Genomic DNA, 54121 nt, shown 5'->3' on the forward strand with positions numbered 1-54121 from the left:
ACCCCCCAGCGCAAAACGCGCCAAACTGTTCGCGATGTCCTCGCACACCTGTTCGCGATGTCCCCGGTCCAAACACCCCCTTGAGGGGGAGATGGCCGACAGGACAGAGGGGGGCGCGAAGGATCGCTACGTCGTCGGTGTGGCTCGCTCTTGATCAAACTCCAACGACCGGCGGCTCCAAATGGCTGTCAGGCTGGCGGGACAGCGCCCCCCTCTGCCCTGCCGGGCATCTCCCCCACGAGGGGGGAGATTACGCTCACCTACTCCGCCGTGCCTTCCTCATACTCCGCCGACATCGACAGCCATTTTTCCTCGTGGCCGGCCAGCTGTTGCGCAAGTTGTGAGCGCTCCTTGGCTAGCCTTGTCGCGGTCGAGGGGTCCTTTTCGTAGACGGCCGGGTTGGCGAGTTCATCCTCGATCAGGTCGATGCGCTTGCGCAGGCGGTCCATCAGCGCTTCGGTGGCGCGGATTTCCTTGGCCAGCGGCTCGAAGGCAGCACGGCGCGCGGCTGCATCGCGGCGGCGGTCGGCTTTCGAGGCCTTGTCCGTTTCGCGCTTGCCGCGGCGGTCGCCGGAGACACCGGTGACCAGCGTCTTGTAATCCTCGAGGTCGCCGTCATACGGATTGACCGCGCCGTCCTTGACCAGCCACAGCCGGTCGGCCGTCGCTTCGAGCAGATGGCGGTCGTGCGAGATCAGGATGACCGCACCGGGAAAATCGTTCAGCGCATGGATCAGCGATTCACGGCTGTCGATGTCGAGATGGTTGGTCGGCTCGTCGAGGATGAACAGGTTCGGCCCCTCGAAGGCCGACAGGCCCATCAAGAGCCGCGCCTTCTCGCCGCCGGACAGGTCCTTGGCGGCGGTGTTCATCTTTTCGGTGGTCAGGCCGAACTGGGCGACGCGGCCGCGCACCTTGGATTCCGGCGCTTCCGGCATCAGCCGACGGACGTGCTCGTAGGCGTTTTCGTCGGGCCTGAGGTCGTCGAGTTGGTGCTGCGCGAAGATTGCCACCTTCAGCCCGGGCGCCACCGTCATGCTGCCGGTCTCCGCCTTCAGCCGGCCGGCCAAAAGCTTGGCGAAGGTCGACTTGCCGTTGCCGTTGGCGCCGAGCAGCGCGATGCGATCGTCGGCATCGATGCGCAGCGTCATCTTCTTCAGGATCGGCTCGCCCTCGGTGTAGCCGACGTTGACGTTGTTGAGCGCAATGATCGGCGAGGCCACCGTCTTCACCGGCTCCGGAAAGGAGAACGGCCGCACCGTGTCGTTGACGATCGCGGCGATCGGCTTCATCTTCTCCAGCGCCTTGATGCGCGACTGCGCCTGCCTCGCCTTCGACGCCTTGGCGCGGAAGCGCTCGACGAAGGATTCCATATGCTTGCGCGCGGCTTCCTGCTTGACGCGGCCCTTCTCCTGCAATTCCCGCTGCTCGGTGTATTGGCGCTCGAACTGGTCGTAGCCGCCACGCCAGAAGGTCAGCTTCTTCTGGTCGAGATGGACGATCGAGTTGACGGCGCGGTTGAGCAGGTCGCGGTCGTGCGAAATCAGCAGCACGGTGTGCGGGTATTTCGACACGTAGTTTTCCAGCCACAGCGTGCCTTCGAGGTCGAGATAATTGGTCGGCTCGTCGAGCAGCAGCAGATCGGGCTCGGCAAACAGCACGGCGGCCAGAGCGACGCGCATGCGCCAGCCGCCGGAGAAGGACGAGGCCGGGCGCCGCTGCGCGGCATCGTCGAAGCCGAGGCCGGCGAGAATGGTGGCGGCGCGTGACTCGGCCGAGTGCGCGTCGATATCGGCCAGCCGCATGTGGATGTCGGCGATGCGGTGCGGGTCGGTCGCCGTCTTTTCCTCTTCGAGCAGTGCACTCCGTTCGAGGTCGGCCTTGAGCACGATCTCGATCAGCGGCTCCTCGGTGCCCGGCGCTTCCTGCGCGACCTGGCCGATGCGCGTGTTTTTGGGCAGGCTGATCGAGCCGGTCTCGGAGGCGAGATCGCCGGTGATCGCCTTGAACAAGGTCGTCTTGCCGGTGCCGTTGCGGCCGACGAGGCCAGCCTTGCTGCCGGCTGGCAAGGTCAGTGAGGCATGGTCGAGAAGCAGGCGTCCGGCCATGCGGAGCGAAAGGTCGTTGATGATCAGCATGGCCGGGCTTTTGCACGGGACAACCATGCTTCGCAAGGGCTTGAGCCCCGGTTCGCCGCATAAGGCGCGAAAACCGGCAGCAAGCAAGTCAGCCTGTCGCGCCGCAACTTCCCGCAAACGCAAAAAGAACCCGCGATCCTGAGGGGGGATAAGGATCGCGGGTTCTTTCGTGAACGGCGGCCTTGGGAGCGTCCGATCGACATCCAAACACGCAGCAGCCTGGTTTGTTCCATGGGAAGAACGAACTATGTGATGAACAAACGCTGCCGTGGCCGACACGTTTGTCCACAGGGGCGTGCCGTCTGTACGCTATCGACCATGACGCTGCGGAAAGACTCGGCTATCCTTGGATGTGCGGCGGGCCTGATCTCCGCCTGGCCGGCGCCATCAGCTTCCTCCCAAGCGGCGCCGGCCACCCTCCTTGACCGGCGCCGACGCCATTTGAGGCGGTCATTGTTTCGGCGGCGTGCCGGGCTGATCGCCGCCGGTCGTAGACTTCGGCACCGGATTCTTGTCGACCTGCGGGTTCTGCTCGACGGTGTCGCCGGGGGCTTTGGTCGGCTGGATGTTGTTGTCGCAACCCGCAACCGTCAGAGCCGCCATAAGCAGCAGGATTGAGCGCTTTTTCATCGCAGTCTCCTCTGCCCGACAACGAGGCGTCGGCGATTTGGTTGCGCGGCCGGTGTCGTTCCCGCATTCGCAAAGGGGCCTGGAACCAAATGCCGCGTCTCCGGTTGCTCCACAATCAATGGAGGAAGGCATGATCCGTCTGCTCATCGCCGGAGCAATCGTCTATGTCGCCTATCGGGTCGCCAAGAAAGTGATCGACGAGGTGCCCGACGATTTCGATCCGCTGCTGTTGCCGCCGCCACAGGACGATCGCGAGGCGCTGCGACGGCAATCGGCAAGGATGGGCGTCGAGCCCGAGCGTTAGTCGACGGGTCTGCCCGCAAGGCTTCTTCGCTCACAGGCCCATTCCGGCTCCGCAAACCGTTGCGAACAAAGCAGAAACGATGCTTGATGGGCGATGAACCTCGCCGCCCGTGATTCGTCCTTCCAGCCCGCCTACCTGGCGAAGCTCAACGCCGAGCAGCGGCTTGCCGTCGAACATGGCGACGGCAAGATCGCCGGGCCGTTGCTGGTGATTGCCGGCGCCGGCTCCGGCAAGACCAACACGCTGGCGCACCGGGTCGCGCATCTGATCGTCAGGGGTGCCGACCCCCGCCGCATCCTTTTGATGACATTTTCGCGCCGTGCCGCAGCGGAAATGGCCAAGCGGGTCGAGCGCATCGCCGGCGAGGTGCTGGGGCGCGATGCCTCCGTCATTACCGATTCGCTGAGCTGGGCCGGCACGTTCCACGGCATCGGCGCCAGGCTGCTGCGCGATTATGCGCTGGAGATCGGTCTCGATCCGGCCTTCACCATCCACGACCGCGAGGATTCCGCCGACCTGATGAACCTCGCCCGCCACGAGCTTGGGTTTTCAAAGACCGAAGCCCGCTTCCCGACCAAGGGCACCTGCCTTGCGATCTATTCGCGCGCCGTCAACGCACAGGCGCCGCTCGGCGAGGTGCTGGGCTCGGTGTTCCCGTGGTGCGCCGGCTGGGCCGAACAGCTGAAGCAGTTGTTCGCCACATATGTCGAGGCCAAGCAGGCGCAGAACGTGCTCGATTACGACGACCTGCTGCTCTACTGGGCGCAGATGGCCGGCGAGCCGGAAATCGCCGCGCATCTGGGTGCGCGTTTTGACCATGTGCTGGTCGATGAATACCAGGACACCAACCGGCTGCAGGCATCGATCCTGACGGCGCTCAAGCCCGACGGATCGGGGCTGACGGTGGTCGGCGACGACGCGCAGTCGATCTATTCGTTCCGCGCCGCGGAAGTGCGCAATATCCTGGATTTTCCCAAGCAGTTCGCGCAGCCGGCGGAAGTCGTCATGCTGGAGCGCAACTACCGCTCGACCGAGACGATCCTGGCGGCCGCCAATGCTGTAATCGGCGAAGCGTCGGAACGTTTCACCAAAAATCTCTGGACCGAGCGCAAATCGGCGGAAAAGCCGAAGCTGGTGAGCGTGCGCGACGAGACCGAGCAGGCGAGCTATGTCTGCCAGGCGATACTCACCGAACGCGAAGCCGGCACGGCGCTGAAGGCGCAGGCCGTGCTGTTTCGAGCCTCGCACCACAGCGGACCGCTGGAGATCGAGCTGACGCGCCGCAACATCCCCTTCGTCAAATTCGGCGGGCTGAAATTTCTCGATGCAGCCCACGTCAAGGATATGCTGGCTGTGCTGCGCTTTGCCGAAAACCCGCGCGACCGCGTCGCCGGCTTTCGCGTGCTGCAACTTCTGCCGGGCATCGGCCCTTCGGCCGCCAATGCGATCGTCGAGACCATGGCGACGTCGCTCGACGAGACGATGGGGCTGGCCCGCTATCGGCCGCCGCAGCGGGCCGCCGACGACTGGCCGGGCTTTGTCACGCTCTATTGCGGCTTGCGCGCCGGCGCGCAAAAATGGCCGGCCGACATCGAGCAGGTCAGGCTCTGGTACGAGCCGCATCTGGAACGCATCCACGAGGATGCGACGACGCGCCGGGCCGATCTCCTGCAGCTCGAGCAGATCGCTTCCGGCTATGCGTCGCGCGAGCGCTTCCTCACCGAGCTGACGCTCGATCCGCCGGACGCGACCAGCGACGAGGCCGGCCCGCCGCACCGCGACGAGGATTATCTGATCCTGTCGACGATCCATTCGGCCAAGGGCCAGGAGTGGAAGAACGTCTTCGTACTCAACACCGTCGACGGCTGCATCCCGATCGATCTCGGCGTCGGCAGCAAGGAGGACGTCGACGAGGAGCGGCGGCTGCTCTACGTGGCGATGACGCGGGCCAAGGATAGCCTGCACCTGGTCATGCCGCATCGCTTTTTCGTCCACGGCCAGGCGGCGCGCGGCGACCGCCATGTCTATGCCTCGCGCACGCGCTTCATCCCGCGCTCGATCCTCGGCGCCTTCGAGCAGGTGGCATGGGCCAGCGTCCAGGCCCCGGACGATCCGCGCCGCCAGCCGCAGGTGCGTGTCGACCTCGGCGCCCGCATGCGCGGCATGTGGAAATAGGCACCCCGCGTCGCCGCTGGCGCTGCTCGCCCGGCGACCGCTCCCGGAGCCGGCGAAAAAACAATCCCGGCAACATGGAACCTCGCCCCGTGATCCGCGTTTCTGCCCGACCCCCAGACCGGAGAACGGCGTCCGCCGTGACCTCCGCCCATTCGAGAGGCCAGAATGCACGACAGGACGTTTTCCACCCCGGTCGCCCTAACCGTTGGCGCCGGCTACAAGCGTACGATCGCTTCGTTCTCCGAGATGCACGAATTCCTGACCGAGTTCCCGCCTTCGCGCCGGCGGCTGAGCTATGGCGCCGCGGTAAAGGCCTGCGAGGCGGCACGTGCCGGCGAGATCTCGGCCGAAGCGGCACGCGACGCCCTGATCACCTTTGCCGTGACGGCAGGCATCCTCTGGCCGGCCGCCCAGCCGGCAGTCTCGGTCAAGCCGGTCGCCCGGGGCCTCGGCGGCTACGCCGCCTGACAGAAACGACCGTCAATGGACTGTCATTAGGCGACCGCCCGGCGGGCCGCCCGCTGCCGCGGTTTCGAAACTGACCTGGTCGCGGCCGTTCGATTTGGCCTTGTAAAGGTGCTTGTCCGCCACCACGAACATCTCGGCATAGGTGGTCGGCCCCCTGAAGGCGACGCCGCCGATGCTGACCGAGAGAGGACAGGGCCGGCCGCCAGGCGAGAACTCCGCCTCACGGACGCATCGGCGAATTGTCTCCGCCACCAGCCAGGACTGCGAAGGATCTGCGCCGGGAAGGAAAACCGCAAATTCCTCGCCGCCGATCCGGCCGACGATATCGGCGCCGCGTAGCTGGCCCTGGATTGTCCTGGCGATCAGCTTGAGCGCCTGGTCTCCGCAGTCGTGGCCGAGGCGGTCGTTGACGGATTTGAAATGGTCGGCATCGACGATCAGCAAGGCGCCGGCATCAACGACGGAATGGCTGCGGGCCTGTTCGAGATAGGCCTCGACGAGCATGGAAAACGCACCCCGGTTGAATACCGCCGTCAGGCTGTCGGTCGCCGCGACGACGGCCAGTGTCTTCTGCGCGATCGCCAGCTGGCGCATTTTCCACATCAGGAAAGAGAAGAACGAGCTGGCCAGGACAAGCGGCAGCAGCAGGTCAGTGAGCTGCGCCCGCCACAGCGCTTCCGGCGACAAATACGGGAAGTTGAAGGAATCGACGAAGAACGCGGCTGCAATGCAGACCGCCGTGCCCCCGACAGTAACCGCCACGACCCTGCCCCAGCTCGTCGGGGACAAATCGATCTGCATGCTTGTGCTCCTGCTTCAGCCGGCTACCTTGAAGCAACAGCGCAAACGAAGTCCTAAGACTTTGCTTTCAATTCGATCGCAGTCGAGCGAACCAGCCGTCGAGATGGCGGCCAGCTAAGGAGATCGGTCCTAAATCAGCTGCCTTCTGATGCTCATCCGGGTGACCGCGGTCACAAGAATGGCGCCGATCATGAAATAGATGGTCGCGACGATATCGCCCTGGTGGAAATAATAACCGGAGTTGAGGAGCGCCAGGACCACGGCGAAGAACGCCACGAGGCGCAAGGGTTCATTGGACATGCGTGCCAATTCTCGCTGTTGCTGCTGAATGCTGCTGAACCGGCCGCCCTCACGACCGTGCGCTCCATAAAATGTTTTGGCGCGTTTTGCAATCTGTCCTCTACCACCGTCCGCTTCACCAGCCATCCCAAGTTCAAGCGAAAGCCCTGCCCTCCTCGCTGCGCTGGAACATCGTCAGGTCCAGTCCGAGGCTTGGCTTGCCCAGAATGGTCAGGATCGCGTGCGCCTGGCCGCGGTGGTGGGTCTGGTGGTTGAAGAAGTGGTCGAGCGCCGGCGCCAGCCGCTGCGAGACGGTGCGCATATCGGAGACGGTCATGTAGGAGAAGCGGCCCGACAGCGCCTTATCGCTCAGGCCGTCGACCCAGTCGATGATCCGTTTGTCCTCGGCCTCGCGCGCCAGCCGCAAGCCGGGCAAGGCGCGGTGCAGGATCGCGTCGAGCTTTGCCGGCGCGTCGCCCTCGCCGGTGAAGCGTTTCATCCAGATACGGTCGGCTGCCAGGAGGTGGTTGAGCGTTCCCATCATCGAACCGAAGAAGACGCCGATATTGCGGTCGAACTCTTCCTCGTCGAGATCGGCGGCGGCATCGTAGATGCGGCCATTAGCCCATTGATTGTAGGCCGCAAACATCCTGAAATGCTGTTTCATTCTTCTCTCGACCTGCGAGACCCTGTTTCGCGCGGGTCTGTTTCGGGCATAGTTAGACTGCAAGGACGCTGCCGCCAATGACCATTCTGCTCTATGACCTTGTCGGACGCGATGCCGCCCGCCCGTTCAGCCCACATTGCTGGAAGGCGGCGATGGCGCTGGCCCACAAAGGGCTCGACATCACCAGCGTGCCGACCCGTTTCCTCGAAGTGCCGAAGGTGGAAGGCGGCGTCTCGAAGCTCGTTCCGGTGATCCGCGACGGCGAGACGGTGGTCGCCGATTCCTTCGCTATCGCGCTCTATCTCGAGGAGGCCTATCCCGAGCGGCCGACATTGTTTTCCGGCGACGGCGGCAAGGCGACGGCGCGCTTCATCGAACGCTGGTCGCAGCTGACCGTCCATCCTTACGTCACCACCGCTGCGATATTGGACCTGCACGCCATGCAGGACGAGGCGAACGCCGCCTATTTCCGGCACAACCGCGAGCAGCGCTTCGGCAGGCGCCTGGAGGCGGTATACGCCACCCGCGACGCCGGGCTTGCCGGCTTCCGCGCCTCGCTGGAGCCGCTCCGCTCGATGCTTGGCTATCAATCCTTCATCGGCGGCCTGTCGCCGCTGTTTGCCGACTACATCGTTTTCGGCGCGCTGCAATGGGCGCGCATCGCCACGCCCTACCGGCTGCTCGACGACAGCGACGTCGTGGCGCAATGGTTCGAACGATGCCTCGATCTGCACGGCGGCCTCGGCCGTACGGTCGCGGCCGCAGCGATCGCCCCGCTCGAGAGTTGAAATCGGCAGTTTCATCGGCAACGCCACATTTTGTTCTTGCTTTGTGCCGGCAGCTATGCTACTAATCTGGGTATGGTGCTAATTGGCTCCAACGACCCGCCCGGCTTGCCGAGGCGGGTTTTGTTTGCCGATCAAGGTCCAACGGCGTAGATCGCGGCGATGTCGTCCGGCCTCGGCTAAAGCGCCTCGCGTTCGACCGGCCTCATGTGGCGCGCTTTAGGTTCGTTTTTTGATGCATGTCGTTACCGCGAAACCGCTGCACACCCTCGGGTCAAGCCCGAGGGCATGCTTTGGCGCGACATGCATTAGAATTCGCGCCCGGCGAAACGCGACAATGCGGGTAGACGAAGTGTCGCTTGAGGCGCCTCATCACTGCCCGGATCGAAGCAAACAAGACGAAGTCCGGCGAACCGGGCAACCACAACAAAGGCAGCGCGCCATGACCACAAACCCAGAGTTCCCGGCCGACTTTCGCGCCGGGCTCGCTAATCTTTTCCTGTGGCGGCGCGATGTCAGGCGGTTCGAGCCGACGCCGCTCCCCGAAGGGGCGCTGGAGCGCCTGCTCGAGCTTGCCGGCGCCGCGCCGTCCGTCGGGCTGAGCCAGCCCTGGCGCTTCGTCATCGTCAAGAGCGAAGCACGCCGCGCCGCCGTCAGGGCATGCTTCGAGCGCTGCAACGCGGAGGCACTCGCAAATTTTTGCGGCGAACGCGCCGCGCTCTATGGACGCCTGAAGCTTGCCGGGCTGAACGAGGCGCCCTGCCAGCTTGCGGTTTTCGCCGACCGCGCAACCGAGCAAGGGCATGGGCTCGGACGCCTGACCATGCCAGCCACCATAGACTACTCCGCTGTCATGGCGGTGCACACGATGTGGCTGGCGGCACGCGCCGAAGGAATAGGCATGGGCTGGGTCTCGATCCTCGATCCGGCCGAGATGGCGACGATCCTGGACGTGCCGCCGGAGTGGACGCTGATCGGTTACTTCTGCATCGGCTACGCCAGCGAGAACCACAGCGTGCCGGAACTGGAACGGGAAGGCTGGGAAACGCGGCGGCCGTCTATCGTAACAAGGCGATAGTGCAATGGCGGCGCTGCCATCCTCTTTGCAGGGAAGAATGGCTTTCCCCCGCAGGGCTGTGGAAATCATCGATGGTTCGCCGATCGTCAGCATCGCCAACAAGGCAGCATGGCAAAGCCAGTCATGACGGCCTTGACCTGAGGAAGGGCATAGAAATGTTCCGCTATGACATGCAGGCCGAGATCTGGGTCTATCCGGGCAAGGGCGGCTGGCATTTCGTGACGCTGCCGCCGGAGCTTGGGACCCGGATCAAGACGGCGATGATGGGGATGGCACGACCCTGGGGTTCGCTTGGCGTGGAAGCCGTCATCGGCCAGACCAGATGGCGGACATCGCTGTTTCCCGACAAGAAATCCGGCAGGCTGCTCTTGCCGATCAAGACCGCGGTGCGGGTCCGCGAAGGCCTCGGGGCTGGCGACACGGCCAACCTGACGATCGAGATGCAGTTATGACGACGTAGTCTCAGGCTGACGACGACGCGCTATAGGGCGGCCAGTTGATCGACCCACCGGTTTTCGGGAAATCCGATGCTCAGCAAAAAGGTGGAGCGGCGGCATGGTTCGACTTGAAAGTCCGCCGCCCCGGCGCAGAAATGCGCGCCGGGCCGGCGTCCCCTTGGCAAGGCGGCGGGCGGCTTGTATAGAGCCCGCCACCTTCAATTCCACTCTCCATCACAAGGACGATCCCATGGCGCTCGAACGAACCTTTTCCATGATCAAGCCGGACGCGACCCGTCGCAATCTCACCGGCGCCATCACCAAGATACTGGAAGATGCCGGCCTGCGCGTCGTCGCTTCGCGCCGGGTGTGGATGAGCCGCCGCGAGGCGGAAGGTTTCTATGCCGTCCACAAGGAGCGTCCGTTCTTCGGCGAGCTGGTCGAGTCAATGTCGTCGGGCCCGACAGTCGTGCAGGTACTGGAAGGCGAGAACGCCATTGCCAAGAACCGCGAAGTGATGGGCGCCACCAATCCGGCAAGCGCCGCCGAAGGGACCATCCGCAAGCTGCACGCGCTGTCGATCGGCGAGAATTCCGTACATGGTTCCGATGCGCCGGAAACCGCCGCGCAGGAGATCAAATACTGGTTCTCGGACACCGAGATCGTCGGCTGAGCCGGCATCCCGAACCCCATCAAGAGGCCGGCGCGACGCCGGCCTTTTTCGTTAGCGGACATTTTCAGGTCTAGGCTCCTCGACGGGTCACGCGTGCGTTAAGCTCGGAGGGGCGGATCAAAGGCGGTCCCGACAATGGAGCCGACCAGGCCATGACCAGCACCATTCCCGGCTTCTTCCAGGGCACCGAAATGCCAACCAGCGGCTGGTGGGAAGCGCTGTGGCCCGAGCCTGCCGGGGTGTTGACGGCAGTGGGAATAAAGCCCGGCATGGACGTGGTCGATCTCTGCTGCGGCGACGGCTGGTTCACGCTGCCAATCGCCAGGGTCGCCCGTCATGTAATCGCCATCGACATCGATGCAGATATGCTCGAAGTCGCCAGGCAGCGGCTGACCGAAGGCGGCGCGAACAATTGCGAGTTTGTGGCGGGCGACGCCTATGAGCTTGCCGGGCTGGTGCCTCAAACCGTCGACTTCGTTTTCATGGCCAACGCTTTCCATGGCGTTCCGGACCGGCCGCGCCTTGCCCGCGCGGTGCGGACGACGCTTGGCCCTGACGGTCGTTTTGCCATCGTCAACTGGCACCAGTATCCGCGCGAGCAAACGACGGTCCTGGGCGAGCCGCGCGGGCCAAAGACCGAGCTGAGGCTGTCACCCGAGCAGACCACCGCGGCGGTGGAAGCGAGCGGATTCAAGCTCGCCGAGCTGGTTGATGTGCCGCCCTATCACTATGGCGCGGTATTCAAACTCGCCACGAATTGAGAATGCCTCGTGATGCGGCCTCGCCGGTAGGATGTATGTCGCCCGCCGCCCCCTAGCGGCGGGTTCTGCAGTCTATTTCGCCTGGCGTTCCTTCACGTTCGCATGTTCATTCGCCGCCGGCGTGTCGGTGGACGGGGTCTTGGTCTCTTCACCTGAAAACGGGCTGCCCTGCCCCGGCGCGAGATCGCCGCTATGGCCGGCCTTATTGGTCCGGAACGGTTGGCTGTCCGCTTTGAGACCGTGGTCAAGAGCGTTGACCAGATGGTCGTCCGCCTTGGCAAGGCCGGTAAAGGCAAGCAGCGACGCACCGGTGGCGGCAAGGATAAGCGTGTGCGTTTTCATGTCTGGACTCCTTTGAGTGGCCAGAACGAGCCGCAGCCATTCTGGCGGCTTCAACGAAGGGACAAACGTCCCTTTTGCCTTACCCGCCATCTTATGAAGAACTAACGGACCCCCTGCCCGGCCTATTCCCGCTGAAACACAACGTGATCGGCATGCGGCTGCCGCGCGGGCGGCCAGTCGGCACGGACCAAGCGCTAGCTCGCGGCGTTGAAGCGCAGGATGTCGCGGCCGTCTCTGTCGGCAATGACAAGCTTGCCGGCGTCGACGTGGTAGGACGCTGCCTTGGCCAGCGCGTCGAACAGCGCCTTTTCCTCGGCCATGACCTGAGGCGCGCAGGCCTTGAAGGTCGAGCCGATGTCGCTGACGGCGATCGTCGAGCCGTCCACCTTGGCGGTGGCGAAATAGACGTTGCAAGGGCCGCTGCCGCCGGCCTTGCCGGCTTCGCTGATCCGGAAGGTCGCCCGCGGCTCGGTAATCACGCCGATGCCGTCGATGTATTCGACAAGCCAGCTTTGGCCGAACACGGAGGCTGCCGCCGGCTCGTCGCCCGGCGCCGCCATTTTCAGCATGACGGTCTGTGGCGCATCGCTGAGCGGGTCGACCTGATAGCGCGTGTCGGTGACGAACAGCAGCCGGTCATCGACAGTGATGCGCGCCTGCAGCGCGTAGGTCATATCAGGCCGGATCACCCGCGGATCGAAGCTGATCTCGAACTTGATCGGCACCTGGCCGGCCGGCACGACCTTGCGCTCGCCGATGATCGCGGCCGGCGCGTCGGCCAACGACACGTCGGCAAGCTGCACCGAAAGCACGGCATTGGGCGGCAGCGCGATGCGCTCGCGATACATCACCTCGCCCTTGATGGTCTTTTCGGCAGCCACGGAACGATCCGGAACGGCAAGTATGCCGACGGCCAGCGGCACCAGTCCGAAGATGAAGAACTCGGCGATCCTGTCCAGCATGATCCTGCTCCCCTTCCGGCCAAAGGTCTCGCAGGATTGCGGTCAATGAATGGCTGGCGGGGTATGGGCATGGCTGTCCCAGGGATTTATTTGGACGGCGGGCGCTTCCAGCTGCCCGCCGCCTTGTCGTCGGCCTTCTTGGCCGCTCCGCAAACCCTGTTCAGGCCACCCTCGGCCAAGCCTCAGGCGATCACGAATTCGTGTTCCAAACAGACGTAACACGGCGGGCGTCCGGACCGAACTGACAAATGCGCGCTGAGGAGAGTGCGCTTAAAACCCAACCGGAGGTGAAATCATGTCAATGAGATCAACCGTGAGCGCGGCCTTACTGGCCAGCGCCGTTGCCACGGCTCTTGCTTCTTTTGCGACGGCCGCGCCGCTGACCGAGGCACAGGTCAAGGCAGCGATGGACGCCGGCAAGGAGAAGTGCTTTGGCGTCGCCTTAAAGGGACAGAACGACTGCAAGGCAGGCCCGGGAACCACCTGCCAAGGTACCTCGACCGTCGACTACCAAGGCAACGCCTGGAAGTTCGTCGACGGCGGCACCTGCACGACGATGGACCTACCCGGCGGCCGCAAGGGCTCACCCACCGAGCTGACCCGCGACGTCCCATCGTAAGCGACGCACCCTGCCCGGAAAGCGGCGATGACGATGAACGGACCGAGCCGTCCAGCATCCCGCATGTCGGAGGCCTCGCGCTTTCCGGCGCACCCGATCGCCGGGCTTGCCGGCACCAGTTTCAAGCATGAGCATCTATCCGCAATCCTCGGCGACGGCCCCCAAAGCGGCTTCTTCGAGGTTCATGCGGAAAACTACATGGGCGCCGGCGGCCCGCCGCACGACGCGCTCGCCCGCATCCGCCGCAATTATCCCGTCTCGCTGCATGGCGTCTGCACGTCGATCGGCGGCCCGCAGCCGCTCGACAAGGCGCATCTCGGTCGTTTCAAGGCGCTGGTCGATCGCTACGAGCCGGCGCTCGTTTCAGAGCATCTCGCCTGGTCGACCCACGACACCACCTATTACAACGACCTGCTACCCCTGCCCTACACGCCGGCAACGGTTTCGCGCGTGGCGGATCACATCGACGAGGTGCAGAGCACGGTCGGCCGTCCGATCCTGCTCGAGAATCCTTCGACCTATGTGCTTTTTCCGGAATCGACGATGAGCGAGACGGATTTCATCCGTGAGCTGGTTCGGCGTAGCGGCTGCGGCCTGCTGCTCGACGTCAACAACGTCTTCGTCTCGGCCACCAATCACGGCTATTCGGCACGTTCTTATCTAGCGGATTTCCCGCTCGAACATGTCGGCGAAATCCATCTGGCCGGGCACGCCAAGCAGGAGGACGACGAGGGCGACCTGCTGCTCATCGACAGCCATGACGGCCCGGTTGCCGACGCGGTCTGGAGGCTCTTCGATAGCGTCATCGGCCGATGCGGGCCACTGCCGACGCTGATCGAATGGGACAGCGACATTCCGGAGTGGCCGGTGCTCAAGGCGGAGGCAGCCGCCGCCCAAGCCATCCTCGACCGTCATGCCGATTTCGGAAAAGCCCATGCCGCAGGATGAGCTCCAGTCGGGCGATCTCGGCCGCCGGCTTGACTATGCCGCGGCATTCACCGCCGGTTTGCTCGATCCTGCCCGTGCCCCGCCTGACTCTATCTCGGGGCCGAACGGGAAGGCTGCGGTCAAGCGATATGCCGTCTACCGCAACAACGTCACGGTCAGCCTGATCGATGCGCTGGCTGCCAGCTTTCCAGCGACGCTGCGCATCACCGGCCCGGATTTCTTTCGCGCGATGGCGCGATTTCACATCCGCGAAACGCCACCTACCTCGCCGCTTCTATTCGAATATGGCCGCGACTTTCCCGATTTCATCGAGCGCTACGAATACGCGCAGTCGATGCCGTGGCTGGCCGACGTGGCGCGCATCGAGCGGGCTTGGCTCGACGCCTATCATGCCGCCGACGCGGAGGCGCTGTCGGCTGAGGGACTGGCGTCGATCGCTCGCGAGAGGCTTGCCGATACCGTGCTGCGGCCGCATCCGGCGACGCGGGTCGCGCGCTCCCGGTTCCCGGCAGTCACGGTCTTCGCGGCAAACCGGAACGAGGCTCCTGTTGGGCCGATCCGGGCAACGGGCGCCGAAGATGCGCTGGTCACGCGGCCCGGCCTCGAGGTCTTCGTCCGCCACCTGCCGCCCGGCGGCGCAGTGTTTGTCTCGCATCTGATCGCGGGCGAGGCGCTCGGCGCGGCGGCCGCGGCGGCATTTGCGGAGAGTGCCGAATTCGAGCTTTCCGCCAACATTGCCGGCGTGCTGGAAGCGGGAGCCTTCACGACGGCACATCACGAAAGGTGAGCACGATGAGCGATGGACAGAACGCGAGCACCGAACCGCGAGGGGTCGCCGCTCTCGTCGAAAGGCTGAATGCCGCCCTGCGCACGATCGCGACGCCATCGCTGACGCAGCTTGTTCTGCGCTGCGGCCTCGCCGTCCCGTTCTGGCGGTCCGGCGTCAACAAATGGGACGGTTTTCTACAGTTGAACGATGTCGCCGTGCTGCTTTTCAGCTCGGAACTCAAATTGCATCTGCCGGGCGGCCCTTACGATTTTCCGGCACCTGGGCTGGTGGCGTTCGCCTCAGGGTCAGCAGAGATCGTGCTGCCAGTTCTCCTTGTTTTCGGCCTGGCGACGCGACCGGCGGCATTCGGGTTGCTGGTGATGACGCTGGTCATCGAGCTCACCGTGCCGGACGGCTGGCCGCTGCACATTACCTGGGCGGCGATGGCGCTTGGCATCATGGCCTGGGGACCCGGCCGGATTTCGCTCGATCATTTGATCGGCACTGACAAAGGTTGAGGGCTCGCGGAACGCCTGGTCAGTCTCGTTTCCAGCGGCTCGCCGCCTTGTCGTCGGCCTCCTTGGCGTCGACCCAGCCGCCCTCGGAACCGTCGCTATGGTGTTCCTTTTTCCAGAACGGCGCCCGTGATTTCAAATAGTCCATCAGGAAATTCGCGGCCTCGAACGCCGCCTGCCGGTGGGTGGAAGCGGCCACCACCAGGACGATGTTTTCGCCCGGCGCGATCTTGCCGTGGCGATGGATGACGGTGAGCCCCTGCAGCGGCCAGCGCTCGATTGCCTCGCCGGCGATGCGGGATATCTCGGCTTCGGCCATGCCGGGATAATGTTCGAGCTCGAGCGCCGAGAGCCTGCCTTGCTCGTCGCGGCAAAGGCCGGAGAAGGTCACCACAGCGCCGATGTCGTTGCGACCCCTGGTCAGCCTGGCGATCTCGGCGGCGACGTCGAAATCCTCCGCCTGGATGCGCACGACAGGCACCACCACGGACATGGTTCAGCCACCGGTCATCGGCGGGAACAGCGCGATCTCTCGCGCGCCGGCGATCTTCTCGCGGTGCTCGACATGTTCCTGGTTGATGGCGACGCGGATCACGTCAGGATATTGCAGCGCGTTCTCGTATTCCTCGCCGCGCGACTTCAGCCAGCGCAACAGGTCGGCGACCGTTTCGATGCCGGCCGGCAGTTCGACCTCTTCCTCCGGTCTGCCGATCCGCTCGCGCACCCAGGCGAAATAGATGAGCTTCGTCGACATTTTATTCATCCATGATGTGCTTGAGGCCGGCGCGGAAATAGTCGTAGCCGGTGTAGAGCGTCACCAGGGCGGCGATCCACAGCAGCACCAGCCCGGTCTGGGTGGTCAGCGGGAAGATCTTGTCGCCGGCAGGTCCCGCCAGCAGGAAGGCGATGGCGATCATCTGGATGGTGGTCTTCCATTTGGCGAGCTGCGTCACCGGCACCGAGACCTTCAAAGCCGCCAGATATTCGCGCAGGCCCGAAACCAGGATCTCGCGGCACAGGATGATGATCGCCGCCCATAGCGACCAGCCGGCGATGCCGGCATGACGATCGGTATCGGCGGCGAGCAGCAGCAGGCAAGTGGCGACCAGCAGCTTGTCGGCGATCGGGTCGAGCATCTTGCCGATGTTGGAGGTCTGCTGCCAGGCGCGCGCCAGATAGCCGTCGAAGTAATCGGTGATCGAGGCGAGCAGGAAAATGATGAGCGCCGACCAGCGGGCGAAGTCGCTCGATTTCAGATGCCCCTCCAGGAAAAAGCACAGCACAACCAGCGGCACCGCCAGGATGCGGGCGTAAGTGAGCATGTTGGGCAGGTTGAACGCGCGCTGGGACATGTTTTGGGAACTCTTTCTGCCTGCTTAGTCAAATCAGAAGCGAATGTGGGGGGTCAACAGGCCAGAATCGATTAGCCAGCCGAAATATCGGCAATAGGTCTTAGCTCTCGTGAAAATGATTATAGACTAATTTCGCCACCTGCTCGGAAATGCCGTCGACCTTGACCAGGTCCTCGACGGCGGCGCGGCTGACCGCCTTGGCCGTACCGAAATGCATCAGCAGCGCGCGCTTGCGGCCGGGGCCGATGCCGCTGATCTCGTCGAGCGGGCTCTTGACCATCTCCTTCTTGCGGCGGGCGCGGTGCGAACCGATGGCAAAACGATGGACCTCGTCGCGCAGCCGCTGGACGAAATAGAGCACCGGATCGCGTACGGGCAGCGAGAATGGGACCCTGCCCTTGACGAAGAAGCGTTCGCGGCCGGCATCGCGATCCTGCCCCTTGGCGATGCCGATGGCCACCACGCGGTCCTCTATGCCGAGATCGGCGAGGATCTTGTGCACCGCCGTCATCTGGCCCTGGCCGCCGTCGATGAGGATGACGTCGGGCCAGGCGGGAAAGCCGCCCGCGACCTCGATATCGTCGCCCGGTTCGGTAGGGCCCGCCTCGCCCGCGCCGCCGGTTTGCGGGGCATCGCCATGTTCCTTCAACAGCCGCGAAAAGCGCCTCTGCATCACCTCGCGCATCATGCCGAAATCGTCGCCCGGCGTGATCTCGGTCGAGCGGATGTTGAACTTTCGATACTGGTTCTTCACAAAACCTTCCGGCCCGGCGACGACCATGGCGCCGACGGCGTTGGTGCCCATGATGTGCGAGTTGTCATAGACCTCGATACGCACCGGCGGCTTTTCCAGGCCGAAGGTCTCGGCAAAGCCATTGAGCAGCCGCGCCTGCGTCGAGGTTTCGGCGAGCCGCCGGCCGAGCGCTTCGCGCGCATTCTGCAGCGCATTGTCGGTCAGGTCCTTCTTCTCGCCGCGCTGCGGCACCGAGATCGACACCTTGCGGCCGGCGCGGGTGGAGAGCGCCTCCGCCAGCAATTCCTGGTCCTCGACGCCATGCGACAACAGGATGGTGCGCGGCGTCGGCTTGTCGTCGTAGAACTGCGCCAGGAACGACCCCAGCACCTCGCCGGCTTCGAGCGCCGGATCGGCCTTGGGAATATAGGCGCGGTTGCCCCAGTTCTGGCCGGTGCGGAAGAAGAACACCTGGATGCAGACCTGGCCGCCCTCCTGATGGATGGCGAAGACATCGGCCTCGTCGACGGTCTGCGGATTGATGCCTTGATGGCTCTGCACATGCGACAGCGCCGCCAGCCGGTCGCGATAGATGGCGGCGCGTTCGAAGTCGAGGTTCTCCGAAGCCTGCTGCATGGCGACGGAGATCTCCGTCTTCACCTTCTGGCTGCGGCCGGAAAGGAAATCCTTCGCCTCGGCGACAAGCTTCGCATAATCGCCATGCGAGATTTCGCCGGTGCACGGGCCGGCGCAGCGCTTGATCTGGAACAAAAGGCAGGGCCGGGTGCGGTTCTCGTAGAAGGAGTCGGTGCAGCTCCTGAGCAGGAAGGCGCGCTGCAGCGAGTTAATGGTGCGGCCGACGGCGCCGGCCGAGGCGAACGGGCCGAAATAATCGCCCTTGCGCGAGCGCGCGCCGCGATGCTTGTAGATGCCGGGCGAGACATGGTCACCGGTCAACAGGATATAGGGAAACGACTTGTCGTCGCGCATCAGCACGTTGAAGCGTGGCCGCAAGCGCTTGATGAGGTTGGCTTCAAGCAGCAGCGCTTCGATCTCGGTGCGGGTGACGACGAACTCCATCGTCGACGTCTCGCGCACCATGCGGCCGATGCGGCTGGTGTGGAACCGGCCTTGCGCGTAGCTGGTGACCCGCTTCTTCAGGCTGCGTGCCTTGCCGACATAGAGCACGTCGCCAGCAGCATTCATCATGCGATAGACGCCGGGCGCATTGGGCAGGCGCTTGACCAGCGTCTGGATCACCTCGGCGCCGACCATGCCGTCGGCGTCGCCGGCATGCGGGGTCCAGTCGATGGCGGTGAAGGTGACGTCCGGACCGCTGGCCGCAGGCTCGACGACCTCCTCGGCCGCCTCGTCCTCGAGCTCGACTTCGGGCGGCAGGTCGTCGGCGCCGCCGCGCGTTTTTTGTTTCTGGTCCATGGGGCTCATTCCGTCATGCCTGTCACATCGGGCGTCTGCCATGCAAGATGCTGGCCGCCGTCAAGCGCGATCATCTGGCCGGTGACCGAGCGTGCCGCCCAGAGATAACGGATAGTGGCACCGAATTCCGGCAATTCCGGGCCGCGTTTCAGGATCAGGCCGGCAATCTGGGCATCGAAATCGCTGTCGTGCTGGCGCGTGTTCTTCAAGGTCGGGCCAGGACCAATGGCGTTGACACGGATGCGGGGACCCAGCGCCTGCGCCATCATCTCGGTCGCCGCCCACAATGTCGACTTCGACAGCGCATAGGAGAAATAACGCGGCGTCGGCCGCCAGACGCGCTGGTCGATCATGTTGACGATCAGCCCCTCACTGTTCTGCGGCAAGGCCCGGGCGAAAGTCTGCGCCAACAGCGCCGGCGCCTTGACATGCACGGCGAAATGGCGATCCCAGGCCGGCCAGTCGAATTCCTCAACGCTGTCGTGCTCGAATAGCGAGGCGTTGTTGACCAGCAGCGAGACCGGCCCGAGCGCCGCCGCCGCGCGGCCGACAAGGTTGCCGACGGCGTCCATGTCGGTCAGGTCGGCAGCAATCACAGCGGCCCGGCCATGTCGACCAAAATGACCATTGTTGATTTCGGCCGCCAGTGCCTCCGCCTCGGCCAGCGAGCGATTGCAGTGGATGGCGACGGCAAAACCATGCGCGGCAAGGTCCTCGACGATCGCCCTGCCGATCCGCTTCGCCCCGCCCGTCACCAGTGCCGTCGCGGCGACCTTGCTCATCTGTCAATCCTTAATTCGATGCCGATTCCGACCTGCCGGGATCGCGCCGGCAAATTATGGCCCGCCAAGCGTTAAATCCCATTTCCACCTGGGGCAGGATTGTGGCAAAGTGGCCAGTGGGCGTTTTGGCTCGACCGGAATTCGGGCCAGCCCGCCCGCAATATAGGGCGCTGGAGCCCTTACACCAAGCCGTGTGCAGTGCAGCACGGCGAACCTGCTGACATTCGCTGTTGCGAAGATGCAACGTCAAGGTTCTGCCTCATTCGTGCCAGGGAATGACCCAAGTTCAGGTTCGCTTCAGCCGCATTTCGACACGACATTTGGAACCGTTGAACGCCGGATCCGTTTCATCCCCCGGACGGGTTGAGGGCGCTCATAAACAACAAGCCTGTGTCCTGTGGCTTAAGGAGTAAAGAACAATGCAAGCCAATCTTAAATTTGCGCGACCGCTCGCGGTGGCGTTTGGGCTGTTCGCCCTCGGCGGAACCGCCTATGCCGCGGACGTGGTTCAGGAAGAGCCGCCGGCACCTGCCCCGATTGCAGAACTTCCGGTCGCATCCTGGGCCGGTCCGTATGCCGGTGTGAGCGTCGGCTACGGCTTCGCCGGCCATGCCAAAGCCAAAGACATTGGCGTCGACGTCGACACCAAGGGTTTTGTCGGCGGCGTCTTCGGCGGCTATAACTGGCAGCAGGAGAACTTCGTCTACGGTGCCGAAGCCGACATCGGCTACAACGGCGTCAAGGGCGACGATGCCGGCATCGAGGCCAAGGGTGGCTTCGAGGGCTCGCTGCGCGCCCGCCTCGGCTACGCTGTCACCCCGGATATCCTGCTCTACGGCACCGCCGGTGGCGCGCTGAAGAACCAGAAGATTGAAGCTGCCGGCGTCAGCGACACCAACACCCAGTTTGGCTGGACTGCCGGCGTGGGTACCGACATCAAGATCACCGACAATGTGTTCGGCCGTGTCGAGTATCGTTACACGGACTTCGGCAGGAAGGACTTCGACGGTATCGGCAAGGTCAAGTCGACCGATAATCGCGTCACCTTCGGCGTCGGTATGAAGTTCTAAGTCGTCCAAGCCACGACACGAAAAAGCCGGGCCTCGCGCCCGGCTTTTTTTGTAGCACGGCTTAAGGCCGCCCGCCCTCAAGCCGGGATGGCCGGCTTCAGCTCCGGGAATTTCTCGTCGAAGCGTGCCGCCCAGCGCGTCAGCCGGCCGCGGCCCTTTTCCCATTTTCCAGCGAAGCGCAGCGAGAGATAGCCGAGGCAGGCGCGCAATGCGATCTGGCCGAGGGTGATTTTCTTCGGCAGCTTCGGCGGGTTGGCGTTGAGCAGATCGAGTGCCGCCGAAATCTTCGTCCACTGGCGCTCGAGCCAAGGCTGGTAGACCATCTCTTCCGGCCGCGTGCGCCGCTCATAGACCATCGACAGCGCGCAGTCGCAGATGCCGTCGGCCAATGCCTCCAGCACCTCCGCCTCAAGGCGCTTGTCGGGATTGCGCGGAAACAATGCGTTCTTCGACATCCGGTTGAGATGCTGGGTGATGGCGCGGCTGTCGTGGACCGAGCGGCCGTCATCGAGCACCAGCACCGGGATCTTGCCGAGCGGATTGGCGCCGATCAGTTCGGCCGGCCTTTCCTCGGTCTTTATCGGCACGAGATCGACCGCAATGCCGGCATAAAGTGCTGCCATGCGCACCTTGGAACTGTAGGGAGAAGTAGACGCGTAGAGCAGTCTGGGCATTGTTGATTCCTGTTTGCCGGCTACGGCTCCATACGTCCTGTTGGACGCGCAAAAGGACGCGGTAGCATTGTGACCTCGCGCATGACCCTTACCGAAAATCGATTCCGACAGGGGCTCGTGCGCGGGCACTGTTGACCGATCATGCAGGGTTCATCAACGGCCAGAGGCGGAAAACCGCGCCGCCAGCGTGCAGCCATAGTGTCGCGTTCGGATGCGATGAGCCGGAGGAGCGGCGGCAGACGCGAGCAGGTCGGACAATCCAGATCCGAGCAACTACCAACTCGGCCTTGCACCGAAGGTTGGTTTTCGGCAGCCACGAACATCCCACCGGACTTCGCCGCATGGCGAAGTCCTGGGAGTTGCGAAAAGACGTCTTCCTCCCGCCTCTTTCTCGTCCTGCCCGACCGTCAACCAAGAAGCGAGGCGCCTGTCCGGCATCCCGCCCTGGCTGTCTTGAGTACTGTCCCCAGCGGTAGCAGGACCGCGACTACTTCTTGGCCTTCGCCTTTGCGGGCGCTGCCTTCGGCTTGGCCGCGGGCGCTGCCTTCTTCACTGCCGCAGAAGATTTCGCAGCGGCGGCCTTTGCCGGTGCTGCCTTCTTCGCAGCGGGCTTCGCCACGGCCTTTGCAGCCGGCTTCTTGGCCGGTGCCGCCTTCTTTGCCGGTGCAGCCTTGGCCTTGGCCGGTGCTGCTTTCTTTACGGCTGGTTTTGCCGCGGCCTTGGCGGCCGGCTTTTTGGCCGGCGCTGCTTTTGCCTTAGGCGCAGCGGCCTTCGCTTTCGCAGCGGGTGCTGCTTTCTTCACAGCAGTTGCGGCCTTTGCCGCGGCTGCTTTTGCTGGTGCTTTCTTTGCCGGTGACTTTGCCGGTGCCTTGGATGCCGGCGCTTTGGATGACTGCTTAGCCATATCATGCCCCTTCCGTTGTGCCGACGGCCGTTATTGACCCGGCGCGCATTGCATATCTGACTCGCGGCTTGCTAGCCAGCGAAGCATTAGAATGATTTTTGCAGCTTAAGTTTCGGTTACGGCGAGCGGGCGACCATTTTACCGGCGCGAAAATCGGTTGCGAATCTTTGTGCCCCGCAGCGAAGTTCTGCGACAGAAATTCTGGTCGCTCTATCTCGACCGGTCTTCTCGTCAAGCTCAGGACCTTTTCGCCCAGCTTTGCGCTTCAACGTCCGACGCTCAGCGCGAACATTGTCAAGAACGAAGGCGGTCGCCCGCCTCGTCTTGTCCGAAAGATAAACTACAGGTAAGTAGGAAGCAACGCGACGAGCACGCCGCTGCACTATCTTGCGCGACGCGATGAAAGTAAACAGATAGCTCGCATTTCTGAAGGAGAGGATATCGCTCGATAGATTCGGTCGAGCCGAAGCGCTTGGCCGTTCAGGCGCCGAGCGGCTCACGGCTCATCTGCAGCCGGCGCGAAGGCTCGGCCCTGTGGAGATGGACGGCAAAGGTATCCCATGGCGGCATGACGGAAATCTGCGCCAGGATGCGCCCCGCTTCACCGCGATGATAGACGCCGTGCAGTACGACGTGGGTCAGCATTTCCTGTCGCGACATCAATGCCTTATCCCCGTCGGTGAACACGAATGCGACAGGCTCGGACAGCTGCCGCGACGAAACGGTTTCGAGATAATCGAGATACCAGCGATCGGTCGCCGCGACCGCGGCGCGAAGTTCGTCGAACGCCGGCGTGTCCTCGGTGATGTCGGCGGAATAGTCATGGCTTGCACCAACCAGGTGCGCCGAGAATATCCGCGAAACCACATGGCTGTGATCGACGAGCCGTATCACGGCCTGCCGTTTCTTGTCGTGAACATGCGGGTCGAGACTCGCCAGCTTTTCCAGCAGTTCGTCATTGGCCCAGGCCTGATAGGCAAACAGGCTGCGAAGCAGAGTGAGCGCACTCATGGCCGGTGTCCTTCTCACGGAAATGCGAGTATGTTGTTTATATTTTCAGGAGAACGGGCGGGCGTGTCTACTCGCATTGCAAAACCGCATCCGCGCATGCGCAAGCAGCCGCGCCAGGCGCGTTCCAGGGCAACCGTCGAGGCGATCATCGAGGCGGCGGCTCATGTTCTGAGCGGGCTGGGCTGGGCCGGCTTCACCACCAACAAGGTGGCCGAGACGGCAGGCGTGAGCATCGGCACGCTCTACCAGTATTTTCCCGACAAGCTTTCTCTGCTCGAAGCCGTCCGGCGCCGTCACTTCGATCATGTGCTGTCGGTCATTCGCAATTCGGCGGAAGACCAAAAGCCGCTCAGGAAGTTCGCGCAGGGGCTGGTGCACGGCATGATCACGGCGCACAGCATTCACCCGACACTACACCAGGTTCTGCTCGACGAGGCGCCCGGCGATCGCCGCTCCAGGGCCGCCCATGCGTCGTTCCAAACACAATACCTCAATCATTATGCGACTGCCGTCGCCGCCTATCGCAAGCCAAGGAAAGGCGTCGACATGGAGACCGTGGCGCGCGTGCTGTCGTCGGCGATCGAAGGTGTGATCCACAACGCGGCACGCCGGAACATGCTCGCCGCGCCGGAGCTGCAAAAGCAACTCGTCGAACTGATCTGCGCCTACCTATCGGGAGCGGGCCGCATCGGTCGATAGCGCATGGCACGGCGGAAGTCGGGGATTTCTGTGCGTCGTTCAAAACCGGCTCATGAGGTGCGGCAAGGACGATGCCAACAATGCTGCACCTGATGCGGCCAAGAGCGTGAGGACGATCTTTCGAAAAGTCGCCTCGCTAACGCCGATGTAGAGTCTCGCGCCAAGCAGTGTCGGTATCAACATCGCCGGCGCGACGACGGCAAACATCGGCAGCATTTCGAGCTTGATCTTTCCGGCCGCAAGATAGGCGGCCATCGTCATGGAGAGGGTCACAAGGTTGAAATTCTGGATGACAATGCGCTGCCTGTCCTTTTCCATTGGCGCAGCACGCACCACAGCGTTGGGACCGGGCCGGTGAAGCCGCCAAGCCCACCCATGATGCCGCCGACCAAACCTATCGCACCGTCTGCAACAGGACCTCCGACCGTGATGGGAGGGAGGCGACGCGCAAAGAGCATCAAGGGACACCAAACGACCAGCAGCGCACCGAAGACCAACTTGAACAACTGCACATCCAGCAAGGGCAGGACGGCGACACCGACCGGAATCCCTATGGCCCCGCCGATCAGGAAGGGCAGCAGAAGCTTGAGGTCGAAACCGCGGCGGACGGTGACGGCAGCGATGATCTGGCCGGTGAGCGCCCCAAAGACCGCCATGGCAGCAGCAAGCTGGGGCTCAACGGTCCAAACCCAAAACGACATGGCAACCAGACTGAAGGCGAACCCTGACAGCCCCTGGACGAAGCCAGCAACGACCGCGCCGAGAGCAACAGTATAAACAAGCGAATCCATGTAGTGCTGTTTTCCCGCAAACTCGTGACAGCAGATCGCGCTTCCCGCGAATGCTGCGCCGCATGGAAACGGTGACGGTCGATCAGGTGGCCGGTGCTAAAAAGTCGGAATCAGCGAGTGCGCGTTCAGCGCAGGACGCGGCAGCGGCCGTTATAGACCATCCAACGGTCGAAGCCCGAGACGCAGAATTCGACATTGTCACCGATCGACGCAAAGCCCTGGCCTTCTTCGATCAGGTACCAGATGGTGCGGGCGCGGCCGTCGGAGAGGCTGACGGTGGCACCGCAATAACGGCGGCCGATCGGCCAGGTGTCGTCGGCCGGCAGATAGCGATGCTGGTGGATACGCTGGAAGTCGACGATCTGCACATCGGGCAGATGCGGCACGTGATGCACCTGATAGGAGAAGCGGTCGGTGATCTTGTCCAGGACCCAGGCCTCGCCGCAGACGCCGCTATCCTCGTCGGTATAGATTGCAAGGTCGGCCGCCTGGACTGCCTGGGTGACGCCAAGTGGTGCGGCCAACGGCGTGCACAAGGCGAGCAGTGCGGCAAGGGCGGATTGGGCGAAGCGAGTCATGGCAGCCTCTCAAGGTCGACTGCGCGCACTGTGCGGATTCGCTGACGCGCGGTCAAGCGGTTGTAGCGACCATGGTTGTGGTGACGATTGTTGCGCTGTCTGAACGGCAGGGCCGCATCTCAAACTACTCTCCCGCCAGCCAGTCCAGCGTCCAATGCGACGGCTGCTCGACTGCAAGCAGCCGGTGCAGCGCCGGCAGCAGCGTCCGTAACTCGCCTTCCAGCGTGAAGGGCGGATTGACCACCACCATGCCGCAGCCGTCGAGGCTCGGCTCGACGGATGCCGGCCTGATCTCAAAACAAATATCGAGCAGCTTCGGAATGCCCGTCTGCTTCAGCGCCTTGCGGAAGGCGGCGACCGCCCTGCGGTCCTTGAGTGGATACCACAATGCGTAAATCCCTCCTGGCCAGCGCCGATGGGCTCTTTGCAGCCCGTCGACCAAGCGACCGAACTCACCCTCTTCCTCGAAAGGCGGATCGATCAGCACGAGGCCGCGCTTTTCCTTTGGCGGCAGATGCGCGCCGAGAGCCAGCCAGCCGTCAAGCTCGATCACCCGGGTCTGGAAGTCACCGTCGAACAGCGCCTTCAGCCTGGCAGCATCCTTGGGGTGCAGTTCGACCGCCGACAGCCGGTCCTGGTTGCGCATCAGGTGCCGGGCGATCAGCGGTGAACCCGGGTATTTTTTCACGCCGCCGTCCGGATTGAACGAACGGACGGCTTCAAGATACGGCGACAGCAGTGCTGCCGCCGGCGCATCAAGGGCCACATCGACGAGCCGGCCGATGCCGCCTTGCCATTCGCCGGTCTTTTGCGCTTCGGTCGAGGACAGATCGTAGCGGCCGATTCCGGAATGGGTGTCGATGACCCGAAACGCCTTGTCCTTCAGCTTCAGATATTCGATCAACCGGCTGAGCACGACATGCTTGACGACGTCGGCGAAGTTCCCGGCATGGTAGGCGTGGCGATAGTTCAATTGGAGCCCCTGCCCCAGCGCGGCGGTGGCGGCTGCGAGTTAGGATTTTCCGGCCGGCGGCCGCCGAAACGGAATGCCAGCACCAGCCCGGCCAGGCCGGCCGCCATCAGGGAAAAACCGACCGGCCGCGCCCGGCGGTCGACCTCGCCGGCACCCGAGCGCAGGACGAGGTCGACGGCCCGCATCGGAATGCCCTCGGCGTCGCCCGGACCGACGGTGAAGATGTAGGGGCCGGCGGTAACGGTCGGGATCAGTCCGGCTTCATCGCGAAAGATCCTGTCCGGCAGTTGCGGACTGACCTGGCGCGGATTGTCGGAATGGTTGAACTGCAACGTCGAGGCGAGCACCGTCCTGCCGCCGGTGGCGGCAGTCAGGGTCAACACAGTGCGCTGCTGCGAGACGATGCGCTCGGCTCTTGCCGTAAGATCGACCAGCACGCGTAGCGGCCCGTCGCGTGCGCTCAGGGCCACCGTCACCGGCTTGAACCGGCCCTGGTCGTAAACCCGCCAGGTGCCGATCTCACGGCCGGAGAAATTGGTCATCGCCCAGGGATAGACGACGCCGATGCCGGTACCGATGAGCAGAATCAGGGCGAACAGAGAGCGCATGAGGTCAAGACCCGGTGTTCGGCGCGCTGGTGCCGTCGCGGGCGCGTTCCATTTCGTCCAGGAGCATGTCAAGGCCGAGATCAAACGTCCGGTCGAATTCGGCGGTGCCGAAATAACGCCCGGCCGCAGCTACTTTTGGAAAATCCTGCGCCAGTTGCTCATCGCTGACAGTGGTCACGGCCGAAGGCCCCTTCGCATAGCCGGCAGTCTCGTCGAGGATGGCACCCATCAGATAATAGCCGGTGGTGCGGAACAGCCGCGCACCAAGTTCCGGTCCGAAGCCGCCGGCCTCGAACAGGCCAAGGATGCCGTTCAGCCAAGCGAGACAGGTCGGCGAGTTCATCCGGTAGGTGACGAAGAAGCTGGCGAAAGCCGGGTGCTCACGCGCGACGCGGCGGAAATCCTGCACGGCGATGCGCAACCTTTGTCGCCAAGGTAGGTCCGCGTCGGGCATTTCGAGGGAGCCGATCAGCCGATCCACCAAGGCTTCGAAGAGATGCGCCGCCGAAGGAAAGTGGTGATAGATGCTCATCGCCTCGCAGCCGAGTGCAGTCGCCAGCTTGCGCATCGAAAAACCGGCGAGGCCCTCGCTCTCGATCACCTTCAAAGCGGCATCCTCGATCATCTCGCGAGACAGCCGGCCACGGGGCCGCTTTTTTTTGATCGATGTGTCCATGGTGCCGCTTGACAACTTACACTGTAAGGTTCATTTTCGACATTACCTTACATCGTAAGGTTAGCAAAAACCAGAGGAAAACGTCATGTCTGTCTATCGTACTCTTTCATCAACGCATTCTTCCATCCGCCGCGCCTGCCTGCTCGCCGCCGCCTGTGTGCTGACCTTGGCTGCAGCCCCTTCTTATGCCGATGAGTATGACGCAACCGTCAAGGACATCCAGTCGACCATGGGCGGGGTGCCCGGTTTCGTAAAGCAGTTCCCGAAAGCCGGTCTGCCCGGTGCATGGGCCGAGGTCAAGGCCATCCAGCTCAGCGACAAGACGGCGCTGCCGCCGAAGGTCAAGTCGCTGATCTCGCTGGCGGTGGCAGCGCAAATCCCGTGCAACTACTGTATCTGGTCGGACATGCAGGACGCCAAGCGGGCCGGCGCCACCGACGAGGAGATCCAGGAGGCGGTCGCCGTTTCAGCGCTGACCCGCCATTGGAGCACCATCTTCAACGGCATGCAGGTCGATTTCGATACATTCAAGAAGGAGATGGGCGGGCAGTAATGCTTTTCGTTGTTAGAGCTGGATGCGTTCAGACTGAATTAGCCATCCCGCTCCGACTGTTTGTATGATCCGCCAGCACCTCATTGATAACCCGCCACGATTTTTCCGCCTCGCGCTGGTTGCCGTCATGTCCCGAAGCGACGATCAGCGCCTTCCACAACGCCCAGCCCCGTGCGCGCGCCCAGCTGTGCTCATCAAGGGCAATGGCGTCGCGGAACGCCTGGCGGCTCTCGCCGTAAAATTCCGTCCACGCAATCACCAGGTCACAGGCAGGATCGCCGATAGCCGAACTGCCGAAATCGACGACCGCCCAGAGCTTGCCATCTTCGACGAGCAGATTGCCCGAGGCGACGTCGCCATGGACCCAGACCGGCGGCCCCTGCCAGCGCGCGGCATGGGCCGTCGCCCACACGGCCTCGGCGGCGGCCTTGTCGATGCGGCCGCCGAGCGCCGAGAGCGCGGCTCGGGTCTCGGCGTCGTAGACCGAAAGCCGGCCACCGCGGTGGAAATTATGCTGCCCTGCCGGTGGCCCGTCGGCAGCGTCGATCCGGTAGAGCGCCACCAGAAAGCCGGCCAGCGAACGGGCGAACTCAGTAAGATCGGCAATCAGTCCACCAGCCGCCGGTCTGCCGCCAAGCCAGCGATAGACGGACCAAGGCCATGGATAGCCTTCCCCGGGCGCGCCTTTGGCCAGCGGCACGGGTATCGGCAGAGGCAGGTGAGGCGCCAAGCGGGGCAGCCAGCGATGCTCCTTCTCGACCTGGGCGACATAGGCGGCAGCGCTCGGCAGCCGCACCGACATGCTGTCGCCCAGCCGGAACGTGCGGTTGTCCCAGCCGCCAGGCTCGACCGTCTCTACCGGCAGGTCCGCCCATTTGGGGAACTGCGCGGCAATCAGCCGGCGAACAAGTGCGGCATCTATCGGCATGCCTGGCGTTCGTTCATCGGGCGGCATCGGGCTTGCTCCGGTCTTCTGAATAGCCGGCGGTCCATCTTTTTGTCGTCGCACTCTTGCGGCGCCAGTGATTCCCTTGCCGGCAAATTCTCTAAGCCTTGCGTTCCCAGCGCCGGTCGGGCGTTTGCTGCCAGTAGGTCACGGTGTGGCCGGCCTCCTTCATTGTCTTCCAGTGCGTGCGTGCCGCCTCTAGCTGGGCTGCATCGTGACCGTCGAACAGGAACACGGCGCGCTGGTAGCCGCCAAGCTCCGGCGGCACCGCCCCATCGACCAGGAAGCGTATCTGCGCCTGGTTCGGATTGTCAGGGCCGACGGTCAGAAGCACCGGCTGCTCGGCGGGATGGGCTTCGCGATCCGTTGCGTGGGCCAGGAATGAATCGTCCCGGAAAGTCCACAGATGCTGGTCCAGCGCGTCGCGCCGTTCCTCGGTGCCGGTCTGCACCACGGCACGCCAGCCGCGATCGATACTGCGCTCCAGGAGGCCGGGCAACGCATCCTCCAGCGTCGATTCGGTCAGGTGATAAAACAGAATCTCGGCCATGCGTTCAGTCTACATTGTCGGAGTCCCGCCCCAGCCGCTCATTGCTCGTAATGATCGCGCACCAGCCGGTCGAGCAGCCTGACGCCGAAGCCGGAAGCCCATGACTGGTTGATCTCGTTGGAAGGCGCGCCCATCGCGGTGCCGGCGATGTCGAGATGCGCCCAGGGCGTGTCCTTGACGAAGCGCTGCAGGAACTGCGCGGCGATAATGGCGCCGCCATGGCGGCCGCCGATGTTCTTCATGTCAGCATTCTTGGAATCGATCAGCTTGTCGTATTCGGCACCGAGCGGCATGCGCCACACCCGCTCCTGCGTCGCCTGTCCGGCCGCCGTCAACCGGTCCGCCAACTCGTCATTGTTGGAGAACAGGCCGGCATAATGCTGGCCGAGCGCGACCATGATGGCGCCGGTCAGCGTCGCCAGATTGATCATGAATTTCGGCTGGAAGCGGTCGTTGCAGTACCAGAGCGCATCGGCCAGTACCAGGCGGCCCTCGGCGTCGGTATTGAGCACTTCGATAGTCTGACCCGACATCGAGGTGACAATGTCGCCGGGTCGCTGAGCGTGGCCGTCGACGGCATTTTCAACCAGCCCGACAATGCCGACGACATTGACCTTCGCCTTGCGCGCGGCCAGCGCGTGCATCAGGCCGGTGACGGCAGCAGCGCCGCCCATGTCGCCCTTCATGTCCTCCATGCCCGACGCCGGCTTGATCGAATTGCCGCCGGTGTCGAAGGTGACGCCCTTGCCGACGAAGGCGACCGGGCTTTCCTTGGCCTTGCCGCCGTCCCACCGCATGACCGCGATGCGGGCGCCACGCGGCGAACCCTGCGCTACGCCCAGCAGCGAACCCATGCCGAGCTTCTTCATCTCCTTCTCGGCCAGGATCTCGACCGTGACGCCGAGCGCCTCCAGTTCGGCGATGCGGGCGGCGAATTCCACCGGTCCCAAAACATTGGCCGGTTCATTGACCAAATCGCGCGCCAGCAAGACGCCGTCGATCACCGCCGCTTCATCGGCGAAGGCCTTCTTTGCAGCTGCCGGATCGGCGGTGTGAATAGTCACCTTGACCGGCTTTTTTGGCTCGCGCCTGTCGTCACCATTGTTCTTTTTGGTCTTGTATTTGTCGAAGGAATAGCTGCGCAGCAGGATGCCCGCTGCAAGCTGAACGGCTTGCCTGCCGCTGACGGCCGCACCGGGAAGATCGAGCACGACGGCCACTTCGGTTGCCTTGCGAAAGGATGCGGCAATCGTGCCGCCGAGCTTCAGCCAGGCGTAATCATCGAGATTGGAGCTCTTGCCGGCACCGACCGCCACCAGCCGCTCGATCGATGTCCCTTCCGGTGCCAGCACTTCGACCAGGCTGGCGAATTTGCCGGTGAAGTCGGCGACCGGAAAAGCCCGCTCGAGGGTCTTTGCCGGATCGCAAGCCCTGGCGGCATCGCTGAGGCCGCCCTCGTCGGTCACCAGAACGAAAACGCTGCCTTTTTTGGGCGCGGCGAATTTGGCAAAGGCGATCGAGGGTCTCGAATTCATCATGTCCTGCTTTCGGGGAAGTGAGTTGGATTATTGCGAGAAACGTTCGTCAGTGAGCGGCGGGTTGAAACAGCTCGATAACATTGCCCGATGGATCTTCGAGCAGCGTCTGGGAACCGCCGACGCCCGTTATGATATCGTTGCGAAAGACAAGTCCAGCACTCTTGAGGCGCGCAACCTCTTCTTTCAGGTCCGGCACCACCAACAGGATGCGATTCCAACCTCCCGGCACCGGCTGCCGGCCATCCGGCATCGCCCGTGCACCCGAACTGCCGGGGCCGCTTAGAAGGAGCCGTAAAGCGCCGCGTGTCACGGAAGCAAAAGCCGGTCGCGCGTCCTGTTCAACAGCGAAGCCCAGATGTCCACAGTAGAAGTCGATCGAGGCGGCGACATCATCGACCATGTAGCGAATGCTGACTGGCGTCATGACCATTGACCTTTCGGTTCGAGCACCTTTCAACAAGGCGTGTCTATTGCGGGCGGAACAGTCGGCATAGTCCGGCTCATCATCGCTGCTTGACAATCCGCGCCGCTATCGCTCTGGCCTGAATGCGGGCGTTAGCGAAACAACCGCGAATGCTCGGCCGCATGCCGGTAAACCACAGACCGGGCAATTTCGGATCGGCATCGCCGCCGTTGAAAAGCGGAACGCCCTTGCCGTCGAGAACGCCGAGCTTGCCGAACATCTGCTCCAGACCGGTGCGATAGCCGGTCGCCGCAATGACGATATCGGGCGTGATCAACCTGCCGTCATTCAATACGATGCCGTCTTGGGTAAATTCCCGCAATGGTGGCACCACCACGATCGTGCCTGCCTTTATGGCGCGAACCGCGCCGTCATCGGCTGCGATCGCGGTGTAGTCGGCGCTCAGACGGCTGGCACCGCCTGTGGGAGCCGGCGGAAGCCCAAATTTCGTCAGGTCGCCGAAAACCAGGCGCTGGGTTGTCGCCATCACCGCATCGGCCAGCCGCACCGGCAAGCTCGCCATCAACGGTGAAAGCCTGTGGACGGCGACCTTGCCGATGCGTTTCGGCAGCAGCGACGGGCCGTTGCGGGCCGACAGCCAGATGCTTTGGGCATCTGCATTCGCAAGATGGTTGAGTGCGTCGAACCCCGAATTGCCGGCTCCGACGACCAGCACCCTTTTGCCGACGTAGTCCTTCGCCTCGCCAAAATCGGCCGAATGGATAATCCGGCCTGCAAAATCCTTCATGCCTTTCCACGCAGGAATAAACGGCTGCCGGTCGCGCCCGGTCGCGACGACGACATGACGCGCCAGACGACGTCCGGCGTTCGTCCGCACGGTCCAGTGATCGCCATCGAACGTGATCTCTTCAACGGCAACGCCGAATGCGACCGGCAGACCATGCGCCTGGCTGAAATCGTTCAGATGGCGAATGACGGCCGATTTATGCGGAAAAGCCGGGGTGCCTGCGGGATAGCCGACGCCGGGCAGCGTCGAGAGATCGCGATGCGTATTGAGGTGCAGCCGCTGGTGCCGCCGATGCCAGGGTTCGGCAAGCCGGCTCTCCTTTTCCAGGACGAGCGTCGGTACGCCGGCCTTCATCAAGGCGTGGGCGGCGGCAAGGCCGGCCGCGCCGGCCCCGACCACGATCGCGCCGTCAAAGACCGCTTCCCGACCGGTTTGACCGCGCAATTTTTCCGCTTCCATGCTGGGGCTCAACAGATCCTGACCCGTCTTATCACGCCGCGGCGGTCGCGACCGGCGCGACATTTGGTCGTTTTGCCGCATTTGACAAGACTTTGGCCGAAATCGCTCCCATATGCGATATCGAACCATCCACGATTCGTCGCGGCACGGCCCCGCTTCCCGCCGCAACCTGTTGTTAACCAACAATGTTCGCCCTTTCTTATCCATTGCCGCCGACACTCCGGCCCAGCGGAATTTGCGATCCGGGACAGAACCCAGATCGAACCGCCAAACTGAGCCAGTTGTGCAGCCGGCGCCGGACGACTACCTTGTTCCAAGGCATGATGCCGTTCGAAATCGCCGAGAAAAGCCTTCATGAAGGTCGTTGAACGTTACATCATGCGCCGTGCTTTCGCGGTATTCGCGCTGGCGCTCGTCTGGACGCTGGCGATCGTCTGGACGACTCAGGTGCTCGCCCGCATCGACCTCGTCACCGATAGCGGTCAGTCGGCCCTCACCTTCTTCGAAGTCGCAGCGCTGATCATCCCGACGATCGTTCCGATCGTCGTGCCGTTCGCCCTGGTGGTCGCGGTCGCCCAGATCCTCAGCGTGATGAATTCTGATTCGGAGCTGGCCGTCATCAATGCCGCCGGCGCTTCACGCTGGACCATCGTCAGGCCGATCATGCTTCTGGCACTTGCAGCCAGCGTTTTTTCCTTCGCCGTCGACAATGGCGTCGACCCTTACGCACGCCAGAAGAACCGCGAGTTGATTGCGTCATCGCGTGCCGATCTGTTGTCGTTGATCATCCAGGAAGGCACCTTCCGCAAGATCGACGACGGCCTGTTCCTGCAGGTTGGCGAACGGCTTCCCGACAACCGCCTCGGCGGCATCTTCGTCGCCGATTCGCGCGAAGAAGGCGTCAATCTCGTCTACTACGCCAAGACCGGCAGCATCATCGAACGCGGCGACGAGAAGGTGCTGATGATGAATGACGGCGTCATCCATCGCAAAACCATGACCGGCGACCTCTCGGTGATCCGGTTCACCTCCTACGCCTTCGACTTGTCCGCTTTCATGTCGGCATCATCTGATATCCTGCTTTTGCCGAAGGACCGGACGACCCAGTATCTGCTCAATCCCAGTCCGAACGACAAGATGTACCAGCAAAAGCCGAACAGGTACCTGGCCGAGCTCAACCAGCGTTTTTCCGAGTGGTCCTATTCGCTCGTCTTCGCGCTGATCGCGCTCGCCGTTGCCGGAGATGCGCGCTCGCATCGCGAGGCGCGTGTGCACCCGCTGATCACGGCAATCGCGATCGCGCTGTTCGTGCGCTGGCTCGGGTTCTTTGCCGCCGGCAAGGCCGACAAGGTGCCGCAATATGCCTATATGGTCTACGGCGTCCCGATCGTGGCATCGGCGATCGCCATCTGGTTCATTGTTTCCAACCGGACCATGGAACTGCCGGTTGCCTGGGCCGATTGGATAACCAATCTTGCCGGCCGCTTCAGTGACGGCTGGAGCGCCATCAAGCTCCGTTTTGCCGGGCGTGGCGCATCCGGACAGGGAGCCGGCTGATGGGCTGGACTCTGGGTCGGTACTTCTTCTTTCGCTATGTGACGATCACCATCTGGTTCTTCATCGGCCTCTTGGCGCTGGTGTTCCTGATCGATTTCACCGAGCTTTCCGGCCGCACGACTGGCGTGCCGGGCTTCACCTACGCAACTGCGTTCGCCATTTCGGGGCTCAGGATGCCGATGATCATGCTGCAGACGGTGCCGTTCGTCGGCCTGTTCTCGGCGATGGCGACGTTGGTGTCGCTCAACCGCAAATACGAATTGGTCATTGCCCGTTCCGCCGGGGTTTCCGCATGGCAATTCCTGCTGCCGTGCTGCATCGGGGCGCTGCTGTTTGGAGCCTTGTCGGTCGGCGTCATCAATCCGGTAGCCGCGCACGCCTATTCCTGGTCCGAGGAGATCGAGACCCAGCTCCGTTCGGGCAAGTCGAACAGCGTCTCGGCCGATGCTGCGCCCTGGATCAGGCAGAAAACCAACGCCGGCGATACCATCATCGGCGCGCGCGCCATTCTTAATCAAGGCCTGGAGATGGCCGACGCGGTCTTCTTCAGCTTCAGCCCGCAAGGCGACATCATCGAGCGCAAGGATGCGGCGCGCGCCTTTTTGCGGGACGGCTACTGGGAATTGCAGGACGTCAAGGTGTTCCGGGACGGTACCATCCAGTCGTTACCCAGCGATCGGCTGCCGACCAATCTCAAGCCGGAATTCGTGCAAGAGCGGTTGGCGCGCCCTGAGACCATTCCCTTCTACGATCTGCCCGGCAAGATCGAAGTGGCCCGCTCCTTCGGCCTCAAGGCAAATGCCTTCGCCATGCAGTTCAATTCCCTGATTGCGCTGCCGTTCCTGCTTGTCGCGATGACGCTGATTGCGGCAACGGTATCAATGCGATTTGCGAGGATGGGGCAGTCGGCAACGATGATTCTGGGTGGCATCGTGGCCGGGTTTCTGCTTTATGTCGTTTCGGTGCTGGTCAAGGCATTCGGCGTAGCGGGATTCGTACCCACGGCCGTAGCGGCTTGGGTCCCGGTTGTCGTGGCTATGTTCTTCGGGGTGACATTCCTGCTATACAAGGAAGACGGCTAGTGAGGGAGGCGGTTTTGCGCAGCCATAGGCACGCCGGTTTGGCACGCCTCTCTGCGGCGAGCGCCTTGGCATGCCTGCTTGCCAGCGCCGCCCCGGTTGCTCCGGCTTTCGCCCAGGACGTCAGTGAGCTGGCAACGAAGGTTCCGAGCGGCACGCAGATGCTGTTGGCAGCCGATACGCTGGTCTACGACAACGACAAGCAGACAGTGACGGCCGTCGGTGGCGTCCAGATCGACTACGGCGGCAACCGTCTCGTCGCCCAGCGGGTCGAATACAACCGCAACACCAAACGCCTCGTCGCCAGCGGCAATGTCGAACTCGTCAATAGCGACGGCACCAAAATCTATTCGCAACATGCCGACATCACTGACGATTTCGCCGACGGCTTCGTCAACGCGCTGCGGGTCGAGACCATAGACAAGGCGTATTTCGCCGCCGAAAGCGCGGAGCGCATGGGCGGCGTGCTGACGACGTTCCACAATGGCGTCTACACCGCCTGCGAGCCGTGCGAGGACAAGCCCGACAAAGCGCCGACCTGGCGTATCAAGGCCAGGAAGATCATCTGGAACGGCGAGAAGAAGACGGTTCGCTTCGAGAACTCGAATTTCGAGTTCTTCGGCTTTCCGCTGGCCTATCTGCCGGCTTTCGAGATCGCCGACCCAACGGTCAAGCGCAAGAGCGGCTTCCTGATCCCCGGCGTCGCCTACAAGAGCGATCTCGGCGTCGGTGTTAAAGTCCCCTATTATTTCGCGCTCTCGCCGACCTACGATCTCACTGTCACTGGCAGCGGCTATACCAAGCAAGGTTTCCTCGGTGAGGCCGAGTGGAGGCAGCGCTTCAACAACGGTCAGTACAGCCTGAAGATTGCGGGCATCCGGCAGGAGAATCCCGACGCCTTCATCGACGACAATGGCCACAACGTGAATTCGGGTACCGAAGGCGACCCGAACAGGTTCCGCGGCATGATGGGCACCCAGGGCCAGTTCGCCATCAACCCGCGCTGGGACTTCGGCTGGGACATCCTGCTGCAGAGCGACAAGAATTTCGCGCGCACCTACGACATCGATGGCTTCAACGATAGCGTGCACCGCTCCGAGGTGTACCTGACGGGGCTCAACGATCGCAATTACTTCGACGTGCGCGCCATGCACTTCGAGGTTCAGGAAGACACGCTCGCCAGCGATCCGACTGCACGCGCCGCCAAGCAGCCCTGGGTGCCACCCTCGCTCGACTACGCCTATATCCCCGACATGCCGGTGGCCGGCGGGCAGCTGTCGTTCGACGTCAACGCGCGGGTCATTGACCGCGACAGGCTCGATACGGCTCTTGCAAATTCGGGCATCCCTTCGTCCGTCAACAACGTCCGCGGCATCGACGGTCAATCCGGGCGCCTTACCGCGGAAGCCGAATGGAAGCGCACCTTCACCACCGATGGCGGGCTGCTGCTGACACCGCTGCTGGCGCTGCGCGGCGACGCCGGCTACGTCAACGCTTCCTCGGCCTCGCTCGACGCCGTCAACCAGATGGCGACCAATCTCGGCGTCGAGGACGATATGCGTTCATCGCTTGCCCGCTACATGGCGACCGCCGGCCTTGAGATGCGCTGGCCGGTGCTGTTTTCGATGACCAGTTCCAGCCATGTCTTCGAACCGATGGCGCAGGTATTCATGCGTCCGAACGAGCAATATGTCGGCGGGCTGGCGGTCCCCAACGAGGACGCCCAGAGCTTCGTCTTCGACGCCACGACGCTGTTCGAGCGCGACAAATTCTCGGGCTATGACCGCATGGAAGGCGGCACACGCGCCAATGTCGGGCTGCGCTATTCCGGCGCATATGACAATGGCTGGGGCACCAATGCGGTGTTCGGCCAATCCTACCAGCTGGGCGGCCAGAACTCGTTCGGCACGCCGGACCTGGTCAATGTCGGCGCCTATTCAGGCCTTGAAACTGCAACCTCCGACTATGTCGGCCTTGTCGGCTTCAACAGCCCCAGCGGGTTTTCCGGCTCGGTCAGCGGCCGTTTCGACGAGCAAAGCTTCGAGATCCGCCGCGCTGAGGTAAAGGCCGCCTTTTCAGGCCTGCCGGTATCGCTGAGCGCCAAATACGCCTTCATCCAGGCGCAGCCACTCTATGGCTTCTCAACCGATCGCCATGAGGTTACGCTCGGCGCCTCGACACATCTTGCCGAGAATTGGCGCGTCTTTGGCACCGGCACATATGATCTGGAGCAGAGCGTTCTGGTCAAGGACGGGGTCGGCTTTGCCTATAGTGATTCGTGCTTTACCTATTTGATGACGTTTTCGGAAAGACGTGACCTGAACACCAAGGAAGTATCGCAGAACGTCGGCTTCAACCTGTCGTTCCGCACGCTCGGCGATTTCGGCTCGTCGCAACGCTCCATCGACACCATTCAATAACGGGCAGCGGTCGGCAACGGGGCGGCTGGCGGACGACATTGTTTCGCCGCATAGAGCAGGCACGAATTTTGACGGCCTGAACTGGGATAGGTTCGGCTGAATCGGGATGGAATTGGGATGCTTTCGATGAGGAAATACCTCTTTTCGGCAGGGTTCGCGCTGCTGGTGGCGTTCTCGACCACCGCGGTGACACGGCCAGTTTTCGCCACCGAGATCAAATACGTCGTCAACAATATACCGATCACCACCGGCGACATCCAGCATCGGGCCGCTTTCCTGCGCCTGCAGCACAGAAAGGGCGATGCCGGCCAGGAAATGATCGACCAGACGCTGCGCCTGGCCGAAGCCCGGCGGCTCGGCATCCGCATCAGCGACGAGCAGGTCGATGCCGCTTATCAGCGTTTCGCCACCAGCAACAAGATGCCGCTCAAGCAGCTTGACGGCGCGATGGCGCAATCCGGCGTCACCAAGGAGCATTTCAAGGACTTTATCCGGGCGCAGATGGCCTGGAACCAGGCGCTGACGGCGCGTCACCGTTCCAGCGACGGCGGCGGCGCCATGAGCGAGCAGGACCTCGTCAAGCGCATGCTCGAAAAAGGCGGCAGCAAACCGAGCGCCACAGAGTACATGCTGCAGCAGGTCATCTTCGTGGTGCCGGCGGCCGAGCGCAGTGCGACGCTGGCCAAGCGCAAACGCGAAGCCGACGCTATGCGCGCCCGCTTCAACGGCTGCAACACCACGCGCGAATTCGCCAAGGGCCTGATCGATGTCACCGTTCGCGATCTCGGCCGGGTGCTGGCGCCGCAATTGCCGGCGGACTGGGCCGAGCAGATAAAGGCTACAAAGGTCGGCGGCGCCACCACGACGCGCGAAACCGACCGCGGTGTCGAATTCATCGGCATCTGCTCGTCGCGCGAAGTGTCAGACGACAAAGCCGCGCAGATGGTGTTCCAGAGTGAAGGTTCGAGCGACAAGAACGCCGACGAACTCTCGAAGAAATATGTCGAGGAGTTGCGGAAGAAAGCCCGCATAATCGAGCGCTGAAGTCGACGCGCCGTGGCTGACGCAGAGCTTCCGCTGGCGTTGAGCGTCGGCGATCCGTCCGGCGTGGGGCCGGACATCGCCATCGCTGCTTGGCAGGCCCGCGAAAGCGCTGGCGTTCCGTCATTTTATCTCCTTGCCGATCCGGCACTGATTGCCGCGCGAGCGCACAGGCTCGGCACCGATATCGCGATTGCCGAGACGACGCCGGCGTTAGCGCCGGGGGTGTTTTCGCGCGCGCTGCCGGTGGTGGCGCTTGCTGCCCGTTTCGTCGACAGTCCCGGCCGCCCGGATCCAGCCAACGCCGCCGGCATCATCGAGGCGATCGACCGCGCAGTTGCCGACTGCCTGGCCGGCCGCGCCGCCGCAGTCGTCACCTGCCCCATTGCCAAGAAGCCGCTCTACGACGCCGGCTTTCGCTTTCCCGGCCACACCGAATATCTGGCGCATCTGGCATCGCTTCACACCGGCACCGAAGTGATACCGGTGATGCTGCTTGCCGGACCGGACCTGCGCACCGTGCCGGTCACCATCCACATCGCGCTGGCCGAGGTGCCGAAAGCGCTGACCACGGACCTTATCGTCGCCACCGGCCGCATCACCGCCGCCGACCTTGCGAACCGCTTCGGAATTGCCAAGCCGCGGCTCGCCATTGCCGGCCTCAACCCGCATGCCGGCGAAGGCGGCACCATGGGCACCGAAGACGAGCGGATCGTGCGCCCGGCGGTCGACCGGCTGAGGCAGGAAGGGATCGACGCCTTCGGGCCGTTGCCGGCCGACACGCTGTTTCATGCTCGCGCCCGCGCCGGCTACGACGTGGCGCTCTGTATGTATCACGACCAGGCGCTGATCCCGGCCAAGGCGCTGGCGTTTGACGAGGCGGTCAACGTCACGCTCGGCCTGCCCTTCGTCCGCACCTCGCCCGACCACGGCACCGCCTTCGACATCGCCGGCAAGGGCATCGCCCGTGCCGGCAGCCTGATTGCAGCGCTGAAACTCGCTCGCGTTCTTGCCGATACCGGGAAAAGGCCGTAGGCCCTGAGCCCAATCAGCCATATTCGATGGCCTTAACCCGATGAGCCCGCCTGATGAGCCCAGCCCGATGAGCATAGACGGCCTGCCGCCACTGCGCGAGGTGATCGAGCGCCATGGGCTGCAGGCGAAAAAGGCGCTGGGCCAGAATTTTCTGCTCGACCTTAACCTGACAAGCAAGATTGCGCGAACCGCCGGCGACCTGAGCGACGTTACGGTTATCGAGGTCGGTCCCGGTCCGGGCGGGCTGACCCGGGCCCTGCTCCTCAACGGCGCCCGGCGGGTCGTCGCCATCGAGCGCGATGAGCGCTGCCTGGCGGCCTTGGCCGAGATCGCGAACCACTATCCGGGCCGGCTAGAGATCGTAGCCGGCGATGCGCTGAAAGCTGATTTTGCAGCGCTTGCAAAAGGAGTGCCGGGAAGCGGCGGGCCGGCGAAAATCGTTGCCAACCTGCCCTACAATATCGGCACCGAATTGCTGATCCGCTGGCTGACCGTTACCGAGTGGCCGCCCTTCTACACATCGATGACACTGATGTTCCAGCGCGAGGTCGCCGAACGCATTGCAGCCAGCCCCGGCAGCGATGCCTATGGTCGGCTCGGCGTGCTGGCAGGCTGGCGGACGGAGGCGAGGATTGCCTTCGACGTGCCGCCGCAGGCGTTCACGCCGCCACCCAAGGTGACGTCCTCGGTGGTGCATCTGGTGCCGCGCGCCAGCCCCTTGCCGGCAGAGGTGAAACGGCTCAGCCGCGTCACCGAAGCGGCGTTTGGCCAGCGCCGGAAAATGCTGCGGCAGAGCGTGAAAAGCCTCGGCGGCGAGGCGCTGCTTGCCCGTGCCGGCATCGATCCGACCAGGCGCGCCGAGACGCTGAGCGTCGAGGAGTTCGTTCGCCTGACCAACGCGGTGTGATGCCGGGACGCGTCTGCGTGGAATTTCCGCTCTCACGGCCATAGATAGCCGGACAAACCTGCCCGGAGACAAGCAATGGCCGCCTATGTCATTTCCGACGTCACGATCCGCGACGCAGAGGCGATCGAAGCTTATCGCATCCGCGCGGCTGCCTCCATCGCCCAGCATGGCGGGCGCTATCTGGTACGCGGCGGCGAGGTGGAAATGTTGGAAGGCGACTGGTCTCCCGGGCCGCTGATCATCGTGGAATTCCCCGACATGGACACGACGCGGCGTTGGTACCGCTCCCCAGAATATGCCGCGGCACTGGAACTACGCGACGCCGCGCTCAGCCGCAATCTGATCCTGGTCGCGGGGACAGCGCCTTGATCAATCCGTCTTTTCGTCGAGCAGCCCCGAGACGAAATCGAAGAGGCCCGGCCGGCGATCGCGTCTGAGCCGTTCGGCCGTGACGATGCCGCGCACCTCGGCGAAAGCGCGGTCGAGATCGTCGTTGACGATGACGAAATCATATTCCTTCCAGTGCTCGATCTCGTTGCGGGCGTTCTTGAGCCGCGTCTCGATCACCGCTTCCTGGTCCTCGGCGCGACGCTTCAGCCGCGCCTTCAATTCCTTCATCGACGGCGGCAGGATGAAGATCGAGACGATATCGGCGCGCATCTTCTCCTTGAGCTGCTGAGCGCCTTGCCAGTCGATGTCGAACAGCATGTCGCGGCCTTCGGCCAGCGCCTGTTCAGCCGGCTCGCGCGGCGTCGCGTAGCAATTGCCGTGCACCTCGGCCCATTCGAGCAGCGCGTCCGAATCGCGCAGCCGCTCGAACTCGCGCATGGTGCGGAAGTGATAATGGACGCCCTCGATCTCACTGCCGCGGCGTGGCCGCGTGGTGACCGAGACCGACAATTCGAGGCTGGAATCGCTCTCCAGCAGGTTGCGCGCAATCGTCGACTTGCCGGCGCCTGACGGCGACGACAAGACCAGCATCAGCCCGCGGCGCCGAATGCGGGAACCCACATCCCTAGTGGTCATGGGGCTTGGCAGTCATGTGGCTTGGCATCGGGATCATTCCAGATTCTGGACCTGTTCGCGAAACTGGTCGACGACCGCCTTCAGTTCCAGCCCGATGGCGGTGACCGCGGCAGCATTCGACTTGGAACACAGCGTATTCGATTCGCGGTTGAATTCCTGTGCCAGGAAATCGAGCTTGCGGCCGATGGCGCCACCGCCGGCGAGCAGTGCCCGCCCCGACACCACGTGCGTCTTCAGCCGGTCGATTTCCTCGCGTATGTCGGCCCTGGTGGCCAGGAACGCCGCTTCCATATGCAGCCGGCTGGCGTCCAGGTTGGCAGACGCGTCCATCAACAGGCGGATCTGCTCGGCGAGCCTTTCGCGGATCGTGGCCGGTTCGCGTGATGGATCGGCCTCGGCCCGCAGCGTCAGCGCCTCGATGGCATCGATATGGCCGGACAGCAGGGAACGAAGCGCGGCACCTTCGCTCTGGCGCGCCTGCTGCAGCCCGCTCAGTGCAGTTTCCAGCGCCGACAGTATCGCGGTATCGAGCGCACTGCGCGCCTCTTCGGTTTCGATGGTTTCGGGAATGTCGAGGACGCCGCGCAGCGCAAGCAGCCCGTCGGCCCCCGGAGGGGCTACTCCAAACTGCTCCTGCAGCCGCTTGGCCAACCCCGCCAGATCCTTCAGGAAAGCCTCGTTGACCACGGGTTGCGCTTGCGCGCCGGCGGCGCGGCCAATGGTCAGCGTCATCTGGAAATTGCCGCGCGCAAAACGCTTTTGTACCGTCTGCCGGACGGCCGGCTCCAGCCGGTCGAAACCTTGCGGCAGCCGCAGCCTGACCTCGATGCTTTTGCCGTTGACGGACTTGGCTTCCCAGGCAATCGAAGTGCCGTCGTGTTCGGCGACACTGCGCGCAAAACCCGTCATGCTCTGCAAGTTCATGTAGCCGTGCGTCCCTTTGCCGAATGCCCTTCAAGCCGGAGCGATTTCTCCGGACAGGATCACGTGAATTTCAATGCCATAGCAGCCCTTGCACATCCACCCGGACATGCACAGGGCCAACCTGATGGCGTCCGGCCCTACTGGGCGGCGGTGGCGCCCGCATCGTCAACGATGGCTCCCGCCGGCGTGTCGGCCCCGGTGTTGGTTGCCCCGGCCTTGGCGGCGTCCTGCGCCTGCTTTTTCAGCAGTGCCCGGTAGCGAGCGACATTCTCGTTATGCTCATCGAGCGTCGAGGCAAAGACGTGCCCGCCGCTGCCATCTGCGACGAAGTAAAGATCGCTGGTCTTCGACGGATTGGCGACGGCCTCCAGCGCCGCACGGCCGGGATTGGCGATCGGCGTCGGCGGCAAGCCGTTGATCAGATAGGTATTGTAGGGCGTCGGCTTCTGGATGTCCGACTGATAGATCGGGCGGTCGATGGGTTTGCCCTTGCCGCCGAACAGGCCGTAGATGATGGTTGGATCCGACTGCAGTCGCATACCCTTGGCCAGCCGGTTGAGGAAGACGGCGGCTACGCGCGAGCGTTCATCGCCCTTGCCGGTCTCCTTCTCGACGATCGAGGCCAGGGTGACAAAATCCTCAACGTTGGCGATCGGCAGATCCGGCGCTCGGCGCTGCCAGACTTCGTCGACCAGCTTCTTCTGGTCGGCCAGAAGCTTGTCGACCATCTGCTGGCGTGTTGCGCCGCGGGTGAAGCGCAGCGTGTCGGTGGCGAGGCTGCCCTCAGGTGGAGTGGTCGACGGCATGTCGCCGGTCAGCGCGTCCTGCTCGGCGATCCGTTGCAGCGCCTGCTCGACCGTCAGCCCCTCGGGGATAGTCAGCGAATACATCACCGACTTGCCGCTTTTCAGCAGTTCCATGATGTCGTGCATCGACGCCTGCGGCTTGATCTCGTATTCGCCGGCCTTCAGGGCGGAATCATTGCCGAAGGCGCGCACGCCAAGGCGGAAAATGCGGGCGTCGCTAATCAGCCCTCGCCGCTCAAGCTGGTCGGCGATCTCCTGGACGCCGCTATTCGGCTTGACCAGGAAAGTGTCGCCATTGGCCGACGGGCCGGGCTCGTTGAACTCCTGCTTGCCGAAATACAGCGCAACGCCCGCCGCCAGGACCATCAGCATCACCGAAGAGATGACGAAGTTCATGAACACGACGAACTGGCTGCGCGAGGCACGCGAGCGCTTCGGCGGCGGCGTGCCGGCCTCGGGCCGCAACGCCTCGCTGGCCGTCTTCGGCACGATCGGGCCGGGCGTTGCTGCCCGTTGCCCGAATTCCCCGTTATCGGCCGGATTTGTGTTCATAGCGCCCTACCAATTGATCTTGCGACGAATCCCCTCGGGCAGAGTAGGGGCGAATATGGCAAAATTGACGGCAGACGGAAACCGGCGGAGCGGTCAGCCATTGTAGCGCTGGAAGACGAGCGAGGCGTTGGTGCCACCGAAGCCGAAGGAGTTGGACAGCGCCACGTCGATCTGCCGGGCTCGCGGCTTGTGCGGCACCAGGTCGATCGCCGTTTCGCGCTCCGGATTGTCGAGATTGATGGTCGGCGGCGCGATGTTGTCGCGAATGGCGAGGATCGAAAAGATCGCCTCGGCAGCACCAGCCGCGCCCAGCAGGTGGCCAATCGACGATTTGGTCGACGACATCGATATCTTCGAGGCGGCGTTGCCGACCAGCCGCTCGACCGCGCCGAGTTCGATCGTATCGGCCATGGTCGATGTGCCGTGCGCGTTGATGTAGTCGACATCGGCCGGCGTCAGCTTCGCCCGATTCAGCGCCGCGGTCATGCAACGGAAAGCGCCGTCGCCATCTTCGGCAGGTGCGGTGATGTGATAGGCGTCACCGGTCAGACCGTAGCCGGTGACCTCGGCATAGATCTTGGCGCAGCGGGCCTTGGCGTGTTCGAGTTCCTCGAGCACGACAACACCGGCGCCCTCTCCCATGACGAAGCCGTCGCGATCGCGATCATAGGGGCGTGAGGCCGTTTGCGGCGCGTCGTTGCGCTCGGTGGAGAGCGCGCGGCAAGCGGCGAACCCGGCGATCGAGAGTCTCGTCACCGGCGCTTCGGCGCCGCCCGCGACCATAACGTCGGCATCGCCCCAGATGATCAGCCGGGCGGCATCGCCGATGGCATGCGCACCGGTCGAGCAAGCGGTGACGACGGCATGGTTGGGGCCTTTCAGCCCATGCCGGATCGAGACCTGACCGGAGACGAGGTTGATGATCTGGCCGGGAATGAAGAACGGGCTGATGCGGCGCGGACCGCGTTCATTGAGGATCATCGCATTCTCGGCGATGCCTTCGATGCCGCCGATGCCCGAACCGATCAGAACGCCGGTGGCGCACTGTTCCTCATGCGTCTTCGGCTGCCAGCCGGAATCCTTGAGTGCCTCGTCGGCGGCCGCGATCCCGTACAGGATGAAGTCGCCGACTTTGCGCAGCTCCTTCGGCTCGAGAACGGCTTCAGGATTGAAAGTGGCATTGGAGCCGTCACCGCGCGGAATGACGTGGGCGACCTTGCAGGCAAGGTCTTCCACCTCGAATTCGGTGATGCGCTTGGCTGCGCTGCGGCCGGTCAGAAGCTCCTTCCAGCTGTGCTCGAAGCCCATGCCGAACGGCGAAAGCAGCCCAAGGCCCGTGACGACGACACGCCTCATCGCAGGTCCTCCCCGGTGATGACTGCAAATAGCGTCAGGCGGAGGCCTTGTCGATGTATTTCACCGCATCGCCAACAGTCAGGATGGTCTCGGCGGCGTCGTCCGGGATTTCGACACCGAACTCTTCTTCGAACGCCATGACAAGTTCGACCGTGTCGAGGCTGTCCGCGCCCAGATCATCGATGAAGCTCGCCTGCTCCGTCACCTTGTCGGCATCGACGCCAAGGTGCTCGATGACGATCTTCTTGACGCGCTCTGCGGTGTCACTCATTTGGGCATCCTCGTCTTTTGGTTGTCTGTCTTCGTTAGCGGGCAGAATGCCGCTAATCAAGCTGAAAGATGGTCCTGCCGGAAACGCAGCGGAACAGGACCGGTTTTTGCCCGAACCGCCGGGTTGCGGGCGGCATTACACGAAAAATCCTGTGCATCCAAGACGGAATGAAGCGTTTTCCCAAGTGTTTAGATCATTGCCATGCCGCCATTGACATGAATGGTCTGGCCAGTGACGTAGGCTGCCTCGTTGGAAGCTAGGTAGGCGACGGCAGAGGCGACTTCGGCGCCCGTGCCCATGCGCCGGGTCGGGATCGCCGCCATGATCGCCTCCTTCTGCTTGTCGTTGAGCTTGGCGGTCATCGCCGATTCGATGAAGCCCGGGGCGACGCAGTTGACGGTGACATTGCGGGTGGCGATCTCCTGCGCCAGTGATTTTGAAAAGCCGATCATACCGGCTTTGGAGGCGCAATAATTGGTCTGGCCGGGATTGCCGGTGACGCCGACCACTGAGGTGATGTTGATGATGCGGCCATGGCGGCGCCGCATCATCGGATGGGTAAGCTCGCGGGTCAGCCGGAACACGGCGGTCAAGTTGACCTCGAGCACGCTATCCCAGTCGGCATCAGCCATGCGTACGAACAACCCGTCCTTGGTGATGCCGGCATTGTTGACGAGGATGTCGACGCCTTCGAGATCGGCCTCCGCCTTCTGGCCGAGCGCCTTGACGTCGTCGCGATTGGAAAGATTGGCCGGGAAAAGCTTGACCCGGTCGCCCAGTTCGGCGGCCAGCGCCTCCAGTTTCTCGATACGTGTGCCGTGCAGGCCGACGATGGCGCCCTGGGCATGCAGCACGCGGGCGATCGCCTCGCCGATGCCCCCCGATGCGCCGGTAACGAGCGCCTTGCGGCCGGTCAATTCGAACATTCTTGCCTCCTGATCTGAGCGAACACCCTTCGCATGGAGCGGTGTCAAATCGCCAGTTGATTATGCAAGCTTCGCCAGCGCCGCCTCGACATCCGCCGCGGATCCGATGGCAGCGGTGGCAATGTCGCCGTTGATGCGGCGGGCCAGCGCCGACAACACCTTGCCGGCGCCCACTTCGTAAAGTGTGCCGACGCCATTGCTGCCGAACCACTCCACCGTTTCGCGCCAGCGCACGCGCCCGACCACCTGTTCGACGAGGCGGCGGGCAATCTCGTCGGGATCGCTCGTCGGGGTCACCGTAACATTAGAGACCAGCGGCACGGCGGGCGCACTCTTAGTCACGGCCGCCAGCGCCTCCCGCATGATCTCGGCCGCAGGCTTCATCAATGCCGAATGGAAGGGCGCCGAGACCTGCAGCATCAGCGCCCGCTTGGCGCCCTTCTCCGTGCATAGCTTCGCAGCCAGTTCGACTGCCGGCCTGGCGCCGGAGATCACCAGCTGGCCGCCGCCATTGTCATTGGCGATCTGGCAAACCAAGGCTTGCGCGGGATCTTTGGCGGTGCCCTGGGCGGCCTCTGCGCAAGCGGCCTCGACGTCGGCCTGTTCCAGCCCGATGATCGCCGCCATGGCGCCCTCGCCGGCCGGTACAGCCGCCTGCATGGCATTGCCGCGGATACGCAACAGCCGGGCGGCGTCGGCGACCGAAACGAAACCAGCGGCCGCAAGTGCCGAATATTCACCGAGCGAGTGGCCGGCGACATAGGTGACCTCGCCGTTCAGCGAGAAGCCGCGCGCCTCCAGCGCCCGGACTGCGGCAAGTGACACCGCCATCAGCGCCGGCTGGGCATTGGCGGTCAGCGTCAGCGTCTCTTCCGGGCCTTCCCAGATCAGCTGCGATAGTTTTTCGCCGAGCGCGTCGTCGACTTCCTCGAAGATCCGCCGCGATTCCACAAAAGTATTGGCGAGGTCCTTGCCCATGCCGACAGCCTGGCTGCCCTGCCCCGGAAAGGTGAATGCGATGGCCATCGTCGGCTCCCAGCTGCTGGTTCTCGTTGCCTGTGACGCAAGGCGTGCGGCCAAGTCAAGCCCAACCTTGACCACGTAATGTCGGCCGAGTGCCTGTTTCGGCAGGCTTTTTGGCGATCACTCATGATGAAAACCGCTCACGATTTGTTTGCTGGCTCTTCTTATTTCCGCCGCAGACGCTAGGCTTTGCGTGACAGTTCGATGACAATCGAGTGACGCTTTTGTTGCGGGCCGGGGAACTATTGAAGTGGCAAAGACCAAGCAGAGCGCAGCCGAGGCGGCGCCACAGTTTCTTGAAGGCGATCCGTCGACCGGCTATCTACCGGCGCGCAAATGGCCTGTCATCCGCTATGGCCTTATCAGCTTGCTGGCTGCGGCGATCCTGGTGTTTGCCATCGAACTGATCGTGCGCGGCAACTTTGCCGGCACCATTGATTTCTTTCTGCAGCCTTTCAAACCCGGCTGGACCACGATCATCATTTTTGCGCTGATCCTCATCGGCCTCGACGCCGTGCTCGGCCGCAGCCATCAGAGCCTGATGATCGTCGCGCCGCTGACATTGTCGCTGGCGTTCGTCGGCCACCAGAAGTCGCTCTATCTCGGCGATCCGCTCTATCCGACCGATTTCCTCTATTCCCGGCAGATCGTGGCACTGATGCCGCTCCTGGTACGCGATCGCCCGGGAACCGCCATTGCCCTGGCGATCGGCATTGTCGGCGGGCTGTCGCTGCTCGTCTATGGCTGGCGGCTATGGCGCCGCCGCGTTCCGGCACTCAGCCACAAGGGCCGCCTTGCCCGGCTGACGCTGACGGTGCCGCTGATCGCCTTCTTCGTCTCCATCATGGACTATGCCACTTTCTCGTGGACGCGCGACCGGCTGCAGATCATCCCGATCATGTGGGACCAGAAGGAAAACTATGCCTCAAACGGTTTTGCGCTCGCCTTCGCGCTGAACGTCCCGATGGCCCACGTCTCGGCGCCGCCCGGCTATTCCGACAAGGCGATCGAAGCGATAGGCAAACCGCAGGTAACGGCCTCGGTACCCGCCGAGAAGCCCGACATCATCGTCGTCATGAGCGAATCCTTCTGGGATCCGACCAAGCTGCCCGGTGTCACCATCACGCCCGACCCTATCCCCAATGTGCGGGCACTGCGCACGGGCTACATGTTCTCGCCCGAGTTCGGCGGCATGACGGCCAACATCGAGTTCGAGGCCCTGACCGGCTTTTCCAACGCCTTCCTGCCGGCGGGCAGCATTCCCTACCAGCAATATGTGCGGACACCGACCCCCTCGCTGGCGACCTTCCTGAAAAGTCAGGGCTACCGGGCACGCGCCATCCATCCCGGAACCAACTGGTTCTGGAACCGGGGAGCCGTCTATGCCGATTTCGGCTTCAACGACTTCAAATCCGAGGAGACGTTGCCGCCCATGCAGAAGCGCGGACCGCTCGCGTCGGACGCAGCTATGACGGACGAGATCATCCACGAGGCCGATACCAGCGCCGAGCCGGTCTTCTTTTTCGCCGTCAGCCTGCAGAACCACGGACCATATGAGCCGTATCGCTATAACAATCCGACCCACAAGGTGCAGGCGCCGATCAGCCAATGGGCGCGTGAATCGCTGTTGAGCTATGCCGAAGGCTCTTCCGACGCGGACCGCGGCCTCGAGCGGCTGATCGAATGGGCGAAGAAACGCGAGCGGCCGACCGTCATCGCCTTCTTCGGCGACCATCTGCCGCCGCTTGGGCCGGTCTACGTCGAGACCGGCTTCCTGAAGGACAATGTCGCGCCGCGCAAGGAGGCGGCCGACCAGATGCTGCTGCACCACCAGACGCCGTTGATCGTCTGGTCGAACCGCAGCGGCCCGGCCGAGGATCTGGGCGCCGTCAGCCCGGCCTTTCTGCCCTACCATATCCTCAAGACGGCCGGCATCAGTCATCCCTATTACACCGGCTTCCTCGGCCAGTTGCGGGATCGCTACCGCGTTATCGACCGCAATCTGCTTTTGGCACCGGGGGGCGACGCCACCCCGGATTGGTCGCGTCGAAAAGAGATCGATCCGGCAATCCGCGACTTCCGTCTGCTGCAATACGACATGATGTTCGGCAAGCGCCATGCGGCACCCGATTTCTTCCCCGAAACCACAGGCAAAGTGGCTGCACACACGAGTTGAGCAGTGGCGGCGGGAGAGCGGCCGACGTCGTTCAGTTCGTCAAGTGCAGCTGCGAAATCGAGCTTCCGATCTTCAGGAAGACGCTTTCGAGCTGACTGACGTCGTTGGTCGGGTAATAATCCGACGGCGACGATGCGCAGGCCTCGTAGAGCTTGCGGTTGGCTGCGGTGTCGGCCTGCAGCAGCACTGTGAAGATCTGCACGTCCTGCTTCTTCAGCGTGTTGCATATATTGGTTGTCCAATCGTCGACATTGCGCGCAGCCGCGGTCTGGTCGCTGGATCCAAACCGACCCGAGGCCAGGAATCCGTAAGAGCCATAGTCCGACTTCTGTGGCGTATCCTTCGCGCCATAGACAACATTCTCGCCGTCGGTGAGCAGCAGCACAGTTTTGGTCGTCCCTGACGCCCTGAAAGGCGCGCCGTCGCTGTAAGGCGGTTCCGGCGAGAGCACCCGCATCCCCCATGACAAGCCTTCCGAAACATTGGTCCCCGAACCGTTCCATTCGATCATCTCACCGACGGCCTTACGCAACTTGTCGAAATCGTCGGTCAGCGGCACTATCGGCGTCGGGCAGGCCCGGTTGGGGCCGATAGTCAGCGGGCCTCTCTTGTCGTTGATCAGTTTCATCGTCGAAACACTGTACTTCGCCATGTCGCTGGTGAGGCCGGGAAGCAGGGTGACAACGGTATCGTCGAGATAGGAATTGTTGTAGCCGGTCGCTGAATTGCCGTAGGAGCTGTTTGGATTTTTAGCGTTACCTGGATCGTCCGGAGCGAAATAGGGTACAAACAGGGTGTCCGGTTTGTTTTGGTCGGGCGAAATGTCGGAAACATTGTTGGTTCCGGGCCGCGCTTCGACGCAGCCTCTCCATTCGACGGCCAATTGCTTGAACAGGTCCATATGGTTGACGCGCTTGCCGCCGACCAAGGGGAAATTGGCGCCATTGTTCGGCGATTTGCCGGCCATGTCGATCCAGGCCGGATCGTAGTCCTCGCCCTTGACGTTGACCGCGGTGACGAACGGCACCACCGCGACACGTACGCTGCGCGTCGGCGACTTCGCCGCTTCGAGCATATCGATCAGGGCCGTCGCCGCCGTCCGCAATGCGCCGATGCGATCGTTGCTGGCCATCGATCCGGTATTGTCGAGCACCAGCACGACTTCGAGCTGATTGGTCGATTCGACGGCGCCGGCATCGACGGTGATGCGCTTGTCGTTGCCGAACAGGAAGGCGAAGTTCAAGTTGACGTCCGCCGTGGCGACAGCCTTTGTCTGGATGTAATTGAGGCCCCTTTCCACGGCAAGCGTCGCTTCGGCGTTCCTCAACTCGCTGTGACCGGCGACATTGGTCTGGAAGTAGCGGTCGAAGACGTCCTTGCGCGAAGCCTCGATGTCGCCGAGATGCGAAGACGCAAGGTTCGCGGCATCGAGCGCATTCTGCAAGCTGACCTTGGCCCTCATCAAGGTGGACACGTCCACGGCAAAGGCCACGGCGGTCAGAACCGCTGGCAGCCCGAACGCCAGCATCAGGGCAAAGTTGCCGCTCTTCGAACGGCAGAATTTGTCGAAAAGCATTTTTATCCCCAAAACCGCCTTGCTGCCGACCTCGCGCAGGCTGTTGGTTTTGCATCCGCATGATGAACGACGGGTTGCCGCCACGCCCGCCGGTGCTGGAACTTCGCATGGTGGTTAAGGTCCGGTTTCAAGAAATCCGTGAAAACACCGCCATCGAGGCCCGTGGCGCTCTGGGACGGTAGGGCCGCTTGCTTCGTGGTTTGGCCTTGCTTTGCGGTCAAATTCCTGTATAGACGCCCGCAATCTGCCGGTCCTTGCTGGGGGCTGAACGGAGGGCCGGAGGTTTTTCGAAGCCTTCGCGTGAAGCCAGAAGCGCTTCCGCCTCCCGTGTCTCCGCTCTCGACCGTCTCGTCATGCTCCTTTCTTCCCCGCCTTCGCAAGGATTGCGGGTCAGAGAAGTTGCAGAGGCTTTTGCCGCCGGGAACCGGGAGAGAAACGAAGAAAGGCACGAACACTATGGCACTATACGAACATGTGTTTCTTGCCCGGCAGGACCTCTCGCAGCAGCAGGTCGATGCGCTTGTCGAACAGTACAAGGGCGTCATCACCGCGAATGGAGGGTCCGTCGGCCGGGTCGAGAACTGGGGACTGAAGTCCCTCACCTACCGGGTCAACAAGAACCGGAAGGCATATTATACACTCATGGACATCACCTGCCCGCCGGCCGCGCTCAATGAAATGGAGCGCCAGATGGGCCTGTCCGAGGACGTGCTGCGTTTCCTGACCATCAAGGTCGACGCGCATGAGGAAGGTCCGTCGGCAATGATGCAGAAGCGCGAAGAGCGCTCGGAACGCGGCGGCTTCGGCGATCGCGACCGTGGCGATCGTGGCCCGCGCTCATTCGGCGACCGCGATCGCGGTGACCGTGGTGATCGTCCGCCGCGCAGCTTCGGCGATGGCGGTGCCGATCGTGGCCCGCGCCGTCCGCGCGAAGGCTTTGAAGGAGCCGCAGAATAATGGTCGACATCAATCAGATCCCAACACGGCGCCCCTTCCACCGTCGCCGCAAGACTTGCCCGTTCTCCGGCGCCAGTGCGCCGAAGATCGACTACAAGGACGTGCGGCTTCTGCAGCGCTACATTTCCGAGCGCGGCAAGATCGTGCCATCGCGCATCACCGCCGTCAGCCAGAAGAAGCAGCGCGAACTCGCCAAGGCGATCAAGCGTGCCCGCTTCCTCGGCCTGCTGCCCTACGTGGTCCGCTAAAATCTACGCGGGCGGTTCGCCGCCCGCTTTTTTTCGCCGGCCACGACGGGCGTAGCCGGATCGAACACCAAATCCCGGGTTGGATTTCGACAAGAGGTCCTAACTGCCGCGACAGGCAGGACAGCGACACAGGCGGCGACGCCCCAGCTTCCTGACCTGTTCCAGACAATCGGCGCCGATCCTGAGGATAGCGCTCAAGCGAAGGAACAAAACCATGGAAGTCATTCTTCTCGAACGCGTTTCCCGCCTCGGCCAGATGGGCGACACCGTCAAGGTCAAGGACGGGTTCGCCCGCAATTTCCTGCTGCCGCAAGGCAAGGCGCTGCGCGCCAACGAAGCTAACAAGAAGAAGTTCGAGGGACAGCGCGCCCAGCTCGAAGCCCGCAACCTGGAGCGCAAGTCCGAGGCCGCGCAGATTGCTGAAAAGCTCGACGGCAAGAGCTTCATCGCCGTGCGCTCGGCCGGCGAAACCGGTCAGCTTTATGGTTCGGTCTCGACGCGCGACATCGCCGAGCTGGTGACGGCGGAAGGTTTTTCGGTCAACCGCAACCAGATCCTGCTCAACCAGCCGATCAAGACCATCGGCGTCACCAATGTGGCGATCGCGCTGCACCCGGAAGTCGAGGTCACCATCACGCTCAACATTGCCCGCACGGCCGACGAAGCCGAGCGCCAGGCCAAGGGCGAAACGCTGACCACCGCCGAAGCCATTTACGGCGAGGACATCAACGACAATGCGCGGCCGGAAAACTTCTTCGATCCGAATGCGGAGTTCGAAGGCGGCGAAGACAACGGCTGATCGTCATTCGTCGGCATTCGCCGGCTAATCGCTATTCTGGACCAATGCCCGGGCCTCGCACCCGGGCATTTTTATGCCAAATGGAACTTTTCGAACCCCTATATCTTGATGCAGAATAGGACAGCATGTCTGGCCGAGAGGGGACAATTGGTCATGAATATTCTGCTTAAGCGCGTTCTCGACCGCCTGGTCCGCACAGGCAATCTCAAGGTGACAGGGCCGCAAGGCTCGATGGTGACTTTCGGTGACGGCAGCGGCGAGCCGGTGCACATGCATATCAAGACAAGGCATGCCGAGCGCGCAATAACCTTCGACCCGATGCTGGCGGTGCCGGAAGCCTACATGGATGGTGAACTCGACATTCTCGAGGGCGGTGTGCTGGGGGTGATGCGCATTGCCTTCCAGAACATGGGCAGCGGCGGTATCGATGCCACCTGGTCGAAGGCGATCGAGGGTCTGCGCCACGCCTTCCGGCGCCTGCAGCAGATCAACACGGCGTCGCGGGCGCGTCGCAACGTGCAGCGCCATTACGATCTGTCGGGCGAC

General features: G+C 63.1%; 62 protein-coding genes (1 of these 62 cut by a window edge). 28 read left to right on the plus strand and 34 right to left on the minus strand.

Annotated elements, in window-relative coordinates; translation table 11 throughout:
• Positions 1-260: 260 nt before the first annotated feature.
• Together NKI19_RS29050 and NKI19_RS29055 are read right to left on the minus strand one after the other, a co-directional pair.
• Complete coding sequence (locus NKI19_RS29050) at positions 261-2138, minus strand: ABC-F family ATP-binding cassette domain-containing protein (protein WP_352493217.1); 1878 nt, start codon at positions 2136-2138, stop codon at positions 261-263.
• 450 nt (positions 2139-2588) lie between these two features.
• Positions 2589-2768 carry a hypothetical protein gene (locus NKI19_RS29055; protein ID WP_254820275.1) on the minus strand — a complete coding sequence of 60 codons (180 nt, stop codon included), beginning with the start codon at positions 2766-2768 and terminating at the stop codon, positions 2589-2591.
• 130 nt (positions 2769-2898) lie between these two features.
• Between NKI19_RS29055 and NKI19_RS29060 the strand changes: the two genes are divergently transcribed.
• The 3 genes from NKI19_RS29060 (at position 2899) to NKI19_RS29070 (ending at position 5715) form a co-directional block, all read left to right on the plus strand.
• Positions 2899-3072, plus strand: a complete 174-nt coding sequence (locus NKI19_RS29060; protein ID WP_023677660.1) for a hypothetical protein — start codon at positions 2899-2901, stop codon at positions 3070-3072.
• A 93-nt stretch (positions 3073-3165) separates the two neighbouring features.
• Positions 3166-5247 (plus strand): ATP-dependent helicase, encoded by a 2082-nt coding sequence (locus NKI19_RS29065; protein ID WP_352493218.1) that lies wholly within the window; start codon positions 3166-3168, stop codon positions 5245-5247.
• Positions 5248-5412: 165 nt separating this feature from the next.
• A complete protein-coding gene (locus tag NKI19_RS29070) occupies positions 5413-5715 on the plus strand; it encodes a DUF982 domain-containing protein (RefSeq protein WP_352452964.1) in 303 nt (100 codons plus the stop codon).
• Between the two features lie 12 nt (positions 5716-5727).
• Here NKI19_RS29070 and NKI19_RS29075 read toward each other — a convergent pair whose 3' ends face one another.
• The 3 genes from NKI19_RS29075 to NKI19_RS29085 all read right to left on the minus strand — a co-directional run bounded on the left by NKI19_RS29075 (position 5728) and on the right by NKI19_RS29085 (position 7462).
• Positions 5728-6516 (minus strand): GGDEF domain-containing protein, encoded by a 789-nt coding sequence (locus tag NKI19_RS29075; RefSeq protein ID WP_352493219.1) that lies wholly within the window; start codon positions 6514-6516, stop codon positions 5728-5730.
• 129 nt (positions 6517-6645) lie between these two features.
• Positions 6646-6942: a hypothetical protein gene (locus tag NKI19_RS29080; RefSeq protein ID WP_352493220.1), complete on the minus strand. Its 297-nt coding sequence runs from the start codon at positions 6940-6942 to the stop codon at positions 6646-6648.
• Positions 6943-6949: 7 nt separating this feature from the next.
• Positions 6950-7462: a DinB family protein gene (locus NKI19_RS29085; RefSeq protein ID WP_352493221.1), complete on the minus strand. Its 513-nt coding sequence runs from the start codon at positions 7460-7462 to the stop codon at positions 6950-6952.
• Positions 7463-7539: 77 nt separating this feature from the next.
• On the opposite strand from NKI19_RS29085, the gene NKI19_RS29090 reads away from it, so the two are divergent.
• The 6 genes from NKI19_RS29090 to NKI19_RS29115 all read left to right on the plus strand — a co-directional run bounded on the left by NKI19_RS29090 (position 7540) and on the right by NKI19_RS29115 (position 11196).
• On the plus strand, positions 7540-8250 hold the full coding sequence (locus NKI19_RS29090) for a glutathione S-transferase family protein (RefSeq protein ID WP_352493222.1): 711 nt from the start codon (positions 7540-7542) through the stop codon (positions 8248-8250).
• Positions 8251-8689: 439 nt separating this feature from the next.
• The gene (gene bluB, locus NKI19_RS29095) at positions 8690-9325 is read left to right on the plus strand and encodes a 5,6-dimethylbenzimidazole synthase (protein WP_352493223.1); all 636 of its coding nucleotides are present in this window, start codon (positions 8690-8692) and stop codon (positions 9323-9325) included.
• A 4-nt stretch (positions 9326-9329) separates the two neighbouring features.
• A complete protein-coding gene (locus NKI19_RS29100) occupies positions 9330-9452 on the plus strand; it encodes a hypothetical protein (RefSeq protein WP_352493224.1) in 123 nt (40 codons plus the stop codon).
• A gap of 28 nt (positions 9453-9480) precedes the next feature.
• Positions 9481-9777 (plus strand): DUF1905 domain-containing protein, encoded by a 297-nt coding sequence (locus NKI19_RS29105; RefSeq protein ID WP_352493225.1) that lies wholly within the window; start codon positions 9481-9483, stop codon positions 9775-9777.
• 235 nt (positions 9778-10012) lie between these two features.
• Positions 10013-10435 carry a nucleoside-diphosphate kinase gene (gene ndk, locus NKI19_RS29110; RefSeq protein ID WP_023677669.1) on the plus strand — a complete coding sequence of 141 codons (423 nt, stop codon included), beginning with the start codon at positions 10013-10015 and terminating at the stop codon, positions 10433-10435.
• A 152-nt stretch (positions 10436-10587) separates the two neighbouring features.
• Entirely contained in the window at positions 10588-11196 is a 609-nt protein-coding gene (locus NKI19_RS29115; protein ID WP_352493226.1) for a class I SAM-dependent methyltransferase, read from the plus strand.
• 72 nt (positions 11197-11268) lie between these two features.
• Here the strand turns inward: NKI19_RS29115 and NKI19_RS29120 are convergent, their stop codons facing one another.
• Both NKI19_RS29120 and NKI19_RS29125 read right to left on the minus strand, forming a co-directional pair.
• Entirely contained in the window at positions 11269-11538 is a 270-nt protein-coding gene (locus NKI19_RS29120) for a hypothetical protein (RefSeq protein ID WP_352493227.1), read from the minus strand.
• Positions 11539-11732: 194 nt separating this feature from the next.
• A complete protein-coding gene (locus NKI19_RS29125) occupies positions 11733-12500 on the minus strand; it encodes a YbaY family lipoprotein (RefSeq protein ID WP_352493228.1) in 768 nt (255 codons plus the stop codon).
• A gap of 295 nt (positions 12501-12795) precedes the next feature.
• Between NKI19_RS29125 and NKI19_RS29130 the strand changes: the two genes are divergently transcribed.
• From NKI19_RS29130 to NKI19_RS29145, 4 genes are read left to right on the plus strand one after another with little or no spacing between them, the layout of a single operon-like run.
• Positions 12796-13119 (plus strand): BufA1 family periplasmic bufferin-type metallophore, encoded by a 324-nt coding sequence (locus NKI19_RS29130; protein WP_352493229.1) that lies wholly within the window; start codon positions 12796-12798, stop codon positions 13117-13119.
• Between the two features lie 27 nt (positions 13120-13146).
• The gene (gene bufB / locus NKI19_RS29135; RefSeq protein WP_352493230.1) at positions 13147-14067 is read left to right on the plus strand and encodes an MNIO family bufferin maturase; all 921 of its coding nucleotides are present in this window, start codon (positions 13147-13149) and stop codon (positions 14065-14067) included.
• On the plus strand, positions 14054-14854 hold the full coding sequence (locus NKI19_RS29140; protein WP_352493231.1) for an HvfC/BufC family peptide modification chaperone: 801 nt from the start codon (positions 14054-14056) through the stop codon (positions 14852-14854). The genes bufB and NKI19_RS29140 overlap by 14 nt, the downstream gene beginning before the upstream one ends.
• Positions 14855-14859: 5 nt before the next feature.
• Positions 14860-15354: a DoxX family protein gene (locus NKI19_RS29145; protein WP_352493232.1), complete on the plus strand. Its 495-nt coding sequence runs from the start codon at positions 14860-14862 to the stop codon at positions 15352-15354.
• A gap of 19 nt (positions 15355-15373) precedes the next feature.
• Here the strand turns inward: NKI19_RS29145 and NKI19_RS29150 are convergent, their stop codons facing one another.
• From NKI19_RS29150 to NKI19_RS29170, 5 genes are all read right to left on the minus strand, one after another.
• Positions 15374-15844, minus strand: a complete 471-nt coding sequence (locus NKI19_RS29150) for a molybdenum cofactor biosynthesis protein MoaE (protein WP_352493233.1) — start codon at positions 15842-15844, stop codon at positions 15374-15376.
• Positions 15845-15847: 3 nt separating this feature from the next.
• On the minus strand, positions 15848-16105 hold the full coding sequence (gene moaD, locus NKI19_RS29155; RefSeq protein WP_023677674.1) for a molybdopterin converting factor subunit 1: 258 nt from the start codon (positions 16103-16105) through the stop codon (positions 15848-15850).
• Between the two features lies 1 nt (position 16106).
• A complete protein-coding gene (gene pgsA / locus NKI19_RS29160; RefSeq protein WP_023719790.1) occupies positions 16107-16703 on the minus strand; it encodes a CDP-diacylglycerol--glycerol-3-phosphate 3-phosphatidyltransferase in 597 nt (198 codons plus the stop codon).
• A 100-nt stretch (positions 16704-16803) separates the two neighbouring features.
• On the minus strand, positions 16804-18882 hold the full coding sequence (uvrC, locus tag NKI19_RS29165; RefSeq protein ID WP_352567500.1) for an excinuclease ABC subunit UvrC: 2079 nt from the start codon (positions 18880-18882) through the stop codon (positions 16804-16806).
• Complete coding sequence (locus NKI19_RS29170) at positions 18879-19655, minus strand: SDR family oxidoreductase (RefSeq protein WP_352567499.1); 777 nt, start codon at positions 19653-19655, stop codon at positions 18879-18881. Before NKI19_RS29170 ends, uvrC begins: the two co-directional genes overlap by 4 nt.
• Before the next feature lie 419 nt (positions 19656-20074).
• On the opposite strand from NKI19_RS29170, the gene NKI19_RS29175 reads away from it, so the two are divergent.
• Positions 20075-20725, plus strand: coding sequence for an outer membrane protein (locus tag NKI19_RS29175; RefSeq protein WP_292662341.1), 651 nt, complete (start codon positions 20075-20077; stop codon positions 20723-20725).
• 77 nt (positions 20726-20802) lie between these two features.
• On the opposite strand, the gene NKI19_RS29180 is transcribed toward NKI19_RS29175, so the two are convergent.
• The 3 genes from NKI19_RS29180 to NKI19_RS29190 all read right to left on the minus strand — a co-directional run bounded on the left by NKI19_RS29180 (position 20803) and on the right by NKI19_RS29190 (position 23314).
• Entirely contained in the window at positions 20803-21399 is a 597-nt protein-coding gene (locus NKI19_RS29180; RefSeq protein WP_352567498.1) for a glutathione S-transferase family protein, read from the minus strand.
• A gap of 487 nt (positions 21400-21886) precedes the next feature.
• Positions 21887-22303, minus strand: coding sequence for a hypothetical protein (locus tag NKI19_RS29185; RefSeq protein ID WP_352567497.1), 417 nt, complete (start codon positions 22301-22303; stop codon positions 21887-21889).
• A gap of 480 nt (positions 22304-22783) precedes the next feature.
• A complete protein-coding gene (locus NKI19_RS29190) occupies positions 22784-23314 on the minus strand; it encodes a DinB family protein (protein WP_352567496.1) in 531 nt (176 codons plus the stop codon).
• Positions 23315-23377: 63 nt separating this feature from the next.
• Between NKI19_RS29190 and NKI19_RS29195 the strand changes: the two genes are divergently transcribed.
• Positions 23378-24013 (plus strand): TetR/AcrR family transcriptional regulator, encoded by a 636-nt coding sequence (locus NKI19_RS29195; protein WP_352567495.1) that lies wholly within the window; start codon positions 23378-23380, stop codon positions 24011-24013.
• A 39-nt stretch (positions 24014-24052) separates the two neighbouring features.
• Here NKI19_RS29195 and NKI19_RS32930 read toward each other — a convergent pair whose 3' ends face one another.
• The 6 genes from NKI19_RS32930 to NKI19_RS29220 form a co-directional block, all read right to left on the minus strand.
• Complete coding sequence (locus NKI19_RS32930) at positions 24053-24274, minus strand: hypothetical protein (protein WP_502899352.1); 222 nt, start codon at positions 24272-24274, stop codon at positions 24053-24055.
• An 8-nt stretch (positions 24275-24282) separates the two neighbouring features.
• Positions 24283-24804, minus strand: coding sequence for a sulfite exporter TauE/SafE family protein (locus NKI19_RS29200; RefSeq protein ID WP_502899353.1), 522 nt, complete (start codon positions 24802-24804; stop codon positions 24283-24285).
• A gap of 125 nt (positions 24805-24929) precedes the next feature.
• Positions 24930-25382: a hypothetical protein gene (locus NKI19_RS29205; RefSeq protein WP_352567494.1), complete on the minus strand. Its 453-nt coding sequence runs from the start codon at positions 25380-25382 to the stop codon at positions 24930-24932.
• Positions 25383-25506: 124 nt separating this feature from the next.
• Positions 25507-26355, minus strand: a complete 849-nt coding sequence (locus tag NKI19_RS29210; protein ID WP_352567493.1) for a 23S rRNA (adenine(2030)-N(6))-methyltransferase RlmJ — start codon at positions 26353-26355, stop codon at positions 25507-25509.
• Positions 26352-26963, minus strand: a complete 612-nt coding sequence (locus tag NKI19_RS29215) for a hypothetical protein (protein WP_352567492.1) — start codon at positions 26961-26963, stop codon at positions 26352-26354. Before NKI19_RS29215 ends, NKI19_RS29210 begins: the two co-directional genes overlap by 4 nt.
• 4 nt (positions 26964-26967) lie before the next feature.
• Positions 26968-27639, minus strand: a complete 672-nt coding sequence (locus NKI19_RS29220) for a TetR/AcrR family transcriptional regulator (protein ID WP_352567491.1) — start codon at positions 27637-27639, stop codon at positions 26968-26970.
• An 85-nt stretch (positions 27640-27724) separates the two neighbouring features.
• Between NKI19_RS29220 and NKI19_RS29225 the strand changes: the two genes are divergently transcribed.
• On the plus strand, positions 27725-28192 hold the full coding sequence (locus tag NKI19_RS29225) for a carboxymuconolactone decarboxylase family protein (RefSeq protein ID WP_352567490.1): 468 nt from the start codon (positions 27725-27727) through the stop codon (positions 28190-28192).
• A 28-nt stretch (positions 28193-28220) separates the two neighbouring features.
• Here NKI19_RS29225 and NKI19_RS29230 read toward each other — a convergent pair whose 3' ends face one another.
• The 5 genes from NKI19_RS29230 to NKI19_RS29250 all read right to left on the minus strand — a co-directional run bounded on the left by NKI19_RS29230 (position 28221) and on the right by NKI19_RS29250 (position 32896).
• Positions 28221-29147: an aminoglycoside phosphotransferase family protein gene (locus NKI19_RS29230; RefSeq protein WP_352951264.1), complete on the minus strand. Its 927-nt coding sequence runs from the start codon at positions 29145-29147 to the stop codon at positions 28221-28223.
• A 91-nt stretch (positions 29148-29238) separates the two neighbouring features.
• Positions 29239-29688 (minus strand): DNA polymerase III subunit chi, encoded by a 450-nt coding sequence (locus tag NKI19_RS29235; RefSeq protein WP_023719810.1) that lies wholly within the window; start codon positions 29686-29688, stop codon positions 29239-29241.
• 38 nt (positions 29689-29726) lie between these two features.
• The gene (locus tag NKI19_RS29240; protein ID WP_352567432.1) at positions 29727-31223 is read right to left on the minus strand and encodes a leucyl aminopeptidase; all 1497 of its coding nucleotides are present in this window, start codon (positions 31221-31223) and stop codon (positions 29727-29729) included.
• Between the two features lie 49 nt (positions 31224-31272).
• The gene (locus NKI19_RS29245; RefSeq protein ID WP_352471101.1) at positions 31273-31656 is read right to left on the minus strand and encodes a VOC family protein; all 384 of its coding nucleotides are present in this window, start codon (positions 31654-31656) and stop codon (positions 31273-31275) included.
• A 73-nt stretch (positions 31657-31729) separates the two neighbouring features.
• Positions 31730-32896, minus strand: coding sequence for a flavin-containing monooxygenase (locus tag NKI19_RS29250; RefSeq protein WP_352454410.1), 1167 nt, complete (start codon positions 32894-32896; stop codon positions 31730-31732).
• A gap of 354 nt (positions 32897-33250) precedes the next feature.
• Here NKI19_RS29250 and lptF point away from each other — a divergent pair, with 354 nt between their 5' ends.
• From lptF to NKI19_RS29285, 7 genes are all read left to right on the plus strand, one after another.
• Positions 33251-34453 (plus strand): LPS export ABC transporter permease LptF, encoded by a 1203-nt coding sequence (gene lptF, locus NKI19_RS29255; protein ID WP_352567433.1) that lies wholly within the window; start codon positions 33251-33253, stop codon positions 34451-34453.
• Positions 34450-35535 (plus strand): LPS export ABC transporter permease LptG, encoded by a 1086-nt coding sequence (lptG, locus tag NKI19_RS29260; protein ID WP_023677695.1) that lies wholly within the window; start codon positions 34450-34452, stop codon positions 35533-35535. Before lptF ends, lptG begins: the two co-directional genes overlap by 4 nt.
• Positions 35535-37952 carry an LPS-assembly protein LptD gene (locus NKI19_RS29265; RefSeq protein ID WP_352567434.1) on the plus strand — a complete coding sequence of 806 codons (2418 nt, stop codon included), beginning with the start codon at positions 35535-35537 and terminating at the stop codon, positions 37950-37952. The genes lptG and NKI19_RS29265 overlap by 1 nt, the downstream gene beginning before the upstream one ends.
• Positions 37953-38069: 117 nt before the next feature.
• Entirely contained in the window at positions 38070-38996 is a 927-nt protein-coding gene (locus NKI19_RS29270) for a peptidylprolyl isomerase (RefSeq protein ID WP_352453231.1), read from the plus strand.
• A 12-nt stretch (positions 38997-39008) separates the two neighbouring features.
• Positions 39009-40028: a 4-hydroxythreonine-4-phosphate dehydrogenase PdxA gene (gene pdxA, locus NKI19_RS29275; RefSeq protein WP_352471098.1), complete on the plus strand. Its 1020-nt coding sequence runs from the start codon at positions 39009-39011 to the stop codon at positions 40026-40028.
• Between the two features lie 67 nt (positions 40029-40095).
• Entirely contained in the window at positions 40096-40935 is an 840-nt protein-coding gene (rsmA, locus tag NKI19_RS29280; RefSeq protein WP_352567435.1) for a 16S rRNA (adenine(1518)-N(6)/adenine(1519)-N(6))-dimethyltransferase RsmA, read from the plus strand.
• A gap of 75 nt (positions 40936-41010) precedes the next feature.
• A complete protein-coding gene (locus NKI19_RS29285; RefSeq protein WP_352567436.1) occupies positions 41011-41304 on the plus strand; it encodes a DUF1330 domain-containing protein in 294 nt (97 codons plus the stop codon).
• Here NKI19_RS29285 and gmk read toward each other — a convergent pair whose 3' ends face one another.
• From gmk to fabD, 7 genes are all read right to left on the minus strand, one after another.
• Complete coding sequence (gene gmk, locus NKI19_RS29290) at positions 41305-41961, minus strand: guanylate kinase (RefSeq protein WP_023719822.1); 657 nt, start codon at positions 41959-41961, stop codon at positions 41305-41307.
• Positions 41962-41994: 33 nt separating this feature from the next.
• The gene (locus tag NKI19_RS29295) at positions 41995-42885 is read right to left on the minus strand and encodes a YicC/YloC family endoribonuclease (RefSeq protein WP_352567437.1); all 891 of its coding nucleotides are present in this window, start codon (positions 42883-42885) and stop codon (positions 41995-41997) included.
• A 137-nt stretch (positions 42886-43022) separates the two neighbouring features.
• On the minus strand, positions 43023-44243 hold the full coding sequence (gene mltG, locus NKI19_RS29300) for an endolytic transglycosylase MltG (protein ID WP_352567438.1): 1221 nt from the start codon (positions 44241-44243) through the stop codon (positions 43023-43025).
• Between the two features lie 93 nt (positions 44244-44336).
• On the minus strand, positions 44337-45599 hold the full coding sequence (gene fabF / locus NKI19_RS29305; RefSeq protein ID WP_352567439.1) for a beta-ketoacyl-ACP synthase II: 1263 nt from the start codon (positions 45597-45599) through the stop codon (positions 44337-44339).
• A gap of 34 nt (positions 45600-45633) precedes the next feature.
• Entirely contained in the window at positions 45634-45870 is a 237-nt protein-coding gene (locus tag NKI19_RS29310; RefSeq protein WP_006203723.1) for an acyl carrier protein, read from the minus strand.
• Positions 45871-46058: 188 nt separating this feature from the next.
• Complete coding sequence (gene fabG / locus NKI19_RS29315; protein WP_352567440.1) at positions 46059-46796, minus strand: 3-oxoacyl-[acyl-carrier-protein] reductase; 738 nt, start codon at positions 46794-46796, stop codon at positions 46059-46061.
• A 60-nt stretch (positions 46797-46856) separates the two neighbouring features.
• Entirely contained in the window at positions 46857-47822 is a 966-nt protein-coding gene (fabD, locus tag NKI19_RS29320) for an ACP S-malonyltransferase (RefSeq protein WP_352567441.1), read from the minus strand.
• A gap of 247 nt (positions 47823-48069) precedes the next feature.
• Between fabD and NKI19_RS29325 the strand changes: the two genes are divergently transcribed.
• Positions 48070-49995: an LTA synthase family protein gene (locus NKI19_RS29325; protein WP_352567442.1), complete on the plus strand. Its 1926-nt coding sequence runs from the start codon at positions 48070-48072 to the stop codon at positions 49993-49995.
• Between the two features lie 31 nt (positions 49996-50026).
• On the opposite strand, the gene NKI19_RS29330 is transcribed toward NKI19_RS29325, so the two are convergent.
• Positions 50027-51571: a pilus assembly protein TadG-related protein gene (locus NKI19_RS29330; protein ID WP_352567443.1), complete on the minus strand. Its 1545-nt coding sequence runs from the start codon at positions 51569-51571 to the stop codon at positions 50027-50029.
• 456 nt (positions 51572-52027) lie between these two features.
• Between NKI19_RS29330 and rpsF the strand changes: the two genes are divergently transcribed.
• From rpsF to NKI19_RS29350, 4 genes are all read left to right on the plus strand, one after another.
• On the plus strand, positions 52028-52528 hold the full coding sequence (gene rpsF, locus NKI19_RS29335) for a 30S ribosomal protein S6 (protein ID WP_292663863.1): 501 nt from the start codon (positions 52028-52030) through the stop codon (positions 52526-52528).
• Positions 52528-52776, plus strand: coding sequence for a 30S ribosomal protein S18 (gene rpsR / locus NKI19_RS29340; RefSeq protein ID WP_352567444.1), 249 nt, complete (start codon positions 52528-52530; stop codon positions 52774-52776). The genes rpsF and rpsR overlap by 1 nt, the downstream gene beginning before the upstream one ends.
• Before the next feature lie 214 nt (positions 52777-52990).
• Positions 52991-53575 carry a 50S ribosomal protein L9 gene (gene rplI, locus NKI19_RS29345; RefSeq protein ID WP_254820243.1) on the plus strand — a complete coding sequence of 195 codons (585 nt, stop codon included), beginning with the start codon at positions 52991-52993 and terminating at the stop codon, positions 53573-53575.
• A gap of 153 nt (positions 53576-53728) precedes the next feature.
• A protein-coding gene (locus tag NKI19_RS29350) for a cyclopropane fatty acid synthase (RefSeq protein WP_352567445.1) crosses the window boundary here: on the plus strand, positions 53729-54121 show its start. 897 nt of this gene lie beyond the right edge of the window; 393 of the gene's 1290 nt are visible here — the first part of the coding sequence; the start codon lies at positions 53729-53731; its stop codon lies beyond the right edge, outside the window.

The organism is Mesorhizobium sp. M0751 (genome assembly GCF_040320265.1).
Lineage (GTDB): Bacteria > Pseudomonadota > Alphaproteobacteria > Rhizobiales > Rhizobiaceae > Mesorhizobium.

Excerpts from the sequence above, each read along its gene's own strand:
- NKI19_RS29050 (WP_352493217.1), bottom strand. The coding sequence starts at position 2,138 with ATGCTGATCATCAACGACCTTTCGCTCCGCATGGCCGGACGCCTGCTT.
- NKI19_RS29055 (WP_254820275.1), bottom strand. The coding sequence starts at position 2,768 with ATGAAAAAGCGCTCAATCCTGCTGCTTATGGCGGCTCTGACGGTTGCG.
- NKI19_RS29060 (WP_023677660.1), top strand. The coding sequence starts at position 2,899 with ATGATCCGTCTGCTCATCGCCGGAGCAATCGTCTATGTCGCCTATCGG.
- NKI19_RS29065 (WP_352493218.1), top strand. The coding sequence starts at position 3,166 with ATGAACCTCGCCGCCCGTGATTCGTCCTTCCAGCCCGCCTACCTGGCG.
- NKI19_RS29070 (WP_352452964.1), top strand. The coding sequence starts at position 5,413 with ATGCACGACAGGACGTTTTCCACCCCGGTCGCCCTAACCGTTGGCGCC.
- NKI19_RS29075 (WP_352493219.1), bottom strand. The coding sequence starts at position 6,516 with ATGCAGATCGATTTGTCCCCGACGAGCTGGGGCAGGGTCGTGGCGGTT.
- NKI19_RS29080 (WP_352493220.1), bottom strand. The coding sequence starts at position 6,942 with ATGGCTGGTGAAGCGGACGGTGGTAGAGGACAGATTGCAAAACGCGCC.
- NKI19_RS29085 (WP_352493221.1), bottom strand. The coding sequence starts at position 7,462 with ATGAAACAGCATTTCAGGATGTTTGCGGCCTACAATCAATGGGCTAAT.
- NKI19_RS29090 (WP_352493222.1), top strand. The coding sequence starts at position 7,540 with ATGACCATTCTGCTCTATGACCTTGTCGGACGCGATGCCGCCCGCCCG.
- bluB (WP_352493223.1), top strand. The coding sequence starts at position 8,690 with ATGACCACAAACCCAGAGTTCCCGGCCGACTTTCGCGCCGGGCTCGCT.
- NKI19_RS29100 (WP_352493224.1), top strand. The coding sequence starts at position 9,330 with ATGGCGGCGCTGCCATCCTCTTTGCAGGGAAGAATGGCTTTCCCCCGC.
- NKI19_RS29105 (WP_352493225.1), top strand. The coding sequence starts at position 9,481 with ATGTTCCGCTATGACATGCAGGCCGAGATCTGGGTCTATCCGGGCAAG.
- ndk (WP_023677669.1), top strand. The coding sequence starts at position 10,013 with ATGGCGCTCGAACGAACCTTTTCCATGATCAAGCCGGACGCGACCCGT.
- NKI19_RS29115 (WP_352493226.1), top strand. The coding sequence starts at position 10,588 with ATGACCAGCACCATTCCCGGCTTCTTCCAGGGCACCGAAATGCCAACC.
- NKI19_RS29120 (WP_352493227.1), bottom strand. The coding sequence starts at position 11,538 with ATGAAAACGCACACGCTTATCCTTGCCGCCACCGGTGCGTCGCTGCTT.
- NKI19_RS29125 (WP_352493228.1), bottom strand. The coding sequence starts at position 12,500 with ATGCTGGACAGGATCGCCGAGTTCTTCATCTTCGGACTGGTGCCGCTG.
- NKI19_RS29130 (WP_352493229.1), top strand. The coding sequence starts at position 12,796 with ATGTCAATGAGATCAACCGTGAGCGCGGCCTTACTGGCCAGCGCCGTT.
- bufB (WP_352493230.1), top strand. The coding sequence starts at position 13,147 with ATGACGATGAACGGACCGAGCCGTCCAGCATCCCGCATGTCGGAGGCC.
- NKI19_RS29140 (WP_352493231.1), top strand. The coding sequence starts at position 14,054 with ATGCCGCAGGATGAGCTCCAGTCGGGCGATCTCGGCCGCCGGCTTGAC.
- NKI19_RS29145 (WP_352493232.1), top strand. The coding sequence starts at position 14,860 with ATGAGCGATGGACAGAACGCGAGCACCGAACCGCGAGGGGTCGCCGCT.
- NKI19_RS29150 (WP_352493233.1), bottom strand. The coding sequence starts at position 15,844 with ATGTCCGTGGTGGTGCCTGTCGTGCGCATCCAGGCGGAGGATTTCGAC.
- moaD (WP_023677674.1), bottom strand. The coding sequence starts at position 16,105 with ATGTCGACGAAGCTCATCTATTTCGCCTGGGTGCGCGAGCGGATCGGC.
- pgsA (WP_023719790.1), bottom strand. The coding sequence starts at position 16,703 with ATGTCCCAGCGCGCGTTCAACCTGCCCAACATGCTCACTTACGCCCGC.
- uvrC (WP_352567500.1), bottom strand. The coding sequence starts at position 18,882 with ATGAGCCCCATGGACCAGAAACAAAAAACGCGCGGCGGCGCCGACGAC.
- NKI19_RS29170 (WP_352567499.1), bottom strand. The coding sequence starts at position 19,655 with ATGAGCAAGGTCGCCGCGACGGCACTGGTGACGGGCGGGGCGAAGCGG.
- NKI19_RS29175 (WP_292662341.1), top strand. The coding sequence starts at position 20,075 with ATGCAAGCCAATCTTAAATTTGCGCGACCGCTCGCGGTGGCGTTTGGG.
- NKI19_RS29180 (WP_352567498.1), bottom strand. The coding sequence starts at position 21,399 with ATGCCCAGACTGCTCTACGCGTCTACTTCTCCCTACAGTTCCAAGGTG.
- NKI19_RS29185 (WP_352567497.1), bottom strand. The coding sequence starts at position 22,303 with ATGGCTAAGCAGTCATCCAAAGCGCCGGCATCCAAGGCACCGGCAAAG.
- NKI19_RS29190 (WP_352567496.1), bottom strand. The coding sequence starts at position 23,314 with ATGAGTGCGCTCACTCTGCTTCGCAGCCTGTTTGCCTATCAGGCCTGG.
- NKI19_RS32930 (WP_502899352.1), bottom strand. The coding sequence starts at position 24,274 with ATGACGATGGCCGCCTATCTTGCGGCCGGAAAGATCAAGCTCGAAATG.
- NKI19_RS29200 (WP_502899353.1), bottom strand. The coding sequence starts at position 24,804 with ATGGATTCGCTTGTTTATACTGTTGCTCTCGGCGCGGTCGTTGCTGGC.
- NKI19_RS29205 (WP_352567494.1), bottom strand. The coding sequence starts at position 25,382 with ATGACTCGCTTCGCCCAATCCGCCCTTGCCGCACTGCTCGCCTTGTGC.
- NKI19_RS29215 (WP_352567492.1), bottom strand. The coding sequence starts at position 26,963 with ATGCGCTCTCTGTTCGCCCTGATTCTGCTCATCGGTACCGGCATCGGC.
- NKI19_RS29220 (WP_352567491.1), bottom strand. The coding sequence starts at position 27,639 with ATGGACACATCGATCAAAAAAAAGCGGCCCCGTGGCCGGCTGTCTCGC.
- NKI19_RS29225 (WP_352567490.1), top strand. The coding sequence starts at position 27,725 with ATGTCTGTCTATCGTACTCTTTCATCAACGCATTCTTCCATCCGCCGC.
- NKI19_RS29230 (WP_352951264.1), bottom strand. The coding sequence starts at position 29,147 with ATGCCGCCCGATGAACGAACGCCAGGCATGCCGATAGATGCCGCACTT.
- NKI19_RS29235 (WP_023719810.1), bottom strand. The coding sequence starts at position 29,688 with ATGGCCGAGATTCTGTTTTATCACCTGACCGAATCGACGCTGGAGGAT.
- NKI19_RS29240 (WP_352567432.1), bottom strand. The coding sequence starts at position 31,223 with ATGAATTCGAGACCCTCGATCGCCTTTGCCAAATTCGCCGCGCCCAAA.
- NKI19_RS29245 (WP_352471101.1), bottom strand. The coding sequence starts at position 31,656 with ATGGTCATGACGCCAGTCAGCATTCGCTACATGGTCGATGATGTCGCC.
- NKI19_RS29250 (WP_352454410.1), bottom strand. The coding sequence starts at position 32,896 with ATGGAAGCGGAAAAATTGCGCGGTCAAACCGGTCGGGAAGCGGTCTTT.
- lptF (WP_352567433.1), top strand. The coding sequence starts at position 33,251 with ATGAAGGTCGTTGAACGTTACATCATGCGCCGTGCTTTCGCGGTATTC.
- NKI19_RS29270 (WP_352453231.1), top strand. The coding sequence starts at position 38,070 with ATGCTTTCGATGAGGAAATACCTCTTTTCGGCAGGGTTCGCGCTGCTG.
- rsmA (WP_352567435.1), top strand. The coding sequence starts at position 40,096 with ATGAGCATAGACGGCCTGCCGCCACTGCGCGAGGTGATCGAGCGCCAT.
- NKI19_RS29285 (WP_352567436.1), top strand. The coding sequence starts at position 41,011 with ATGGCCGCCTATGTCATTTCCGACGTCACGATCCGCGACGCAGAGGCG.
- gmk (WP_023719822.1), bottom strand. The coding sequence starts at position 41,961 with ATGACCACTAGGGATGTGGGTTCCCGCATTCGGCGCCGCGGGCTGATG.
- NKI19_RS29295 (WP_352567437.1), bottom strand. The coding sequence starts at position 42,885 with ATGAACTTGCAGAGCATGACGGGTTTTGCGCGCAGTGTCGCCGAACAC.
- mltG (WP_352567438.1), bottom strand. The coding sequence starts at position 44,243 with ATGAACACAAATCCGGCCGATAACGGGGAATTCGGGCAACGGGCAGCA.
- fabF (WP_352567439.1), bottom strand. The coding sequence starts at position 45,599 with ATGAGGCGTGTCGTCGTCACGGGCCTTGGGCTGCTTTCGCCGTTCGGC.
- NKI19_RS29310 (WP_006203723.1), bottom strand. The coding sequence starts at position 45,870 with ATGAGTGACACCGCAGAGCGCGTCAAGAAGATCGTCATCGAGCACCTT.
- fabG (WP_352567440.1), bottom strand. The coding sequence starts at position 46,796 with ATGTTCGAATTGACCGGCCGCAAGGCGCTCGTTACCGGCGCATCGGGG.
- fabD (WP_352567441.1), bottom strand. The coding sequence starts at position 47,822 with ATGGCCATCGCATTCACCTTTCCGGGGCAGGGCAGCCAGGCTGTCGGC.
- NKI19_RS29330 (WP_352567443.1), bottom strand. The coding sequence starts at position 51,571 with ATGCTTTTCGACAAATTCTGCCGTTCGAAGAGCGGCAACTTTGCCCTG.
- rpsF (WP_292663863.1), top strand. The coding sequence starts at position 52,028 with ATGGCACTATACGAACATGTGTTTCTTGCCCGGCAGGACCTCTCGCAG.
- rpsR (WP_352567444.1), top strand. The coding sequence starts at position 52,528 with ATGGTCGACATCAATCAGATCCCAACACGGCGCCCCTTCCACCGTCGC.
- rplI (WP_254820243.1), top strand. The coding sequence starts at position 52,991 with ATGGAAGTCATTCTTCTCGAACGCGTTTCCCGCCTCGGCCAGATGGGC.